The following is a 55,471-nucleotide window of genomic DNA, read 5'->3' on the forward strand; positions in this document are numbered from 1 at the left end:
CTGAACGGCGCTGCGACGCTTGAAAGCTGCCGTGGATTGCTCCCTGAGCCAGATGCCAAACGAAGGAGCATGCCGTCGATGATGTCGCGGTGGCGGCAATGGGCCGCATGCCAACGCCTTGCTGCGGTTGCACTCTTGCTTGACACCCATTCTCATGCTGCCACGATCCGGCCGCCGGTTTCTGCCCCCGGTGCTGTCGACCACGGTTCCCAAGGAGAGTGTCATGAAGACGTGCCTGCGTGCTGCTGCCGCAATCGCTGCATTTGCTCTGGCCGGCGAGGCCGTTGCCGGCATTCCGCTGGTCAATGCTTCCTGCCCTGGCAATATCGAGGTGCACGCCGATGAGGGCGGGCCGATCTATATCAACGGCAAGGAAGGCAAGCTGAAGAAATTCAACGACAACTACTTCGAAGCCAAGGGCGGCGGGGTGACGATTTCGCTCAGCGTCAACCCGGACGGTTCGCCCGCCGTCTCCTATACTGGTAAGGGCGGAGCCAACGGCATCTGCACGATCAACTAGGCGCATCTGCCGGCAGGCAGCGCCGCTCGCCGAGGAATGCATCGCGGGCGCGGACGCCACGCCCGGCCGACAAACCAACCCAGCCGCGTGCCCGGTCAAGGCTGCCATCGGCCGGGCGGGATGCGCGCAAGTTAGGCCATCGAAAATGGTGTACGGAGCCCTTACGTATTTCCGTAGTCGATCTTGCTCCTTGCTAAGAACACAATGTGCCTGTAAAGGGTCTGCCATCGATCTTGCTTGCTGAGCTTTGTTTTCTCGCCGACCGGCGTTCAAGCTGACCTTTCCTATCAAAATCGATCTTACTGCCTTGTCCGGCCCAAAGTCGGGAGGCGAACTTTTGATTGAAAGGAATTTCTTATGAATACTGGAACCGTAAAGTTCTTCAACACCACCAAGGGTTTTGGCTTCATCGCTCCGGACGACGGCGCAACCGACGTTTTCGTGCACGCTTCTGCTGTTGAACGCGCTGGCATGAGCTCGCTCGTTGAAGGCCAGAAGGTCCGTTTCGACATCGTTCGCGATGCACGTTCGGGCAAGAGCGCTGCCGACAACCTGTCGGCTGCGTAATCACCGATATTTCGTCTCTGGTCCTTGACCACGGATGTACTGGCACTGGCCATTGAGACGATATTGAGAAGGTCGGGATTTCCCGGCCTTTTTCTTTGGGCGCTTTTCAGCCCGCAAGACTGCGACGCGTGGCGATTGCCGTCGTCACAGACGACCGCGCCCTCGGGCTCGCCCGTCTGCCTGCGCCCTTGCCGTCGTGGCGCGTGTTCAAACAAATCCCGTTGCCACCGTTCACAAGAGGCGATGCCGCTCCAGCGTTTCGCGGCCGCGCCGCGATTTGACGGCGCTCTCGTTCGCACCCTTCTGCTCGTCGTCCGACAGGGTTTTTGGCTTGCGGAGAGACGGTTTTCGCGTCGGCGGCTTGGTGATGGGCACCATGGCCGGCGCGCCTTTCCACTGGAGCAGCTGTCTCAGTTTTCCGTAATAGGTCATGGCGGTTCCTCGGTTGGAGCATTTCCAGGAAAAGTGCGAAGCGGTTTTCCGTCCGGAAATGCGTAAAAACAAACAGATAGAGCGTTTCCGAAGCGATCTAGTGGCGGGGCATGCCCCACTCGATCGGCTCCAGGTTTTCCTCTTTGCTGACGCGGTCCTGGCCAAGTTCGTCGTTGCGAATTCTGTACTGGGGCTGGCTGTCGCGAACGGGCATGATGGCGGTGATGCGGTAGGTTTCCGCGGCAATCGGCGAGATATGGCTGCGATCCCTGAGACGGACCGATAATCCAACGGCGAAGCGATGTGCGGGCATTGGTTCTTGACCTCTTCAGGGTTGGGGTGCCGGGACGAAGGCATGCTTGGCGCGGTCGATAGCGATGATGCGATCGAGCTCATCCGGCGCGATTGCGACCATGCGCATGCGATGGTCATTGTCCGCGGTTGCCGGCACCTTGATGAAGGTGGCGACGCGATGATAGGCGAGCCACGAAATGCCTTCGATCAGTTCCTCGTCATCATCCACCTCATAGTCTCCAGCCGCGAGCACTCCTTCGACATCCGGCAATTGGAAGGGTTCACTGAAGTGGACGGTGCGGTGCTTGGTTCGGCTGAACATGACGTCTCCTTCTAAAGCGGGCCGCGATCTCCGAGGGGCGCTTATTGCGTTTCAAGCTCTTGTTTTTGCGCATGCCGTGATCGCAAAACCGCTACGCACTTTTGCGCAATGTGCTCTATCGCCGGCATTTGCGCGGCGTTGCGACTACAGCGCCGCGCGTCTTATTAGACGTGCAAAGGTCGCTGTAGCCCTTTGAGTGGCTGCATGTTTTCATCCTTAAATCGAATAGGATTTAAGGAAACAGGCAGTAGGACGATCTGTTTCGACTGCGTCAGAGCCGCAGGTTGCGGGCGGCGATGCGCCCCTTTTCGTCTTTCCAGATCTCGAAGCGGAAAGTCTGCCCGGGAAAGATCGATTTGATGCCTGACCTATAGAGCGCCCGCGCATCGACGTAGACTGCGCGACCACCGTCTTCCGGCTGAACGAAGCCGTAGCCGCGATTGAAGTCGAAACGCATGATCGTTCCTGTGATCATGTCAGCACATGGGCGTTCGAGGGATGTCGAGCGTGCGCGGCGCGCACACTTCAACGCTCGATATGGGGAAAGATGGCGGGTCGAGAGCCTCTGACGCCGCGAAAAGCCATAATGGCCAATGTCGATAAGATACTGTGAGCTTTAATTGCGTCTAACGCAAGGTCGCCACGAATTCGACCAGATGAGTTGCAATCGCGTTCCTGTTCGCGTCATGCGTCAATTGTCCGGGGGATCGTTCTTGTTCGTTGCTCATCTGCCGGCGGGCTACCTGCTCAGCCGTTTCATCGCGCGTGGTAGACCGACTCAATCCGGCGCGATCATTGCCACAGGGATTGTCTGTTCGGTGCTGCCGGATTTTGATCTCGCCTATTTCTATCTGGTCGACGGCCGGCGAACGGCGCACCATGACTATTGGACGCACACGCCGCTGTTCTGGCTGGCTGCCGCAGCAGCTCTGGCGCTGGCGTTGACGCTGAGTGGCAGGCGCAATCAGCTCATTCTCGTCAGCGTCGGGCTCGCGAACGTGCTGTTGCATCTGCTCCTGGACTCGGTCGCCGCCGATATTCGCTGGTTCCATCCGTTATCGGATCTTCGCGTGAACCTCGTGCACGTCCAGGCGCTCTACAAACCCTGGTATCTCAACTTCCTCTTCCACTGGACCTTCATGGCCGAGCTGCTGATCGTGGTTTCGGCCGCCGTCGCCGCCACGCTCGACTGGCGGCGATGGCGCGGCCGGGTGGCTGCACTGCCTGCGGTCAAATAACGGTTGGACCATAGCTCGCCAGCTCTGGGGACAACTGCCGGCTGATAGAGAAAATCACAGCCATTTCAACGTCCGGTGTAACCGGGCGTTGACGGATGTCGATCCTGTAGGCATCCTGCCGGCCAAAGAAGACAGGGCGGCGGAAAACGGCGCCGGGGCCGGTAAGCGGCCCGGATACAGGAACAGTTGCATTCGATGGGGTGCGGGTACGCCCGCTCCCGGGGTGCGGGTACGCCCGCTGCCTGTGCCGCTTTCAATACGCATTCGCAAGTCATTCAAGTCGATCGGTCAATGCTGTTCGGAGGGGACTGTGAAGAGACGTCTAGAGTTCTGCATGTCTGCTTGCCTGGTGCTTCTGCTCGGCTCCGCTGCCCCCGTGATGGCGGCGGATCTGGTGATCGCCATGCCCAACTGGCCGTCCGGCCAGGCGACGGCCAATATCCTCAAGGTCAGCATTGCCAAGAAATTCGGCCTTGATGCCGAGGTCAAGGAGCTCGGCACGCTCAACGCCTTCGTCGGCTTCGAGACCGGCGATGTCGATATCCAGCCGGAAGTCTGGCAGCCCAATTTCGGGGACATCGTCAAGAAATATGTGACAGACAAGGGTGTGGCAACGCTCAGCGCACGCAGCGTGCCCGCCTGGCAGGGGCTCTGTGCCACGCCGGAGGCGGCAGCGACGATCAAGACGATCGCCGACCTTAGCGACCCCGAGAAGACCAAGATCCTCGACACCGACGGCGACGGCAAGGGCGAGCTCTGGATCGGCGCGCCGACCTGGCTTTCGACCGGTATCGAGCGCACCCGGGCCAACAGCTATGGCTATGGCGCCAACCTGACGCTGTTCGAGGCGGAAGAAGAGGTGGCAATGGCAGGGGTTGACGCGGCGATCGCGACGGCGCGGCCGATGGTGTTTTACTGCTATGCTCCGCACCACGTCTTCGAGCTGCACAAGATTGCGCGCATCGAGGAGCCGCCGCACGATCCGGCCAAGTGGAAGATCGTCGGTGCGGATGACCCCTTGTGGATCAGCAAGTCGACGGCTGCGACCTCCTGGGACGCGGCGCATTTCCAGATCGCCTACGCCACCGGCTTCGGCAAGAAACATCCTGACATCGCCAAGTTCCTGGATCAGGTCGATTTCTCGCCGGAAGAAGTGACGAAGATGAGCTACGCGCTGGAGGTCGAGCGGCAGGCGCCGGCCGACTACGCGAAGAAATGGGTGGACGACAACACGGCACGCATCGACGGGTGGGCGAAACCATGACGACAACACCGGATCGAAACGCAGCCGATGCAGGACGCGCCAGGTTCATGACCCGGGCGCGCAAGCTCGGGCTGGTGATGCTGGCCGCAGGCGTTTGTCTCGGCCCCCTGGTGGCGCTGGCGCAGACCCAGATCTATGACGCCAGGACCAAGAAATGGGTCAACTACGACAAGAAGAAAGCGCGGCAATATTTTGCCCGCAACAATCAGCTGCCCGAGGCCTTTCGCCGGCAGGTGGTGCCGTTCCGCACGGCGGAAAAGCCGGGCACGATCATCATCGACGGCAACCAGCATTTTCTCTATCTGGTCCAGCCCGGCGGGCAGGCGATCCGCTACGGCATCGGTGTCGGCCGCGAGGGCTTCGGCTGGGCCGGCATCGTGCGCGTCGGGCGCACGGCGGAGTGGCCGACCTGGACGCCGCCGGCCGAAATGGTGGCGCGCGATCCGAACGCTGCGAAATGGGCGGCAGGCATGCCCGGCGGCCCGGACAACCCGCTCGGCGCCCGCGCGCTCTATCTCTATGAGGGCGACCAGGACACGATCTACCGCATCCACGGGACGGTGGAGCCCTGGACCATCGGGCTCGACGTGTCGTCCGGCTGCATCCGCATGAACAATGATGACGTCACCGACCTGCACTCACGCGTGGAGGTCGGGGCGAAGGTGATCGTGCTGATGCAGGGCGCGGCACTCTACAAGGGTGTTTGACGAGACAAACCGGCGGCAGCGAACCTGACGGCGTGTCGGGCAGGTGCGTCTCGCAGGCGTGATGAAACCGGACTGTTTAGGAAATTGCGTTGCGACAGGTGTCTGATCTCAGCCTGCCTTTGAGACAAGGGTAGGCCGGGCAGCAAGCCACAGGATCTGGAAGGGGAGGACTTTTTGTGATCGAGGGGACGATGCGTTCAAGGAACTTGTTTGTCGCGGCAGGCGTTGGCCTTGCCATTCTCGGCGGCTGCCAGTCGGCGCCCCCGAAGCCGGAGGAAATGGCGCGCACGAGCTTGCAGACGGCGCCGGCCGATCTGCAGCTGATCTGCGCCAATGCGGCGGCCGGCACCGCCAAGGTCGATAGCAGCAAGGTTCTGCCCACAAGCTCGCGCCAGCTGGACGCGACATCCTACAGCGTCGATCTCGACGCCGGCGGACGAAAGTTCAACTGCATCGTCGACACCAGCGGCAGCGTGAAGTCGGTCCAGCCGGCCGCCTGACGCACGGCGCGTGAGGACGGATCAATGCTTCCGGCCTTATGTTGCCTCCTATCGACGACCCGAAACCGCCCGCGCGGTTTCGGGTCGCGATCGTTCGGCGCAACGCGCCGGCGGCCCGCAATATAGGGCGCAATGGTTCTTGGTCGCGCCTCGAATTTCCGCATGACTTCTCCTGGAGGTGGCGCCAGCTCAAGGCGGTGCAGCGCGCGCAACCATCAATCCGCTTGATGTGACAAAGGGGGCGATGCCCCAACGCGCCGCCACGTCGCATTTCCGTTAGCGAGTGACCGTATGCGGCAGTGGAGAACGCCCTTTCCATGCGAAAACATGCGCTTGCGGATGGAGGCCATGCGACATGACGACGATACCGACGCTGATCGGCTTTCTGGCGATCGTGACCTGGTCGTTCCTTGCGCTTCTTTCCACCGCTGCCGGGCCGATCCCGCCGTTTCAGCTGGCCGCGATGACGTTTCTGCTTGGCGGGCTTGTCGGAGCCTCGAGCTGGGTCTTTCGTCCGGCCGCAATCAAGTCGCTGCGCCAGCCATGGCAGGTCTGGGCGCTCGGCACTGCCGGGCTCTGCATCTACCACTGCGCCTATTTCTTCGCGATCCAGTCGGCGCCGCCGGTCGAGGTGAGCCTGATCGCCTATCTGTGGCCGTTGCTGATCGTGGTGTTTGCGGCATTCCTGCCGGGCGAGAGGCTGCAGTTGCACCACATTCTCGGCGTGATCCTCGGTCTCGCCGGCGCCATTCTGGTGATTACCAAGGGCGGCAGCGTCGGGCTGGCCGAGGGCGTGAAGCCTGGCCATCTGATCGCCCTGTTCTGCGCCTTCGTCTGGTCCGGCTATTCCGTACTGTCGCGCCGGTTCGGCCAGGTGCCAACCGATGTGGTGGCGGGTTATTGCCTGATCACCGCAGTCGTTGCGCTTGCGCTGCATCTGACACTGGAAACCACCGTCTGGCCGGAAACGTCGGTGCAATGGGCCGCGATCGCCATTCTGGGCGCTATACCGCTCGGAGCGGGTTTCTACGCCTGGGATTATGGCTGCAAGCACGGCGACATCATGATCCTCGGCGCTCTTTCTTATGCCGCGCCGCTGCTCTCGGTCATCGTCCTGCTGCTGGCAGGGTTTGGCATGTTCCATTGGTCGATCGCGGTCGCCTGCGTCATGATCACGGTCGGGGCGATGCTTGCCGCCAAGGATATGCTTTTCAAGCCACGGCGGACGGCACGTCAGGCAAAACCGAAATTCGAGCGCGGACGCTAACCCGGTGAGCTTTCAGCAAGACTGAGGGTCGGCCTGCGGCGATCATTGCCTGTAGGGTGCGGCGGCCATCGGGCCCACCTGAGCTTTAGCCTATCGGGAGACGTTCGTGGCCGGACTGGTCGGCGCGGCCATGTAACGCAACCAGCCAGCCTGGGGACGGTTGCGAGCCATGACTGTTACCTCCGCGATACTCTTTCTGGTTGAGGTTTCCGTGGAATTTGACTGGTAATCCGTTTGTGCGTTGCAGTATTTTTCTGTTGCGTTGCAAGATTGTGTTTCTGAATTGACGTTGATCAATAAAGTATATTTTCCTGAAAAGCTTTCCATTGGAACAAAATTATGCTCTCATAGGTTTAGTGGGAAGGAGGATGTACCATGCCAAACATTCTGGAGCACTTTGCACTTTTCGATGCGCTGATCATCGGCGCGATCTGCACGCTTCTGATCCTGAGTTACTTTAGTCGCGAAGCCTGAGATAAGGTTTTGGCTTGAACTGTTCGCGTCGTTAGAGCGGGTCGCCGGCCTTTGCTTTCTGGTGCTGATCCGCCCGTGCCCCTACAGCGCCGCGCGTTTTATTTAGACGCGCAAACGTCGCTGTCGCACTTTGAATGGCCGCAAGTTTTTATCCTTAAATCGAATAGGATTTAAGGAAACAGGCAGTAGCCGCGCAAAGCGGCAGTTGCTGCGGGCGGTACAGTCCTCCTGAACGCGTGGTCCTTTCATTTTTCGATCGATGGTGCTGACCGACGCGCGGAGTGTCCGTCTGCGTGCGCAGGAGGGAAGCAGCCCGCTTCGAGGCGTTGCGTGGTCAGCCGTGGCCGTCACATGCAGCCAGCGGGTCGGCTGGTTGTCGTAGCCGCCGCCGTCCGCTTCTTCGATGTGGATGTTCGACCATCCGGCCCATTCGAAACAGGTCCGGAGCCAGGCTGCCGAGGGATAGTTGAAGTAACGGCCGAAGCGGTCGTGGCCTTCCCGTTCGCCCGCCTTGAAACTCGCCTGCAGCAGGCCGCCCGGCCGCAAGGCCCTGTGCACCCGCACCAGCACGTCAGGCAATTCGGTGCGCGGCACGTGCAACAGCGAGGCTTCCGCCCAGATGGCGTCGAACCTCTGGCTCCACTCGATGTCCTGAAAGGTGACGATCTCGACCTTGCGGCCGATCCGCCGCTCTGCCGCGCGCGCCAGTTCCGCAGATCCGTCGCAGGGCGTGACTTCGAGCCCTGCCTCGATCAGATGCAGGCTGTCGTGGCCGCCACCGCAGCCGAGATCGAGCACAGCGGCACCGGGCGAAAGCCGGGCGATGAAGGCGGCGAGACGATCCGTCGGCGGTTGACGGTCGCGTGCCGCATAAGTCTCGGCGTTGTCGCGGTAGAAGGCCATGGTATCGTCGCGTGTGCTCGTCACTTGGTATTCCTCTTACTGCATGTTTCCTTAAAACCTATTCGATTTAAGGATAAAAACATGTGGCAATTCAAAGTGCTACAGCGACCTTTGCGCATCTAATAAGACGCGCGGCGCTGTAGGCTGCCTCGACCTGTCGATCAGCGAAGACTCCGTCGATCCTTCCCGTGTTAACATGATGGAACTGTGGGAATCCGAAGCCGCCCTCAGGGCTTGGAGAAAAATAGCGAAGCCGCCCAAAACCGATGTGAAATTCGATGCAGGGAATGTGCGCAAACATGAGATCAGCCATTCGGGGCCGCCGTTTTGACAGTGCAGCGACGCTGCAGGCTGATTGAAATCGAGGAAAGCCAAGATGATGAAACTCTATGGATTGGGTCCGACACGTTCGCTTCGTGCCCTTTGGGCGCTTCAGGAGCTTGATGCGGACTTCGAGTTCGTGCCGGTCAACCTGCTGGGCGGCGAAAACCGTCACCCCGATTTTCTGCGCCTCAACCCCGCCGGAAAGGTTCCGGTACTGGTCGACGGAGACCTGGTGCTGACGGAATCCGCCGCGATCGTGTTCTATCTGGCCGAGAAATACGCCGACAAGGGGCTGATGCCCACCGACTTGAACGAGCGGGCGCAGGCCTATCGCTGGACGCTGTTTGCCGTCACCGAGCTGGAGCAGCCGCTATGGCGGATCGCCAAGCACACATTCCTATACCCCGAAGACAAGCGTCTGCCCGAGGACATTGCGCTTGCCAAGGAGGAGTTTGTGGCGATGGCTGAGGTGCTCGAGCGTCACATGGACGGGCGTACGTTCGTCATCGGCGACCGCATCAGCATCGCCGATTGCGTCACCGTCTATGTCATCGACTGGGGCAATGAGGTCGGGCTGATCGACGGGTTCCCCAATCTCAAGGCCTATCTCGAGCGAATGTATGCGCGCGCCAAGGCGCCGCCGCGGATCGCCGACGCTCTTGCAAGCCTCGAGGCTGCGGGCTGATTGCTGCATAATCCCTTAAATCGGATTCGATTTAAGGATGAAATTATGCAGCAAGTTTAAAGCGTTACAGCGTTCTTTGCGCGTCATATTTGACGGGCGGCGCTGTAGCGGTGTTCGCAGGGCAGGAGGCCCGGACCCGAAGGCCCGGACCTCATGACCCGGCGCTATTTGCTGCCGGAAGCGGACAGCTTGTTCATCACGTCGTCGAGGTTGAAGCTTGCCGGCTTCTGGCGGATCGGGAACTCCTGGAAGCTCGACAGCCAATTCGCCACGATCGCCTGCGACGGCACCACCACGAAGGCTCGGGCGAAGTACCAGGATTCGTATTCGATCGACTCGTCGCCGCGCTCGAATGGATCGGCCCTCAGGTTGAACAGCTTGGGCACGCGGAGCGTGGTGAACTCGTCGCGCCAGACGCCGATGCCGGTGCTTTCCTGTGCCTTGAACACGACCTTCCAGTCCTGGAAGCGCACGGCGACCAGTTCGCCGTCGTCGTTCCAATAGAGGAATTCGCGCCGCGGCCCGTCCTTCACCTCGCCGCGGAAGAAGGGCATGAGGTTGTTGCCGTCGAGATGCACCTTGAAGGTCTTGGTACCCGCCTCGTAGCCGGCCTTGCATTTGGCGACGATATCCGGCTCTCCCGCGGCCGCGCAGAAGGTCGGGATGAAATCGTAGTGCGAGAACATGTCGTTGTAGACGGTGTTCGGCTTGATCACACCAGGCCAGCGGATGCAGGTCGGTACGCGGTAGCCGCCTTCCCAATTGGTCGCCTTTTCGCCGCGGAACGGGGTGTTGCCGCCATCCGGCCAGGTCATCACTTCGGCGCCGTTGTCGGTGGTGTAGATGACGATGGTGTTTTCGACGAGGCCGAGATCGTCGAGCTTCTTCAGGAGTTCGCCGACCATGCCATCATGTTCGACCATGCCATCGGCATAGACGCCCTTGCCGGTCTTGCCTGCGGACTCGGGTTTCAGGTGGGTGTTAACGTGCATGCGCGTGGAGTTGAAGTAGCAGAACCACGGTTTCTGGGCATTGTTCTGCCGATCGATGAAATCGAGCGCTGCGACCAGAAACTCGCCGTCGACCGTTTCCATGCGTTTCTTCGTCAGGGGACCGGTGTCTTCGATCCGGCCATCGGCATAGGAGTGGATGACGCCGCGCGGGCCGAAGCGTTTGCGGAACTCGGGGCTCTTCGGATAGTCGGGGTTCTCAGGCTCTTCCTCGGCGTTGAGATGGTAGAGGTTGCCGAAGAATTCGTCAAAGCCATGATTGGTCGGCAGGAATTCGTCCTTGTCGCCCAGGTGGTTCTTGCCGAACTGGCCGGTCGAATATCCTTGCGCCTTAAGGAATTCGGCGACCGTCGGGTCCTCCGGCTGCAGGCCGACATCGGCGCCGGGCAGGCCGACCTTGGTGAGGCCGGTGCGGATCGGCGACTGGCCGGTGATGAAGGCGGCGCGGCCGGCGGTGCAGCTCTGCTCGCCATACCAGTCGGTGAAGACAGCGCCTTCATTGCCGATGCGGTCGATATTGGGCGTGCGGTAACCCATCATGCCGCGGTTGTAGATGCTCGGGTTGAACCAGCCGATATCGTCGCCCATGATCATGAGGATGTTCGGTTTGGCGCCTGCGGCGGCGGGTTGGGCGGATTGCTGCGCGACGGCCGGCGTCGCCCCACCTGACGTGGTCAGCGCCGCTGCCGCAAGCGCACTGCCGGCAAGCAGAAGATTGCGCCGGCTGACGCCAAGGGGATGTCCGTTCTGCTGCTGATCGTCGTCGGGATGCGTGCTCATGGCGTCTTTACTCCACGTCGTTGAAGGGTCGGAAATGCTGCCTGGGTCTGCAATCGGTGGACGAACGGAAGTCTGCGCCCCGTGCGTGAGGCGGACAAGGATGTAACATCAACATCAGGGCTACGAAGGCCAGTCTCGTTCGGTGGAACGGTGGGTTACGCTCCGTCACTCAATTGACGTCAAGTGAGATGGCGTGAGGCAGAAATTGAAGCCGATTTAGGTCAATAACATTGACATAAATTAGCCGCCGTGATCCTGTCGAAGCACAATGAGAATGATTGCGGGACGAAGCCTGGAGGCGCTGCCCCGCTCCAATAATCCTTGAGGAAACGACCCAATGCTCGACTGGGACCATATATTCGCGACGCGCGCCAGCAGGATGCGCGCCTCGGAAATCCGCGAACTGTTGAAACTGCTCGACCGCCCCGACATCATCTCGTTTGCCGGTGGCATTCCCGATCCCGAGCTGTTTCCGGATGTGGAGTTCAAGGACGCATATGCGGAGATCTTCTCCGGCCCCGCCGTCAGCGCTGCGCTGCAGTATTCCGTCAGCGAAGGCTACAAGCCGCTGCGTGAATGGCTCGCCAAGCAGATGGAAAAGATCGGCATTCCAGCCGGTGTCGACAACATTTTCATCACCTCGGGTTCGCAGCAGGGCCTCGACTATATCGGCAAGCTGTTCCTGTCGCCCAACGACACGGCGCTCGTGACCTGGCCGACGTATCTCGGCGCGCTGCAGGCGTTCAACGCCTATGAGCCGCATTATGACCAGCTGAACCCGGGCGGCAACCGCACGCCTGCGGCCTATGCCGAGGCCGCGAAAGCCGCCGGCGGCCGCGTCAAGTTCGCCTATCTCTCGGCCGACTTCTCCAACCCGACGGGCGAGACGGTGGACCGGGCAGGGCGCGAACGGGTGCTCGACCTTGCCGAAGAGCTCGACATTGCCGTTATCGAAGACGCCGCCTACCAGTCGCTGCGCTACGACGGCGAGGCGATCCCGCCGATCCTGGCGTTGGAAATCGCCCGCAAGGGCGACATCAACCACACCCGCACCGTCTATTGCGGTTCGTTCTCCAAGACGCTGGCGCCGGGTCTGCGCGTCGGCTGGGTCTGCGCCTCGGAAACGGTGATCCGCAAGCTCGTTCTCTTGAAGCAGGCGGCCGACCTGCATTCCTCGACCATCAACCAGATGGCGATCTGCACGGTTGCCGAGCGTGGTTTCGACGCGCAGGTCGCCAAGATCCACAGGGTCTACAAGCACCGCCGCAGCGCCATGCTGGCAGCCCTTGAAAAGTACATGCCCGATGGCGTGACCTGGACCAAGCCGGAAGGCGGCATGTTCGTCTGGGTGACGCTGCCCAAGGGCATGGACGGAACGGCGCTTCTGGCGAAATCGCTGGAGACGGCCAAGGTCGCCTTCGTGCCCGGCCGCGCCTTCTTTGCCGACGGTTCGGGCGAGAACACGCTGCGCGTTTCCTTCTCCTGCGCCAACGACAAGATGATCGAAGAGGGCATCCGCCGTCTCAGCGATCTCGTGCGCGGCGAAGCCGCGGCACTGGCGGCCTGACGGTAGCCACCCGGTTTCTCCTAGAGAGGCGCGTCCGCGGAAACGGGCGCGCCTTTTTTGATTTGATGGGAAGAGCCCCTCACTCTTCCTCATCCTCGCCCTTGTGACGGGGATCCAGCGATCCGACGTCTGTCGGATCGAAAGACCTTTCCGTCCAAGGACTTGGACTGACTGGACTCCTGTGACAAGCACAGGAGTGAGGGTTCCTCGCTAGGCCGTCCCAGCGATCTGTCGAGGACAATGCATGGCTTGTCAGCAATCCCGCCTGAATTTGCTGAGCTTTGTGGTGTCTCTTCCGCTTTGAGCGGAGCGGAAACGGCCGGGCTGGTGACGGCACAGGAATGCTGTTTAGCGGGACACGCTTTGGCTGGCCGCGATTGGCCCCGCCCGCCCTGAATCTGTCGTTACGCCGCCATCGTAACTGTTACGTTCTTCTGTCATCTCCATCGATGTGATCTTGTGATCGAGCATTCCAGGAGCGGACGATGCCACGATACACTATTCTAGCTACTGGCCTGACTGCGGGCCTTCTCGCCCTTTCGACGATGACCTCAACCACTGTCGCTGCCGACGCGCGCGATCTGGCGCGCGCGCCCTACACCAAGGGATATCTGTCGCCGGACAGCGTCACCGCGCTGCAGAAAGAGTTGATCTTCCAGCGGGCGGTGCAGACCTATCTCTGGGCGCTGCCGGCGCTCAACATGTACGGCATGAAGGAAGGCTCGGAGGCCAAATTCGGCAAAGGCTACAATGTCCTGCCGATCTTCAAGAAGCGGCTTGATGCCAAGACGCTGATCACCACGCCCAATTCCGATGTGATCTATGGGCTCGGCTATCTCGACCTCAAGCAAGACGGGCCGATGGTGATCGAGGTTCCGCCCGGACTTCAGGGGATCCTCGACGATTTCTTCCAGCGGCCGATCCCGTCTGAAGGCGAGATCGGCGGACGCAAATGGGCGGGTGATGTCGGGCTGCCCGGACCGGACCAGGGCAAGGGCGGAAAGTATCTGATCCTGCCGCCGGACTATGAGGGCGGAATTCCCGACGGCTACTTCACCTATCGCTCCGGAACCTATGGCGTCTTCGTCTTCTGGCGCGGCTTCTTCAAGGACCCGAAGCAACTGGAAGAGCCGGTGAAGGTGATGGAACAGACCCGCATCTATCCGCTCGGCAAGGAGGCGACGGCGAAGAAGATGGAGTTCCCCGATGCCTCAGGCGTGGCGGTCAACATGCTCTATCCGCAGGATGGCGCGGCCTTCGACATGCTGGCGCGCTTCGTCGAGCACGAATATGTCGACCCCAAGGATTTCGAGATGCGCGGCATGGCCGCCGATCTCGGCATCATCAAGGGGCAGGCGTTTGCGCCCGACGAAGAGATGCGCAAGCTGCTCGACGATGCGGCCAAGACCGCCTCGCGCATGGCGCATGGCCTAGGCTATGGGCCGACCTCGTTGAGATATTACGAGGACCGACAGTGGCTGAACCCGTTTTCGACCAATGCCGATTTCACCGCCGACAGCTACAACCAGCTTGATGCCCGCTCCAGCTTCTTCACCTATGCCTATTCGACCAGCCCGGGCATGGCGATCAACATGGAGAATGTCGGCGCCAAATATCCCAATGCCTTCAGGGACGCCGACGGCGACTATCTCTCGGGCGACGTGAACTACAAGCTGACCCTGCCCAAGGATATCCCGGCCAAGATCTTCTGGTCGGTGACGGTCTACGATCCGGTCACCGGATCGGGCCTTGACAACGGCCAGCCGTTCCCCTCGCTCAACACCATGGACAAGCCGGTCCAGAATGCCGACGGCTCGACCGATATCTATTTCGGGCCGAAGTCGCCGGGTGAGGGGAAGAACTGGATCGCCACGATTCCCGACCAGGGCTTCTTCACGATCCTGCGCCTCTACGGCCCGACCAAGGCCTTCTTCGACAAGAGCTGGAAGCCCGGCGATCTGGAGAAGGTCAAGTAATCCACGGTCTGCCAATCGGCGCCCGTCGCTTCATTTCCCTGGGAATTTCTTATGGTCACCACCACAACCCATCGCCCGATCCTGGCCGTGACCGCGATTGCCGCGATCCTTGCTGTTCGCCAAGCAGCGGCAGAACCGGTACGGATCTCGCCCGCCTGGGCCACCTCCATGCCCGCCGGCCCGGTTTCAGGCACGCGGATCACCGCCGACTATGCAAAGCTCGTCGTCAGCGATGCCTATTTCTGGGCATGGCCGATGGTCAACATGTTCAATCGGCGGCTGGCCTTTTCCAAGATTCCGCAGCGGATCTATTCCGGTGCCGCCCCGATGGCGCCGATCAACAGCCTGACGATGCTGACGGACTATATCGAGCCGGATGAGCGGCTGGTGGCCTGCCCGAACCAGGACGTGGTCTATGGCGCAGGGCTGCTGGGGCTCGACCAATCGCCGGTTGTCATTCAGGTCCCAGACTTCAAGGATCGCTTCTGGGTCTATCAGGTCGTCGACCTCAGGACCGACAGCTTTGCCCAGCTCGGCAAGATGTATGGCACGCAGCCGGGATTCTACCTGCTCGTCGGGCCGAACTGGCAGGGGGAGGTTCCCAAGGGCATCACCAAGGTTTTCCGCGCCTCGACCAACACCGCCAACGTCATTCCGCGCGTCTTCCAGGACGATACGCCTGAGGACAAGGCAGCCATCCAGGAGGTGCTGAAGGGCATCACGCTCTATCCGTTGTCGGAATTCGACGGCACGATGAAGTCGGTCGACTGGAGCACGGTCAAGAAGGTGCCGGCCTCCGGTGACGGATCGGCGGAAACGCAATGGGTGGTGCCGGAGAAATTCATCGACGAGTTGCCGCTGGTTCTCGCCGATGCGCCGCCCTTGCCGGGCGAAGAGGCGCGCTACGCCCAGGTGCTTGCGGTCGCTGAAGCGGCCAAGGCCGACCCGGCTATTCGCAAAGCGGTGGACGAGGCGGCTGTGGAGGCAGAGGAGCGGCTGGTCAAGCCGCTGTTCCAGTTCCGCAACTACGGCCTGCCCTTGACGCACAATTGGACGACGACGTCGAACAACGCGGCGTTCGGCACGGACTATTACACCCGTACGGCCGTCGCCAAGTCGAACATCTTCGTCAACGCGCCATCCGAGACCAAGTATTTCTACCAGGATCTCGATCAGGCGAGCGCACGCCTGAACGGCAAGAACAGCTACACCGTGACCTTTGCCAAGGGCGAAGCACCTGCGGTCAATGGATTCTGGTCGTTGACGCTCTACAACGAGCACCACTTCTTCGAGCCGAACGATATCAAGCGCTATTCTCTCGGCACCAAGAACAAGTCACTGAAATACAATGCCGATGGATCATTGACGATCTACGTCCAGTCCGAGCCGCCGAAGGAGGACCTTCGCGACAACTGGCTGCCGGCGCCGGAGGACGGGGATTTCTCGCTCTACATCCGCGCCTACTGGCCAAAGCCGACGGTTGTCGACGGCACATGGACGCCGCCGGCGGTCGACAAGGCGGGATAGAGCCTTTCCAGGAAAAGTGCGAAGCGGTTTTCCGTCGGGAAATGCGCAAAAACAAACAGATAGAGCGTTTCGGCGACGCCGTTTGGTCCGAACGCTCTAGAGGCGCTGTCGCTCTTGGTAGCGCGTTCAGAACGCGTTGCAGAAGGGCGGCATGTCGGCTACAACGGGCGAAATGGTCGGGCGCTGTCCGGCCACGTAAGCGTTAACGTCACTCAACGCGTATGATCGAACGGCTCTCATGTTTCGATCTGCGCGACTGTGTCCTGCGGATCGAGATTTGCGAGCCCCCAGAGGATACAGATGGACAACAGCCAACCCTCTTTCCACAGTGCTTCCACCCCAAGGATCGAGCGTGTGCGTCACGATCTCAAGCGACGCACGCTCACTGTTACCGATGTCGAGCGGATCACGCCCGGCATGCTGCGCATCACGCTCTCTGGCGATGACCTTGCCGATTTCGTCAGCCTTGGCGCCGATGATCACGTCAAGATCCTGGTGCCTTCAGCCGAGGGCACGGAGGAGCGGCGGGACTATACGCCGCGCCGCTACGATGCCGCCGCCCGCACGCTGGTGCTTGATTTCGCGCTGCACGAGGCCGGGCCGATCACGGAGTGGGCAATGAACGCGCGCCCGGGCGATGGCTTGAGCGTCGGCGGCCCACGCGGCTCGGCGGTTATTTCCAACGTCGAGCGCTGGCTGCTGATCGGCGACGAGACAGCGCTGCCGGCGATCGGTCGGCGGATCGAGGAGGCCACTGCCGGCGCCCGTATCACCAGCATTGCCGCCGTCGCTGACGCTGCCGAGCAACAGGCGTTCGAGACGAAGGCCGACCTGACGTGCCACTGGGTCTATCGCCCCTTGCATCAGGCGACCGACGCCTCGGCGCTTCTCGCCATCCTTAGCTCTGTCGTCATCGAGCCCAACACTTTCGTCTGGGTCGCGGCCGAAGCCTCGGTGACGCGGGCGATCCGCGCGCATCTCACCGAGGAACGTGGCTATCCGCTCTCCTGGATCAAGGCATCGGGATATTGGGTCAAGGGCAAGGCGGATAGCACGGAGAAGTTTGAGTAACCGCCACGGGGCGGGCCGTTCGCTTGAAGCGCGCCGCGAGCTCCGGGGTGTGCTTGCCGCGCTTTAAGTTCCGGGTTTTTCACATGTCGTCATTGCAAAACCGCAGCGCATTTTTGCGCGACATGCATTCGGGAAAGCTGGGTCAGGCGGCGCTGGCGAGCTTGAGGCGAAGCGCATCGAAATCGTGCACAAACCAGAGCGCATTGCCCTTGTTGGTTTCGCGAACGAAGTCGCCAAGCGCCTTGCTGCTTTCAAGCGCCCCAGAGATATCGCCGACGATGGCGCATTTCATGCGGTAGTTCACGAACTTCTGGAAGACCTCGCCGGCGACGCGCGTGCTGAGGTTGAGGAAATCCGGGCCGAGGCGCGTGACCGGGATCGCGAGCATATCGGCACTATGGGCCCAGGCATCGCCAAGAAAATCATTGGCGTCGCCTGCGACCCGCAGCAGGCCGCCTTCGTCTGCGCATCTGAGAACACGCGTATTTCCGATTTCGACGAGCTGTTCCATGGCGAAGCCGCCGAAGGCGAGGATATAGGCGCTGACCAGCCATTGTGCGGTGGCTGCACTGATACCGAACTCATGCTGGATTTCGGGGATCGCTACGGCAATCATCGAGATATCGAGCCCGTCGAGCAGGATCACCCCGCTGAAGATGAAGAGCGCTACCCAAAGGCGCGCCGGCCAATGCAGCGCGTCGTTCTGACCGGGCGCAAGGGCAGCGCTATCTGCCCGCCCATCGCTCGGGGTCAAGCCAACTGACATATGTTCACTCCATGGAAATTTGGGCGCCGCGAGACGGAAATCTGCGGTCCCGATGGCTTCGATCATCAATGCTTTCGATCATCACCGATTGATCGCTCATTGAAAAACAAGTAGTTCTCGATGCATTGTTAAATGGAGCTTGAAGATCCATGAGCCGAATGCTGCCAGGAACCCGCGCGCTCAGAACCTTCGAGGCTGCCGGTCGCCATCTCAATTTCACCCGTGCGGCCGACGAAGTCGGGCTGACGCCGGCGGCGGCCAGCTACCAGATCAAGGAAATCGAGGATCAACTCGGCCTCGTGCTGTTCACCCGCACCAGCCGCAGCATCCAGCTGACGCCGGCCGGCGCCGTGGTGTTCGAGGCAGCGGTCCAGGCGCTCGAGACGCTGCAGCGGGCGGTCGGCCGTGCGCGCCGGATGGCGCGCGGCGCCCAGCAGTTGCGCGTGTCGCTCAGCCCGCGTTTTGCCACCAACTGGCTGTTGCCGCGGCTGTCGCAATTTCGTGCCGCCAACCCGACGATCGAGCTGACATTCGACATCAGCGACGAGGTCAGGGATTTCGACGCCGACGATGTCGATATCGCCATCCGCTTCGGCTCCGGCCGTTATGCGCAGACGCGGTCTGAGCGCCTGTTCGAGGCGGTGATCGCCCCGGTCTGCAGCCCGAAGCTGATCGCTGCCAGCGGACGGCCGAAGACGCCACGCGATCTCTTCGCTCAGACGCTTTGCCATGTCGAATGCTATACCGAAGGCATGCTGTGGCCGAACTGGCGCATGTGGATGGCGGCTGCCGGCATCGATGATTTCGACGACAGCCGATGCGTGGCCTTTACCGACACCAGCCATGTGGTCGAGGCCGTTATCGATGGTGGCGCTGTCGGCCTTGTCGATCTCGCGATGATCCGCAACGAACTTGCCGAGGGACGGCTGGTGCAGCTGTTCGACATCGGCGTCAGCGTCGCCGAGGACTATGCCTATCACCTCGTCTATCCCGAAAGCTCTGGCCAGGATCCGCGGGTTCTGGCGTTTTGCGACTGGATGCTGGGCGAGGTTGGCCAGGGAGCGAAACCGGCGGCAATTGCCTCCGTAGCAGCCGGCTGACGCTGCTGCCTCGACAGGTGCTTTCGCCCGGTTCTCCTCGTTGCGCCACCCGCAAAAGAAAAACGCCGCGTCTCGTCGAGAGGCGCGGCGTCTTGCTGCCGAGGTCGTTGTAGCGGTATTTGCGCAGGAAGCAGCTTGCGCGATCGAAGGGATCACGAGAGGAGGGCGGCAAGGCGCCACCCTCCCGCGGCTTCAATATTCCTGGCTGGTCGGCCGGAACAGGATCTCGTTGATGTCGACATCCTCCGGCTGGCTCATGGCGTAGACCACGGCGCGGGCAAAGCTGTCGGCGGGGATGGCGATACGCTCGTAGAGCGCGCGGACATTCTCGGCGACATCAGTCTCGGTGACGCTGTCGGGCAGTTCGGTCGCGACCGCCCCCGGCGAGATGATGGTGGTGCGGATATTGTAGGGTTTCACCTCCTGCCGCAGCCCCTCGGAAATCACGCGTACGGCGTGTTTGGTGGCGGCATAGACGGCACCGCCGGGGCCGACCTTGTGGCCGGCGACCGAGGAGACGTTGATGATGTGGCCGCTCTTCTGCTGCTTCATGTGAGGAAGTGCAGCACCGATGCCGTAGAGCACGCCCTTGAGGTTGACGTCGATGGTGCGGTCCCAATCCTCGACCTTGCAGCGCTCCAATGGCGAGTGCGGCATCAGCCCGGCATTGTTGAGCATGACGTCGATGCGGCCATGGAGCCGGACGGCGTGATCGACCAGGCGCTTGACCTCCTCGAACGACGTTACGTCGGTCTGAACGGCAGCTTGCTTGCCGAGCGATAGCTCGTCGGCAAGCGCCCGCAGCCGGTCGATGCGGCGCGCGCCCAGCACCAGCCTGGCGCCGTCACCGGCAAGCCGCCGCACCGTCGCTTCGCCAAGGCCGCTGCTGGCGCCGGTGATGACGACCACCTTGTCCTTGATATTCTCTGTCATTGTTGCCTCTTCTTCAGCGGCCGACGCGCGCCTGCAGGTGGGCCGGATAACGATCGCCCTCGATGGTGACCTTGGCGAGCGCATCGTCGATTTCGCCGCGATCGTCCGAGGTCAGCCGTACGGCCGCGGCGCCGATGTTTTCCTCGAGCCGGGGCAGCTTGGTGGTGCCGGGGATCGGCACGATCCAAGGCTGTTGCGCCAGCAGCCAGGCGAGTGCTACCTGCGCCGGCGTTTTTCCCTTGCGGGCAGCGATCTGGCCCAGGAGATCGACCAGCGCCTGATTGGCCTTGCGCGCCTCCGGCGTGAAGCGCGGCACGACATTGCGGAAATCCTTGGCGTCGAAGGTGGTGTCGGCGTTGATGGCGCCGGTCAGGAACCCCTTGCCGAGCGGGCTGAAGGGTACGAAGCCGATGCCGAGCTCTTCGAGCAGCGGCAGGATTTCGGCCTCCGGTTCGCGCCACCACAGCGAATACTCGCTCTGGAGTGCAGCGACCTTCTGTTCCGCATGGGCCTTGCGGATGGTCTCGGCGCCGGCTTCGGAAAGGCCGAAATGCCTGACCTTGCCTTCGCTGATCAGCCGCTGCACCGTGCCGGCCACGTCCTCGATCGGCACATTGGGATCGACACGATGCTGGTAGAAGAGGTCGATGACGTCCGTCTTCAGGCGCTTCAGTGCCGCATCGGCGACCTTGCGGATCTGATCCGGCCGGCTGTTCATGCCGCTCTGGCCACCTTGGTTGTCAAAGTCGAAACCGAACTTGGTGGCGATCACCACCTTGTTGCGCATCGGCGCGAGCGCCTCGCCGAGCAGTTCTTCGTTTTGGTAGGGGCCATAGGCCTCGGCGGTGTCGAAGAAGGTGACGCCGCGCTCGAACGCGGTGCGGATGAGGGCGATTGCCGCTTGCTTCTCCGTTGCCGGGCCATAGCCGTAGCTGAGGCCCATGCAGCCGAGGCCGAGGGCGGAGACTTCAAGGCCGCTTTTGCCGAGTGTGCGCTTTTCCATGGGGCTTTTCCTTGTCTCGAATGATGATGTCTTTGGGCTAGAAATGGCGCACACGGCCGGGCTGGCGAGGGCGCTCCGGGAGATGGCGATCAGTCGGCCCTGATTTCGGCGCCATAGTCCGCATCGCTGACCTTCTCCATCCAGTCGACGACCTTGCCGTCGAGGGCTTCGGCGATCGCGACATGGGTCATGGCGGCGGAAGGCGAGGCGCCGTGCCAATGCTTCTCGCCCGGTTCGAACCAGACGATATCACCGGGGCGGATTTCCTCGACCGGACCGCCTTCGCGCTGGACGCGGCCAAGGCCGGATAGGACGATCAGTGTCTGGCCGAGCGGATGGGTGTGCCAGGCGGTGCGGGCGGCGGGCTCGAACGTGACGGTGGCGCCACCGACGCGGGCAGGGGACGAGCCGTTGAAGGGGGCATCGATGCGCACCGTGCCGGTGAAATAATCCGCCGGTCCCTTGGCCGAGGGCTGCGAGCCGCTTCGTTTGATGTTCATGGCGTCGATCCTTTGCAAATGGCGACGCGGCCGTGGTCGGGCCTGACGTCGTCGCTGTCGTCACTACAGCGCCGCGCGCCTTATTGGACGCGCAAAGGTCGCTGTAACACTTTGAATTGCTGCGTGTTTTTATCCCTAGATTGAATAGGATCTCAGGAAACATGCAGCAGCAATTTAGGGCGTGGGATTGATCAGGATTAGATGGTAAATATCGCACGAGCTTATGAGGGGAATTCATGAATGCCGCGCCAGCCGATCAATGACCTCATCGCCTTCCTTGCTGTAGCAAGGGAACGGAGCTTTACGAAGGCGGCAGCGCAGCTCGGGGTCTCACAGTCGGCGCTGAGCCACACCATCCGCGGGCTCGAGGCGCGGCTGGGCTTGAGGCTCCTGACGCGCACGACCCGCAGCGTCTCGCCGACCGAAGCTGGCGAGCGGCTGCTGGTGTCGATTGGGCCGCGCCTGGATGAGATCGACCAGGAACTGGCAGCGCTCAGCGCGTTTCGCGACAAGCCGGCGGGTACGATCCGCATCACCGCCGGCGAGCATGCGGCCGATCGCATCCTCTGGCCGGCGCTGGAGCGGCTCTTGCCTGATTATCCGGATGTTCATGTCGAGGTGATCGTCGACTACGGCCTGACCGATATCGTCTCGGAGCGCTACGACGCCGGCGTGCGCCTCGGCGAGCAGGTGGCCAAGGACATGATCGCCGTGCGCATCGGGCCCGACATGCGCATGGCGGTGGTCGGCGCACCCGCCTATTTCGCCACACGGAAAATGCCGCTAATGCCGCAGGACCTGACGGAGCACAATTGCATCAACTTGCGCCTGCCGACCCATGGCGGCATCTATGCCTGGGAATTCGAGAGGCAAGGCCGCGAGGTGAAGGTGCGGGTCGAGGGCCAACTCGTCTTCAACAACATCGCGCTCAGGCTGAACGCGGCCCTTGGCGGGCTGGGCCTGACCTACCTGCCTGAAGATGCCGTCGCGCCCTATCTCGCCTCGGGCCAGCTGGTGCAGGTTCTGGAAGATTGGTGCCCGCCCTTTGCCGGCTACCACCTCTATTACCCGAGCCGCCGGCAAACGTCGCCCGCATTTGCATTGATTGCCGACGCGCTGCGGTATCGGGGTCCGCGTCACAAGTCATTCCAGCAGGCGTGATCGTTGAAACTTTTCAAGAGCTACACGCAAAGAGCGCCCGTTGCCGGACGCCCTAAGGTTGCCTCAATGCCTTACGATTGGCAGCGGTGCCCAAAAGCAAGCAGCCACGTTCACGTTATCAATTTTTCGGCGATTCCAAGATTAATGAAGGGTTAATCCACCGAATTATTTGATTGCCGGTGCAATCCAGGCGACAGCGCCGATAGTATTTCGCCCGTTTCCATTAGAAAGCCGCAGTTGCTCGCTTTTCTCCTGCGCGCAAACTCGTGTTGAAGCCGTTGCAGCGCAGCCTGTTGGGCGCTGCTATAAACGGCGTCCTTCCGCGCTTGGCTTGGTAATTCCTGTTAAACATAAGGAGATTGCTATGAAAACGGAGATTGCAATTGGACTGACGCTGGCGTTCTCGACCCTCCTTGCAACCGGTGTGATGGCCCAGACCAAATACGGTTCAGAAGCCGGCTGGGACATTCTCGTGAAGGACAACATGGGGCCAGGATGCTTGATCACAAAATCAAACGCAGACGGTACACAAGTTCAGATGGGCATCGATGCAACGGCCGCGCTGCGTGGCTACATGGCGCTCTACACCAAAGCTGATGCTAATGTTGCTGCAAACGAAAAGCTTGCGGTCCTGTTCGATGTCGATGGCCAGCAGTTCAGCGGCGAGGCGAAGGGCCAAGCCATAGACGGCTATCGCGGCGCGTTCGTATGGGTCAACAATGCTGACTTCATCTATGACCTGGCCAAGAAGAAGGCTGTGACGATTACGCCCCAGGGCGGCAATCCCATTGTCGTAAAATTGGCCGGAACCGACGCAGCCTTCAAGGCCCTGAGGGCTTGCCAGGCCGCTCAGTAATCACGCCCTGACAAGCTCGAATGGACCGCGAGCGGGAGCGTGGTGCATCTGCGCATTGATGATGTCGCGTGCGTTGCTACAGCGCCGCGCGTCTTATTAGACGCGCAAAGGTCGCTGTAGCACTTTGAATTGCTGCATGTTTTTATCCTTAAATCGAATAGGATCTAAGGAAACATGCAGTAGCGCATTCCCGGCATTCCAAACTTACCGCCTGATGGCGTTTCGACCTATTCCCGAGCCCCGGTGCTGAGTGGTTGGTTCCGACGAACCGTTCCGCTCAGGGCGGAGCGCGCGACTTGCTCTCCCTCATTCCGGCCGTGTACCGGCATCCAGCGACTTGGCGGCTGTCAGGTCAAAAGACCTTTCAGCCCAAGGACTTGGGCTGGCTGGATTCCGGCACAAGGCCGGAATGAGGGAGTTTTTAGGCAGTCAGTGGATTTAGATCTTTCCGCATCACAGATGACTTTGCGTCCGCAGCTCCGCTGCGGCACCCTCAGCCTTCCCGCCGGATCGTCGGTTCGGGCGAACCCTTCCACTCGAAGGTGATCGTTTGGCCCTGGCGGATGTTCTGGATGACGGCGGGGCGGAAGACGGCGATGCATTCGCCTGAGAGGTGACGGGCGGAGGGGTAGATCAGGCCGTTGCCGCCTTCCGCGTAGACAGTGGCGGCGAGTGCCTGACCGGCCGGATAGGCAAGGGTCGGGTCGGAGTCGAGATAGGTAGCATCGGTTTCGCCGCGGACATCGTGGAAACGGCAGGTGAAGCCGGCGATCAGCTCGCGGTAGGCGCCGATGTCTTGGAACATACCGGCGTCGGCAAGCGCGCGGGTGCGGTGATAGACGATCTCGGCCTGGCAGGTTTCGAGCGCGGTGTCGCCGAAGGCGCAGTACCAGGCGCCGCGGTCCTCGTTGTTGAAGCGGTTGCCCGGCGGGCGGGCGTGGCAGAAGGCGGCGTTGATCAGCGACCAGCCGTAGCCGAAGGATTCGTTCAGAAGCTCCGCCGGGTTGACACCGGCGGGTAGCGCCAGCGGGCTCAGCCGCGCGGATGTCAGCGCCTCCAGCCGGTTGAGGATCTCGATGTCGTCCTCGTCGTCGCAGAGCGGCTTGACGGCCGGCTCGTCGATATAGGCGGTCGAGATCAGCCGGATGGTGGCCGGATCGGTAAAATCGATCTCGGCGATCATAGGCCGCCGCGCAGGCCATCGAGATAGCGGCGCACCTTCATCATCGCGGGTATGCCGCCCTCGATCATCAGGTCGACCGGCGACTGGCCGTCGAAGACCGGCCCGGTGTTGACCGCCTTTGGCCATTGATAGGTCAGCGGTCCGTTGAAATAGAGCCGCAGGCCCTTGAAGATGCCGACGATCAGGCTGGCACGCATGCGCTTGTCCTGGTCGAGCTTGCCCTTGAAGTCGCCGGCCTTCATCCGGTTCCAGGTGGCGATCGGCACGTCGAAGAGCTGCGACGCTTCCCGGTTGGTCAGCTTCCACAGGTCGCAGGCCTTCACCACCGCCCTGACGATGACGGCTTCCTCATGTCTTGCCGCGTCGCGGTCGGGGGCAAGAACCGGCTGTGCGCTGGGCATGAACGTCTCCTATGAAATCCCGTGCCGTATCATATGATATAAAATGGGGGTTTTGAGCTGGAAGTCAAGGGGAGGTGTGGTGTCCGACAGCGACGCGTGGCCGGGTGGGTTCTCGCCGGGCTCTCGCAGTTTTGCCACTCACTGCTGTCGCAGATTGGCCCCTCACCCTAACCCTCTCCCCGCAGGCGGGGAGAGGGGACGCGGTACAGAGTGGGTTGCAACTCGGCGATCCCTCTCATGGTGATCGGGAGGCTTTGGTATGGCGCGATGTGAATGGGTAGGGCGCCGCGGGTTTCCTTCTCCCCGCATGCGGGGAGAAGGTGGCCGGCAGGCCGGATGAGGGGCAACGCGCTTCGCCGCGTTGGCAATAGCGTGCTCTCACACATGCGGGCCCAGCAGCGAAAGATCGGCTTCGCCAAGTCGGTCCTTGGCGCTGCGCAGCTGGTGCCAGTAGGGATAGATGACCGGCGGCAGACTGACGGCGTCGAGCAGTTCGCGCTCCTCATCGGTAAGCTTGAGGCTTGCGGCGGCAAGGTTGTCGCGGAACTGCTCCTCCCGGCGACCGCCGATGATGACGGAGGTGACGCCCTTGCGGTCGATCAGCCAGGCAAGGGCGATCTGGGCTGGCGAGACGCCGCGCTCGCCTGATATCGCTACCAGCATGTCGACGATCTTCCACAGCCGTTCTTCGTCGCGGATCGGCGGCTCGTTCCAGCCGGCGAGCTGGCGGGTACCCTCCGGCGTCTGGTTGCGCCGGTGCTTGCCCGACAGCAGGCCGCCGGCAAGCGGGCTCCAGACGAGCACGCCGAGGCCCTGGTCGATGCTGATCGGCAGCAGTTCGTATTCGGCCTCGCGGGCTTCGAGCGTGTAGTGGATCTGCTGGCTGACGAAGCGGTGGCGGCGGTCGAGCGCGCTGATGCCGAGCGCCTTCATGATGTGCCAGCCGGAATAGTTGGAGCAGCCGATGTAGCGCACCTTGCCGTGGCGAACGAGCGTGTCGAGCGCCTCCATCGTTTCTTCGAGCGGCGTCTGGCCGTCCCATTCGTGCACTTGGTAGAGATCGATGACATCGGTCTTCAACCGCCTGAGGCTCGCTTCGCAGGCGGCAATCAGGTGGTGGCGGGAGAGGCCGCCGTCGTTCGGGCCCGGCCCCATGTTGAAACGCGCCTTGGTGGCAACCAGCACGCCGTTCTTGCGCTTGCCGGCGAGGATGTCGCCGATAATTTCCTCCGAGCCGCCGGTGGAATAGATATCGGCGGTGTCGATCAGGTTGACGCCGGCATCGAGGCACATGTCGACATAGCGGCGCGCCTCGTCGAGACCGACATTGCCGACCTGCGCGAACTTGCCGCCGCCACCGATCGTCATCGTTCCCATGGTGATCGTCGAGATTTTCAGGCCGGAGCGGCCAAGCAGTCGGTATTCCATCTGGCTTTCCTCTTCCCTGTGGTGTCGGCCTTTGCTGTTGGGTGACAAATTAGGGGCGGAGCGAGGCGGAACAAGGTGACGGTGCGGATGAGGCGTCGGCTCCGCGTCGAACGGGAGAACGTCCGCGCGTGCGGCGCCGCAATGCTACTTATAATAGATGCATCGCTTGATCGGGCAATGCCTTGTATCATGGCGGGCGGAGAGGCGTTGGAAGGGCGGGCAATGAGCAATCACTATTGTCTCGGCCGGATCGATTTCGGCGTGGGCAGTTCGGCCTTCTGGTGCCTCGATACGCCCGGAACGCTGGTCGTTTTCCTGCACGGTTTTACCGGCGCCGCGGAGGCGACGTGGCACAATGCCAGTGCCTATATCCGGCGGGATGCGCTTTTTTCCTCTGCGGACGTTCTCTTCCTCGGTTATGACAGCGTGCGCAGCCGGGCGCGTGTGATCAGTCGCTGGGTGCTCGATCTGTTTCGCAAGCTGCTGGCCGAGCCGGCCGAATTTTCCAATCGCTACATCTATTACGGAGCGCAGCGGCAGCCCTTCATCTACGACCGGGTCGTCGTGGTGGCGCATTCGCTGGGTGGCGCGATCATGCGGCAGGTGGCGCTGGATCTCGCCCGCGCCAACGACGCCTATGCGGATCACATCCAGCTTCTGCTCTTTGCGCCTGCTCACAAGGGATCGAACGCGCTGCACAACGCGGGCGGGATGATGGTGGGGCACGGGATACTGGCGGCGCTGCGATGCGGCCTGCTCTACAAGGCACCGATCCTGGAAGACCTTCGGCCTAAATCGGACTTCATAAGGGATATCGAAGCCGGGACGTTGACGCGGCTGGCGCGGGGCCGACTGCGATGTCTGGTCGCGACCAAGATCACGATCGGCCAGTATGAAAATATCGTCGAACCCGGCGATTTTGCGCAGGATCCGCCGTTCAATACCGTTGATCGTCGCAACCACACGGATGTCTGCAAGAGCGATGCCGGCTATCGCCGGGTACTCGACGACATCGAGGAGTGCCTGCGGTGAGCGACGTGGCAAGCCCCCAACTGTCGCTGGAGAGCTTTGCCGGTTTCGAGCACAATTGCTTCGAGCGGCACGATCTGCGCCTCTACAACTTGCCCGTTGTCGGCAGCGGCTATCTTCTGGCGCGCTGGGCCGCATCCAGACAGGTGCGGCTTGCCTGGCTCGCCTATCTCCAGACGTCGATGCTGCGCTACGAATATCTGGCAAGCCGGGGCGAGATCGAACGGGGCGTGCCGGACGCCGGCATCGTGCGCCTGGCGGAGGCGGAAGCCGCGCGCGGCTCGCCGATGTCGCCTTCTACCGTCCGGCTGGCGCTCATCCTCGCCAGGCGCTCGATGCCCTATTTCAACCTTGACCATGAACTGAGTGAGCTTGGCCCGCTCGATGAAGCGGAATGGACCGAGCTGATCGACACGGCGTTCCGGATCGATATCTTCCTGTGCTCGCGGCCACGCTTTTCCGAGACGTTGCGCGCCTTGCCGCGCTATCCTGAGGCCGATCTCGGGGCCGACGGTTATCTCTTCCTCGTCAATTTTCTGTCGATCCTGGGTTTGCGCTCGGAGCTCAGCGCCGGTTCGCGGGGCTACCTGCAACGCAAGATCAACATCGTGCTGCACTCGCTCGGACTGAATGTCGATGCGCTTCGCGCCGATCTCTACCGGGTACAGGACGAGATCGGCCGCCGGGAAATACCGTCTTCGCGCGCGAGGCTTGAGCCGATCGATGTCAGCATCGCGCTGTTTGAAACCGAACTTCAGGCGGCCTGGGAGCTGGTGCGCACGCTCGAGGTTCTGCAGCCGGCGAAGGCGAGGGACAGCGGCCCGGAAGGCAGCGGGCAGGCCGAGCCGCAACCACAATTCTAGGGTGCGGCGTCCGACGGCGGGCGGCGGTTTCGAGGCCGTTTCAGGCCCCGGCAAGAAAGCGCGCGGGCATGAGATCCTTATAGGGAAACATGTGGAAATAGGGGCGCGCCTCGGCCAGCACGCGGGTCATCGAAGGGCGTTCGAGCAGCCGTTCGAAATAGGCGGAGAGATGCGGATAGGCGTCGGCAAAGGGCTCGACAATTCCGGCATAAAAGAGTGCGGGGGCCGCGGCGCAATCTGCAAGGCTGAAGGCGGCACCGCCGGCAAAGGCGTTGATTGCGAAATGCCGGTCGGCCATGCGATAGGCGACGCCGAGCGTAGCGCGGGCATCTGCGACACCGCGATGGTCGTTCTCGCCCTGGGCGCGCAGCGTGTCGGTGACGATCTTCTGCATCGGCACATGGATGTAGAGATCGAAGAAGCGATCCCAGAGCCGCGCCTGTAGCGCCGCGTCGCTATCCCTGGGGATCAGCGGCTGGCTGCCGGGGTAATGGCGATCGACATATTCGATGATGATGGACGTCTCCGGGATGGTGACATCGCGGGCGCTGTCGCGCAGCACCGGCATCTTGCCGACCGGCCAGAGCTCAGCGAAACGGGCCGCCTCCACGGGATCCAGAAGATCGACCAGGCTCGGCTCGAAGGGTGTATCGTTCTCATAGAGCGCGATCAGCACCTTGTGGCAGAATGAGGCGAGCGGATGCAGATAAAGCGTGAGCGACATGCGGACAATCTCCGATGCTGACGGTTCAGGCGGGCGTTGCGTCCGGTAACCCGGCGCAACGCTGATGGGTCGGATTTTACTGGGGAACTTATGGCAAAACTGATGCACTTATGCAATCAGTTTTTGGAGTGTTGCGAACGCCAAGTGGCGTGCTTTGAAGCACGGTTCGTGTTCCGTTTTTGCCCAAGGCCATTGAAAGCCCAAAAGATGCGCTAGACTTAATAGAAGGCAGGGCGTCGAAACGCACGGCGCTCCGCAACAGGGGAGGATCGCCGATGCGCTGCTTCACGGTAGTTGGGCCTTCGCAGACCGGAAAATCCACGCTGGTGGAAAAACTGGCTGCGCTGGGGGAAAGCTCCAGAAAGGCCACGTCACCTTATGGATTGAACATCACCGAATTCGAGATCGGCAAGGAAGCCTGGTGCGCGCTCGATGCGCCCGGCGGCACCGAGGCGCTCGCGCACGCGCAGCACGCGCTTCTGGCGAGCGACGCCTGCGTGCTCTGCGTCTCGCCGGCGCCGGAGGAGGCGGTGCTGGCAGCGCCCTATCTCAAGGTGATCGAAGCATCGGGCACGCCCTGCATCATCTTCGTCAACCGCATGGACGAGCCGCGCGGCCGGTTGCGGGATGTCATCGCCGCGCTGCAGGACTATTCCAGCCACATGCTGATCCTGCGGCAGGTGCCGATCCGCGAAGGCGACAGGATCGTCGGCAGCTGCGACCTGATCTCCGAGCGGGCCTGGCGCTATCGCGAGGGCCAGACCTCGGCGCTGATCGAGATCCCGGATACGACGCTGGAGCGCGAGAAGGAAGCGCGCACCGAATTGCTCGAACATCTCTCGGAATTCGACGACTGGCTGCTCGAAGAGCTGATCGAGGATCGCGAGCCCGGCAGCGACACGATCTATGCCATCTCCTCGCGGCTGCTCAGGGAAAACCGGATCATCCCTGTTCTCGTCGGCGCGGCGAGCCACAGCAACGGCATCCTGCGGCTGATGAAGGCGCTGAGGCACGAGGCGCCGCCGGTCGACACGCTGCGAAAAAGGCTCGGCGAGGCGAGCAAGGTTCCCGAAGCGAACCTCGCTGCCGTCAGCTTTCATGCCTATCACCGCCAGAATGTCGGCAAGACCGTGCTTGTCCGCGCGCTTTCAAACGGCATCAAACAGGGTGCGGCACTCGGCGGCGGCGGTGTCGGCTCGGTGCAGGACCCGGCGACCGGAAAACCGCTTGCCACAGGGACACCGGAGCCTGGCACGATCTTTGCCGCCGTCAAATCCGACCACCTGCCGGTGCCGGCGCTTCTGACCGGCACTGCCGCATCCGAGGCGCCTGACTGGACGGTGCCGCCGACGCCGATGCTGGAGCGCATCCTGGTGCCCGACAGCGAGCGCGACGAGACCAAGCTTTCCGGTACGCTTGCGAAGCTGGCGGAGACCGATCGCAGCCTCAAGGTGATGCAGGAGGAGGGCACAGGCGCGCAGCTGATCTGCGTGCAGGGGCCGGTGCATCTGCGCGATCTCTGCAAGACGCTGGCCGATGTCTTCCATGTCGGCGTCACCGATAGGCCGCCGAGCCCGACCTATCGCGAGACGGTGCTCAAACCCTCAGACGTGCACTACCGCCACCGCAAGCAGACGGGCGGGGCGGGGCAGTTTGCCGACGTCAAGCTCAGTGTTCACCCCAACCAGCGCGGCGGCGGCTTCAGCTTCAACGAGACGGTGAAGGGCGGCGCGGTGCCACGCAACTTCATCCCGGCGATCGAGGCGGGCGCACGCGAGGCGATGGAGAAGGGGCCGCTCGGCTTTCAGGTGATCGATGTCGGCGTGACGCTGACGGATGGCCAGCACCATCAGGTCGACAGCTCCGAATTCGCCTTCCGGGCTGCTGCCAAGATGGGCGTGCGCCAGGCGCTGTCGCAGGCCTCCGCCGTGCTGATGCAGCCGGTGGTGCGCGTCGAGATCCACATCCCGTCGATCTATTCCGGCAGCCTGGTGCCGGTTGTCTCGACCTTCAAGGGCCAGGTGCTCGGCTTCGACCGCGACGAGGCGGCCAAGGGCTGGGACGTTTTTCGCGCCCTGGTGCCGGGCTCGGCGCTCGACGAGCTGGCGCGGGCGTTGCGTTCGGCAACGCAAGGGATCGGCTACTTCTCCAAGAACTTCGACCATTTCGAGGAGCTCTACGGCAAGGAGGCCGAGGCGGTGATCCATTCTCATGGGACGGCGCAGGCTGGGTAGGTCGCGCACGGACCAGGCTTTCGCTCCGGCATAGTCCTCGGCGGCCCATGCGGCGAGGCTCCGGGCCGCGCCAGGCAAACGGTTCGGCAAACTGGCCGGCTTGTCTCATTTTTCCCATCAAATTGGGTGTCCGGGCTGGAGACAGGCGGTTTTCCTCCTACTTCAAGTCGTTCAGGCCGGATTGGGCAACGAACAGTGAGAGGACGACACAATGGCCAAGAATACGATCTGCCTATGGTACGACAAGGACGCGGAGGAGGCGGCCCGCTTTTATGCCGCGACCTTTCCCGACAGCGCAGTAGGCGCTGTGATCCGTGCGCCTGGAGATTATCCGGATGGAAAACAGGGAGATGTGCTGGTCGTTGAATTCACGGTTGCGGGTGTTGCCTGTATCGGCCTGAACGGTGGCTCCACGTTCAAACACAGCGAAGCCTTCTCCTTTCAGATCGCAACCGACAGTCAGGAAGAAACCGACCGCTACTGGAACGCCATCGTCGGCAACGGTGGCAAGGAAAGCGAATGCGGCTGGTGCAAGGACAAATGGGGCCTGTCCTGGCAGATCACGCCGCGCGTGCTGACCGATGCGCTCGCCATAGGCGGTGCTGAGGCCAAGCGTGCATTCGACGCGATGATGACCATGAGGAAGATTGACGTGGCGGCGATCGAAGCGGCGCGCCGCGGCTGAGACCATCCCTTTCGCGGGCGACGCGCCTGGCGTGAAGCGCGCCGGGCGGCGCGAGCTGGTCAGATGGTTGCTCTGTCCTTCCATCCACCTTCAGAGGACCGCGCGAGCGCAACAGGCGCCTGCGGCCTCACCAGCCGCGGCAAATGGCGGCTCTGCGTAGACGCAGCCGGCTACCTCAACACAACGGCCTACAATCTGGCTTTCAGCCACGGCAGCCGAGGATGCCGGGTCGTGGCCATGGCGCGCAAGTCCTCCGCTGTCGGGCCGGAGGCGCGTTCTTTCCAAAAGAAGGCAGGACTAGGACGGACGCATTGGTGCCGCCGTTTTGGCAGGGCCAGGTCCAAACCGACGCCTGGCAAGAAGCTGCCAGCCACCACGCGCCAGCAGCAGGGGGCTTGCCGCGCGCAATCGTCTGGCGTAAATATCGCCCATCGCGAAAAGCGACTGCTTCCCTTGATCCGCTCAGTGGCGGAGTAAACAGGTGGACGAATTCACGTCCAGGCGGTCAAGCACACGCCATCCGTACGCCTGACGTATGGATCGGCCAGCGGTTCCCAGAACATCAAACGCCTGACCTCTGTCGGGCCTTATCGTGAGCTCATGGCGCCTGGCGGCGTCCGCATGCTTGCGTCCATCGGAACCTGTCATGACCAGACCCCTCATCGTCATCTTTACTGCCATTGTCCTCGATGCCATCGGCATCGGCCTCATCTTTCCAATCCTGCCCTCGCTGCTCAAGGAGGTGACCCACGCCGACAACGTCGCCCCCTATATCGGCATCATGACCGCACTTTACGCGGTGATGCAGTTCATCTTTGCGCCGGTGCTCGGCGCGCTCAGCGATCGGCTGGGCCGTCGGCCGGTGCTCTTGATTTCGCTTGGCGGTGCCGCCATCAACTACCTGTTCCTGGCTTTTGCACCCAATCTCTGGATGCTCTTCATCGGCCGCGCGATCGCCGGCCTGACGAGCGCCAACATGTCGGTGGCATCAGCCTACATCACCGACATCTCGCCGGAGGATAAGCGCGCCCGGCGCTTCGGCCTGTTCAACGCCATGTTCGGTATCGGCTTCATCATCGGCCCAGTGCTTGGCGGCGTTTTGGGCGACACTTGGCTGCGGCTGCCATTCATCGCGGCGGCCGTGCTGAACGGCTTCAATCTGCTGCTGGCGTTCTTCATCCTGCCGGAGTCGCGCGCGCCGAGCCGGGAGAAGATCGATCTTGCAGCGCTGAACCCGCTTCGGCCGCTGCGCTGGGTGTTTTCTGTGAAGAGCCTGCTTTCCCGTCATCCTCACCTTCTTCATCTTCAGCGCCACCGGCGACGCTTATGGCACCTGCTGGGCGCTCTGGGGCAGCGACACCTTTCAATGGAACGGGCTCTGGATCGGCCTTTCACTCGGCGCCTTTGGCGTCTGCCAGGCCCTTGCCCAGGCCTTCCTTCCCGGTCCGGTCGTGAAACTGCTCGGCGAGCGCGCCACCATCCTGACGGGCATCGCTGGCGTTTGTCTTGCGCTTGTTGTCATGGCGTTTGCGACAGAGGGTTGGATGATCTTCGCGATCATGGCGGTTTTCGCGCTTGGCGGCATTGGCACGCCGGCGCTGCAATCCCTGGCGACCCGGCAGGTCGACGAGGACCAGCAGGGCCAGTTCCAGGGCGTGCTGACGTCGGCCGTCAGCCTCGCCTCGATCGTGGCGCCGCTGGCGTTCTCAAGCTTCTATTTCGTCGTCCGGGAGCAATGGCCCGGTGCAATCTGGCTTACGGTCGTCGTCATCTATGCGATCGCCGTGCCCCTGGTTCTCGGTCTGCGGTATGGGCATTCGCTGCCTGACGCCGGCCCAGCGACGTCGTCATCCCGAGGGTGAGATCGCGTCGGCTGCATAGTGGTCGCGGAGCGGTACGGTTGCCCCGTCACGGCCACTCCGCGCCTTAGCCAGCGGAGCCGGCCGGGGCAATCTCGGCATAGCGGCGTTGGCGCTCGTCGATTTCCTGCAGCAGCCAGCCGAGAAAGCTCTTGGTCACCGGTTTGGTACGGAACAGCTCTTCCTGGCAGACGAACTGGTAGGTCTCTGCCGGTTCGTAATAGTGGTCGTGCACCAGGCAGATCTGTCCGGTTCTGAGCTCATATTCGACCATAGTGCGGTCGACGAGGGCGACGCCCTGTCCTTCCTTGACCGCCTCGAGGATGATGTGCTGGTCGTCGAAGATCAGGTCCTGGCGGCTGGGCGAAAGCCGGAGGCCGGAGGAGGCGATCCAGCTCTGCCATTCCTGAAGGCCGCGATAGTGCAGGCGGTTGCCCGAGAGAAGATCGTGCTTGTCGGCCTGCCCCTCCCAAGTGGCTTTGCCGCAGACCGGCACCAGGCGCTCGCGCAAGAGCCGCTGCGAAAACCGGGCGGGTGGCGGGTGCAGGCAATAGTCGATGATGACGTCGGCGGTGCCGGAGGCGGGCGTGTTGGTTTCGAGGTGGGAGAGGTGGATCTGCAGGCCGGGATTTTCGGCCAGAAACTCAGAGATGCGTGGCGCAATCAGCTTCATCGAAAAGAACGGCCCGACCTTGACCCGCAGGATCTTCTGGGTGTTGCGCGGGCGGATATGCTGGACGACGCCTTCGAGATCGTCGAAGGCGCGGTTGCAGGAGGCAAAGAGCAGGGCACCCTCGGGCGTCAGTTCGACGCCGTGCTGCTTCCGGACGAACACGCTGAGGCCGAGATTGTCTTCGAGAATTCGGATCTGGTGGCTGATGGCGCCCTGGCCGATGCAGAGCTCGTTTGCCGCCGCCGTGAGGCTGCCATTGCGCGCCGCCGCTTCGAAGGCGCGCAGGGATTTCAGGCTCGGCAGATCGCGCATGGGTTTCTCCGGAAGGCGGTTCAATCGCTCAAGTATATATGAATTTTTTGGATGGCTGGGATTATTTCTTTGACATTGCGAAGCGCTGCCGCATCCCCCATTGTCGATGAATAATAAAGCGAAAATGCAACAACGATCGGCAGCAAGTTTACGGAATAACAAGCGAAATCCGCATTGGGTGTAACCCGGTGTGCGGCTTTGCGAGCGATATTCCGGGAGGCGCCGAGAAGAACAATAAAGGGAACGAGATGCAAAAGAAGTTCATGAGTGCGGCAGCGATGTTCTTCGCCTGTGCGATGGCTGGCACCAGCCTTGCGGCGGACAAGCTGGCGATCGGCACGGAAGGCGATTATGCGCCCTTCAACTATGTGACGGCGAGCGGCGAGGTCAAAGGGTTCGACTACGATATCGGCCAGGCGGTCTGCGCCGAGATCAAGATGGAATGCGTGTGGAGCACCAACGAGTGGTCCGGCATCATTCCCGCCCTTCAGGCAAAGAAGTTCGACGTGATGATCGCCTCGATGGCGATCAACGAGGACCGCAAGAAGGAAGTCGACTTCACCAAGCCCTACTACTTCAACGCCATGCGCTTCATCACCCGCAAGGACCTGGGCTTGGCGCAAGTTTCACCGGAGGCGCTGAAGGGCAAGGTGATCGGCACGCAGTCCGGCTCGGTGGCGGTCGAGGCGCTGCAGGAGTTCTTTCCCGACAGCGAGATAAAACTCTATCCAACGCTCAGCGAAGTGTTTCTCGACATGGCCAACGGCCGCCTCGACCTGATCCTCGAAGGGCAGATGGCGCTGACCGACTGGCTGGCCAAGGACGACAGCGGCTGCTGCGATTTCGTCGGCGACAGCTTCATTCTCGACACCGCCCAGGGCAACGCCATGGCGGTGCGCAAGGGCAACGAGGCGCTGCTTTCCAAGCTCAATTCCGGGCTGGAGGCGATCATGGCGAACGGCACCTACGAGAAGATCCGCAAACAGTATTTCGACTTCGACATCATGGCGCGGCCGAAGAGCACGACCGAATATTTCCGGTGAGGCGAGGGGCTAGAGCAGGATCGTTATTGGCTCATCGAAGCCCCTCATCCGGCCTGCCGGCCACCTTCTCCCCGCATGCGGGAGGAAGGGACATTGCGGCACCCGCTCGCAACCCCAACAGCCGCCAGCCCTCTCAGCTTTCTCTTCTGTCACGACAAGGTGACGGCGTCGCTGCCGCGCCCGCAACGTTCGCAACAGTGAATGAGTGCGCAAGGTGATGCGCGCGTGGCGGCCTCGTTCCCTCTCCCCGCCTGCGGGGAGAGGGTCAGGGTGTGTTGCACGCCTCTCACAAGGAATTCGCGTGTTGTGCGTTGCGCTCAGCGCAGGGCGCGGCAAGCGGTGGGCGCGGCGCCGGGGTGTTCGCGCTTCCCCGGCGCCCGTTTCCTCGATTTTCTCCCAGTCCCAACATGAAAGTGCATGCGATGAGCTTCAAGGTCGCCGTTCTCGAGTTCAACCAGGAAACCAACACGTTCTCGAAGCTGAAGACCGGCTTTAAAGATTTTCAGATGTGCCACTACTTCAAGGGCGCGGCGATCGAGGACAATTGCCGCGGCACCAATTCGGAAATCGGCGGCTTCATCGACTGTTGCGATCGTTATGGCTGGGAGTCGGTCTATACGGTGGCGGCGCGGGCGGAGCCCGGCGGAAGGGTCGACGAGGAAACGCGGCTGCGCTTCGTCGAAGATGTGACGGCGGCGCTCAACGGCGAAAAACTCGACGGCGTCTTCATCGTCTTTCACGGCGCCATGTGCACCGAAACGGCCGACGATGCGCAGATCCAGTTGTTAGAGACGGTCAGAGGCATCGTCGGGTCCGATCTGCCCATCGCTGCCACCTTCGACCTTCATGCCAATTCCGCGCCTGACATGGCCGCGCTGCTGGACATTGCCGTGTCGTTCCGCACCTATCCGCATGTCGACATGGCCGAGTGCGGCCACAAGGCCGGCGCGCTGCTGGAGGCGGCGATGCGCAGGGAGATCACGCCCGCCATCGCCATCCGCCAGCCGCCGATGATCAATGGCTGCAACGACGGCCGCACGACCCATGCCTGCGCCATGACCGAACTCCTGGAGATCGCCGATGCCATCGCTGAGGAGAATGGGATCCTTGCGACCTCCATCAATGCCGGCTTCTACGACGCCGACATCCACAACACCGGACCTTCTGCCGTGATCTGCTACGACAAGGCGCGGGTTGCCGACGCCGATGCCATTGCGCACGCCGAGCGGCTCTGCGACGAGATCTGGCGGCGGCGCGAGCATCAGGACCAGCAATTGCCGCTTGCCGCGCTGCCGGGCGCCATCGCGAAACATTTCGCGGCCAAGCGCGAGCCCGGGCCGCTGGTGATCGCCGATTTCTCCGACAATCCCGGCTGCGGCGCCTACAGCGATTCCACCTGCCTGCTCACAGGCCTGCTGCAGGCGGGTGTCGAAAACGCAGCCTTCGGGGCGATGTGCGACCCAGCTGTGGTGGCCGAACTGATCGAAGCCGGCCTCGGCGCCGAGCGGGAGGTGACGCTCGGCTGCAAGATCGACCCTGCGGTCGGCGGCGGGCCGATCCGGGTGAGGGGCACGGTGCAGGCGATCTCCGATGGCCGGATCATCTTCGAAGGGCCGATGTTCCAGGGCCTGCCGGCGTCGCTCGGCCCAAGCGTGCGCTTCCATGTCTCAGGCATCGACATCCTGATTTCGAGCGAGCGGCAGCAGCTGCTCGACCAGAACCTGTTTCGCGCCGTCGGCATCGAGCCCGCCCGCTACGACATCGTCGTCGTCAAGTCGCAGCAACATTTCCGCGCCGCCTTCGGCCCGATCGCGTCTGATATCATCGAGGTCGACGCCGATGGTCTGAGCACCGCCAATATCGGGGCACGGGCATTCAAACGCGTGCGCCGGCCGATCTATCCGCTGGATAGGGAGGCAGAGATTGTGGCGGCGCGCTAGACCGGGGCGAGTATTGTGATGGCGAGCAGGATGAAAAAGGCGACCATGGTGCCGACCACGAAAAGCGCCATTGTTCGCAGAAGCTCCGGCATCCCGTCAGACGCACCAGCTCCGTCTGCCGACAGGGAGGCGGGTTTCTCGGTAACATCGTGCCAACCGAGCCGTTCGAGCTGACGGCTTATCCTCTCGTGCTCGGCCGCATAGCCCCGGTAACACAGCCAGCCCGGACTAGTGAAATCATAGAATGTCTCGCCGAGGCCGCGAATTTTTGCAAGCAGCCTGGCCGCGCCTTTCCGCGTATATGAGCAGCTCTCATCGTCGGGAGAACGCGCCCAATGTCGTTCAACGAGCAAGCCGTAAAGCGCGTTGCACCCTTCCATTGTCAGGGCGAGGTTTCGGATCTCGGAACTTTGGCAGAGATCGTAATCGAGGCGTTCGTTGCGGCCTTGCAACATGTACTCCGGCAACGATTGATCGTCCTCAAACACGACATCGTCGGGGCCTATCGTCAGCGTGCCCCAACGCCAGTGGACCGGGATTGCCACGGCGGCGCTGGACCAGGCGCGATTATGATCGTTGAGCGGTCGCCGCCAATGAGGGCCTTGGGGCGCAAGGCGCACCCGACCGCGCGTACCAACCGGCAGCCGGACATTGTCGGCGGCGAACAGCCCGTAGTGCCCATAATGCAGAACGGCAACCCCGTGCCGCCGCCCGAAGTCCCTCCATCGCAGTGGTGTCCCGGTCACATCCACAGGCAGCAAATACCCTTCCGGATACACGTCATCTTCGAATGGCCACATGGCTATCGGCACCTCGGCAACCGGCCACTCCTGCGGCAGAAGATCCCACCGGTAACGAGAGGGAGTGCGTTCGTCCATTTAGCAACCAGGGCGTTAGTATTTTGATAAAAGGGGGCGGACAGCGAGCGGTGGCTTGCGACAATTTCAGCCTCGCCTCCTTCCTGCATCGAGCGGAAAAGTCATTGAGTTCGGCTGGAAGGGAGGGCAGCGCCGAGGCCTCGCTCAGCAAGCGCATTGATCTCGCCGCGTGATCCCGTCACCTTCGCTGCACGACGATCGCCAGCCGCGAATCGCCATCATCCCCCAGTCGGCACCCTCGCTCGCACCGCCCACAGTGAACGGTGACGACATTGCATCTGAACCGTGTTATCGTTTCAGCCCAATATAGACGGGGAAAACATGCCGCGCCCACTGTCCATTGGCGCATTTTCCCTCACGCCAAATTGGGTGCGTCCAGAGCGATGACTGGGTCGACTGCCGACGTGTCGATACCGAGATTGGTCAACTCTGGCGACGTGGATTGGTCGAATTCGATCTGCGCAAAACCGGCTACATCAATCGATTCTCGCCTCCCAAGACGACGCGACGATGAAGGCGGAGATCATGAAGCTTCTTGAAGAGGGCTAAAGCGCGTAGCAATCTCTAGGATTCGCTTGCCGCGCTCTAAGTTCTTGTTTTTACGCATGTCGTTATCGCAAAACCGCGGCGCACTTTTGCGCGACATGCGTTAGGCGCCGCCGCCGCTAACCAGAGATGAAGGCCATGACGGGGTTCGAGCATACCGCGTTAACCCGGTTGAGCCAGTTCTTCAGCCCGGCCGCTGCCGCGCATCCTGGCCTCTCCGGCTTTAGCCTCTTGAGCGAGGCGCGACATGCCTTCATCACGCGTCTGGCGCTGGCCGACCTGGCCGAGAAACATCTCGACATGCAGTATTATGTGTGGGACGGCGATACAACCGGCCGGATCATCGTCGACCGGGTGATGCGGGCGGCCGATCGCGGGGTCAGGGTGCGGCTCCTGGTCGACGATCCCTATTACAAGGCCAGTGATCAGGTCAAAGCTGCCCTCGACGCCCACCCCAACGTCGAAATCCGTCTGTTCAACCCGACCAAGAACCGGAGGTGGTCCAGGCTAGACTTCCTTGTCGACTTCCGCCGGGTCAACCGCCGCATGCACAACAAGCTGATGGTGGCCGACAATTCGGCGGCGATCGTTGGCGGCCGCAATATCGGCGACGACTACTATGGCGTGAACACCGTCGCCAATTTTCGCGATCTGGATGTGCTGGCGGTCGGGCCCGTTGTGGACGATCTGTCGGGGGTGTTCGACCGATACTGGAACAGCGCCTCGACGAGGCCGATCGCGACCATCGTCAAGCGCACCTATGGCGCCGCCGATCTCGACGCCATTCTGACCCGCTTGCGCCAGGAGATTGCCGCCGCCGAATACCCCTATCCGATCGACCAGGATCTCGGCGAGCTGGCGACCCGGAGCGCCGAGCTGCGCGACGGTCTCGTGTGGGCGCCAGGGCGGATCATCGCCGACGACCCGGAAGCAATCGCCAGCGGCAAGGCGGCCGACGACGTTACCGCCTTCATTCGCGGGCGGGTCACCGAGTTGAAGGAGGAACTGCTCGTCGAGGCGCCCTATTTCGCCTTGCCCGCCGGGGCGCAGGCGATCGTCAAGGCGCTGCACGAGCGCCATGTTCGGGTGCGCGTGCTGACCAACTCGCTCGCTTCGAACAACCAGATCGCCGCGCATTCGGTCTATGCCAAGACCCGCAGGCGCCTTCTCGAGAACGGCCTGGAGCTCTACGAACTGCGCGCGGACACCGACGCATTCCGGTCAGGCTGGTCGCACCATTCCGGGCGGTCGCGGGCGGCCTTGCACACCAAGGCCATGGTCTTCGACAACAAGGCCGTGTTCATCGGCAGTTTCAACCTCGACCCGCGATCCGCGGTAATCAACACGGAAGCCGGCCTGTATATCGAGAGTTCGGAGCTTGCCTCGAGGCTGACGGCCTATATGGCGACCGGCGTCGCGCCCGCCAACAGCTACCACGTCTTCCTTGATCCTAATGGCGCGATCGTCTGGAAGACGGTGCGGGACGGCGAGATCGTCAGCTACGGCGACGAGCCCGAAACGGGATTCCGCCGGCGGCTCATCGCCGACCTCGTGAAACTCCTGCCGATCGACTCGCAAGTTTGACGCCGATCGCTTTGCGACCGGCGTGCAGCCTGACGTCCCGGCATTGCTGGGCCGTAAACGGCGCGACGACGTGAGCGCGCGCTGAAGCATGGAAGAATCTCCGCAGACGCGCCTCTTAGAGCAGTTGCGTGCCTGTTGGCGCGACGACGGTCCCCGTAAGTACCCATTGGTATCCGCTCACACAGTTGCCAATCGCGCCTCATGCGTCGCCGCCGCTATTTCAGCATGACGACGGCTTCGACCTCGAAGAGCATGGGGTCGATGGCAAGCTTGGGGACGGGGATCAGCGTCTGCGCCGGCAGGGACGCGCCGAACATTTCCTTGACGTTTTTGGTCAGGACCTCGAGCTTGGACATGTCGTGATCGACCACGAAGACCGTGAGTTTGGCGACCTGATCCGGTTTGGCGCCGAGCGCATCGAGGGCGGTGCGCAGATTTGCGTAGGCCTGCCTGACCTGGACGGCAAAGTCGGGCGACAGGGCGCCGGTGCTGTCCTGGCCGCCCTGTCCGGAGATGTAGGCAACCCGGCCTTCACGGGGCACGATCACCGCCGTGCTGTAGCCGTTCGGCGTCGGGTCGTAGAGGTTTTGCGGATTGACGATGGTCAGCTTGAGATCATTCTCATTCGCTGTCGTCGCAGTGGGAACTGCCATGCTCATGATGATTAGCCCTCCGATAAGCAGATGCTTGCTGTCGCGTGACATGATTTTCTCTTGGCTCCGAGAGGACCGTGAGCAACCGACGCTCACGGCCTGCAGGATTGAACTTGAACGCATTGCCGATGCGATTGACTCGTACGTTGTACGATTAAATTGCATCGTACAACGTACGCGTCAATTGGTCAGGATCGACATTCGGCGGATTGTCGGCTTAAAACGACGCTCTGATCAGCAAGGAAAAACGATGGCAGCCAAACGCAGCGGCACTCAGAGCAAACGGCCTCAGCGGAAGGCTGCGTCACTCCAGCCTGTGCAGGAGCCACGCAGTGAAGCGCCGCTCTCCCTGGAACGGATCGTGGCGACCGCGGTAGACCTGCTTGATGCCGAAGGGGTCGACGGATTGAAGATGCGTCGGCTGGCCGATCGCCTCGGCGCCGGCGCGATGAGCCTCTATTGGCATGTCGGCAACAAGGACGAGGTCTTTGATCTGGCGCTCGACGCGGTGCTCGAATATCGCGGGCCGTCGCATAGGGTCGAGGCTCAAGACTGGCGCGGGGACGTCGTTCATATGCTCGAAGACTGGCGCGCCGTCATGCTGCGCCATCCCTGGTCGGCATCGCTATTGCCGCGCCGGGCGCTCGGCCCGAACATGCTCAATCGCCTGGAACTCCTGAGCAGGACCCTGTCGGGAGCCGGTGTTTCGGACGCGGACTTGAACGTCGCGATATGGTCGCTCTGGAACTATGTGATGGGCGCTACCATCACTCGGGCGAGCTTCGACCTCTCGGACGAGGACAGGGCCGCCGGGCAGCAGCGCCTTGCAGGTCTCAGCGAACACTACCCGACGATTGAACGCTCTCGTCTGCTATTGGATAACGACTGGGACGGTGCTTTCAGGAAAGGCCTCGACTTCCTGCTCGATGGCCTCGGCCCGAGACGATGAGCGCGCGACGACACGGTTTCCCGCAACACCGCTGCACGCTTTTGCGCGACATGCATTGATACACGTCGCGATCTTTCAGATTCGCCTTCTGCGCTTTAAGCCCTTGTTTTTACGCATTTCCTGACGGGAAATCGTTTCGCCCTTCCTGGGAGCCGCTAACGGGCCACGGGACAATGGCGGCGTGGGTGACCGAGGCGCGGCAACAGGAACCATACCGGTTGCGCTCAACCGGTAATTCCGATCGTCCTGCGCAGGCCGAAGAAGCGACACGGAGTTGGTCGAGATTTTTTCGGCTTGGCGAATGCGAATTGTCGGAACCGATTGATCTCGCCCGTCCTTGGGTCGGACCAGCGTGAGGAAGAAGCAATGAGAGAGTTGATCCTGAAGATGTCCGTGTCGCTCGATGGCTTTGTCGGCGGGCCCGAGGGCGAAATCGAATGGGTGTTCAGCGGCGATCAAGAGGCCATTGCCTGGTCGGTGGAGACGGTGGGGAACGCCAGCCTACACATCATGGGCAGCCGCACCTTTAAGGACATGGCGGCATTTTGGCCGACCTCCACACAGGTATTCGCGCCGCCGATGAACCGGATTCCGAAGGCCGTCTTCTCAAAACAAGGGCCGGCGGTCCTGAAAGCGGCTGAAGCGACCAGGGCGCTCGAAGATGCCCGGACCGACGCGGGAAGCACGCATTCGGGGAAGCTGCAGCCCGGCGCGGACAGTTGGAGTGAGGCCTATGTGGCGAGCGGCGATCTGGCCGACGAGATCGCCAGGTTGAAGTCCCGGGACGGCAAGCCGATCCTCGCCCACGGCGGCGCCGCCTTCGCGCGCAGTCTCATCGCGAAAGGTCTGGTCGATCAATACGCCCTGCTGGTGCATCCGGTGGTGCTCGGCAGGGGTTTGCCGATCTTCTCTGACGTCGCCCCGCCAAAGCGCCTCAAGCTGATCAGCTCAACAGCGTTTCCGGGGGGCTCGGTGGCGCAGATTTATCGGCCGGCGTGACCACGTCCGAGCATGCGATCCACAACTCCTACTGCATGTTTTTATCCTTAGATCCTATTCGATTTAAGGACAAAAACATGCAGCAATTCAAAGTGCTACAGCGACCTAAGACGCGCGGCGCTGTAGAACGTTTCCGATTTAGACGAAAACGCTCTATCTCTCTGTTTTTTAGCATTTCCTGACGGAAAGCCGCTTCGCGCTTTTCCTGGAAATGCTCTTAGTGCAGATGCCCCAGCTTGTCGGGATTGCGCACGATGTAGATCGCCACGACCTTACCGTCCTCGATCTCTAGTGCTGTCGACTGCAGTTCGCCGTCGGCTTCGCGAGTGACGAAGCCGGGCAGGCCGTTGATGAAGCCGGAGCGCACGAGCGTCGAGATCTGCGTGCGGAAGGCGACCGCCAGTTTTTCGTGCACGCCGAGAACCGCCTCGAAGCCGAGGATGGGGCGCATCGCTGCGGGGCGCTTGCCGCCGCCGTCGGCGTGGATGCTGACATCGGAGGCGAGCATGGCGCCGAGCGTCTTCAGGTCGCCGCTGCGCGAGGCGGTGAAGAAGGCTTCGGCAAGTTCGACGCCGCGCGCCTGCTCGACATGGAAGCGGGGCCGCGCCTCGCGGACATGGGTGCGGGCGCGGGCGGCGAGCTGGCGGCAGGCGGCCGGGTCGCGCTCGATCGTCGCGGCGACTTCCTCGAAGCTGAGGCCGAAGACGTCGTGCAGCAGGAAGGCGGCGCGCTCGAGCGGCGACAGGCGCTCCAGAGCGAGCATCAGGGGCAGGGTGACGTCCTCTTCCGGTTCCTCCTCGACGACGGGGTCGGGAAGCCAGGGGCCGACATAAGTCTCGCGCTGGCGCCGCGCCGACTTCAGCTGGTCGAGACAGAGCCGGGTGACGGTGCTTCGCAGGAACGCTTCGGGCTCGCGCACCGCGGAGCGGTCGGCCCCCATCCAGCGGATGAAGGCCTCCTGCACTATGTCCTCGGCGTCGGCGACCGAGCCGAGCATGCGATAGGCAACGCGCATGAGTTTCGGACGCAGCGGGTCGAAACCGGCCGCTGCGTCGAGCTGGGCGTTGCCCGTCATCAGGCGGCGACCTCGGCGACTGCCTTTGCCGCTGCCGGCTCGATCCAGAGGCCGAAGCCGACGGCCAGGCGGTTCCAGCCGTTGATGACGTTGATCATGAGCGTGAGCTTCACCTGCTCCTCCTCGGTGAAATGGTTCTGCAGAGCCTGACGAGCGCTTTCGTGGGTATGGCCCTCCGACAGGCGAGTGAGCGCCTCGGTCCAGCCTAGCGCGGCGCGCTCGCGTTCGGAATAGCAGGGGGCTTCGCGCCAGGCCGACAGCAGGTAGATACGCTGCTCGGTCTCGCCCTTGGCGCGCGCTTCCTGGGTGTGCATGTTGATGCAGTTGGCGCAGCCGTTGATCTGGGATGCGCGGATCTTGACGAGTTCGATGAGATCAGACTCGAGGCTGGCGGCGACGGACATAGAGACGCTGGTCCAGCTCTTCATCAGTTGCGGAGCGGCGGCGAAAAGGTCGATCTTGGCAGTCATGGTTCCGTTTCCTTTCGTTGGTTCCGACTACATGACGAGCCAGGATTGGCCCCTGTGACATCGACGCAGATTTTTTCGCGAATTTTTTCTGGCAGGCCCGCAGGCGGGGTGCGTGCTGCACCTTTGAAGGGTGGTGAGCAGATGGTTGCGCTTGAGCCTTGCCGCCATCTTCGCCGCGGCCAAGCTGGAAACGTGTTTGCCTGTCTATGGGCGTGACGTGTTTCCCGCACGTCGAAGAGACCTGCGGCGAGAGCCCACGGTCTCACCCGATGGCTGCGGGATAGGGTCGTCGCCGATCGCAAGCGGTACCGTTATTTCGCGGGCTGACGGCGTTCCAGAATGGATTGGAACAGATCGGCCTGGCGCTCGGCGGCAAGGCGAATGCGCTTCAATTGGCCGAGCATCGAGCCGAAGGCGGCAAGGGCGATGCCGATGCCGATGCCCGGAAGCGCCCATTGCATCGCCCACATCACCGCCGGTGCGCCGAAGGACGGCAGGGTTACGGCAACGGCCGCGCCAGCCGATACCAGGATGACCAGAGCGCCGGCCACTTTCAGCAAAGTATCCATCACAATTCTCCATCCGTTTGGGGCGCACGATTTCGCGGCTTGCCGGTGCTGTCAAGGGTGTGTCAGCCGGCGGCCCTGTCACACCCCTGTAAAACACCGGCTCTAAGGCTCGGCGCCATCTTGAACCGAGGATATGCCGATGAAATCGTTTGTTTCCGTCGTTGCCGGCGCGCTTGTCGCTTCGCTGCTTTCCACCGCCGCCTTTGCCGAGAGCCTGGTGCTTTACACCAGCCAGCCGAACGAGGATGCGCAGGCGACGGTCGACGCCTTCAAGGCGGCCAATCCCAGTGTCGAGGTGGAGTGGGTGCGCGAAGGCACGACGAAGCTGATGGCCAAGCTGATGGCCGAGATCGAGGCCGGCAACCCGGTTGCCGACGTGCTTCTGATCGCCGACACCGTGACGATGCAGCGCCTGAAGGAAGCCGGCCAGCTGCTCGCCTACAAGTCGCCGGAAGCGGCCAACTACGACGCGGCGCTCTATGACGCCGACGGCGCCTATTACTCCACCAAGATGATCACCACCGGCATCATCTACAACACCTCGGCCTCGACGAAGCCTCAGGGTTGGCAGGATCTGGCGAAGGCCGACGCCAAAGGCCTGGTGACGATGCCGAGCCCGCTGACCTCGGGTGCGGCCCTCATCCACGCCCAGACGCTTGCCGGCATCGACGGCCTCGGCTGGGATTATTACAAGGCGCTGGCCGAAAACGGTGCCACGGCTGCCGGCGGCAATGGCGGCGTGCTGAAGGCGGTCGCCACCGGCGAGAAGGCCTACGGCATGATCGTCGACTTCATGGCGATCCGCGAGAAGGCCAAGGGCGCGCCGGTCGAGTTCGTCTTCCCGGCCGAGGGCGTTTCCGCCGTCACCGAGCCGGTCGGCATCCTGAAGACCGCCAAGAACCCTGACGCCGCCAAAAAATTCGTCGACTTCCTGATCTCGGTGGAGGGCCAGAAGACGGCGGTGAAGATGGGCTATATCCCGGCACGCAACGGCGTGGCGCTGCCCGAAGGTTATCCGGCGCGCGAGACGATCAAGGTTCTGCCGATCAATGCTGCTTCGGCCGTGAAGAATTCCGACGCCGACCTCAAGACCTTCTCCGGCATCTTCGGTACGAACTGATCGCCTGAATGTCCGAACAGGGTGAAACCATGCGCAGCCGGCACCGCTGGCTGCGCTTTCCCATTGCGGGGCTGCAGCGTCCGGGGCGGGTGAGGTCAAGCGAGCCAGGGTCGGGTCGCGCGAGACCGGGTGCTTCGCCCGCCGGCGAGCCGCGCTGGCTGGTGCCCTTCGTGCTCGCCTGCCTTTTCTTCCTCTGCGCGCTGCCGCTCATCAGCCTCGCCAAAGCCGGCTTTGCGGGAGTGATCAATGGCAATTCCATCGCTGTCTTGACCGAGCCTGCGACCTATGCGGCCATCCGCAACACTCTGGTGACGGCGACAGGCGGCATGCTGATCTCGCTTGTGATCGGCGCGCTCTTTGCCTTTGCCGTGGCGCTCACCGATGTCAGGGGCAAACTGTTTTTGAGTTTTGCCTTCATGTTGCCGATGATGATCCCGCCGCAGGTGACGGCCCTTGCCTGGGTGGAGATGACCGGGCCGGCAAGCCCGCTCCTGAAAACGCTGGGGATCGCACCGCCGCTCGGCAGCCCGCAGCCGCTCTATTCGCTGTTTGGCATCTCTCTGCTTCTCGGGGTGCAGCACGCGCCGCTGGTGTTCCTGGCGCTGAAGGCGGGGCTGGCTGCGTCGCCGCGCGACGGGGTGGAGGCGGCAAGACTTTCCGGCGCGTCGCCGTTTCGCGTCTTTCTCGATATCGTTGCGCCACTGGCCGCCCCCGGGCTGATCGCCGGTGCCGCAATCGCCTTCGTCTCCGGCGTCGGCAATTTCGGCATTCCGGCGATCCTCGGCATTCCCGCCGGGATTTCGGTGCTGCCGACGCTGATCTACACGCGGCTCGCGAGCTTCGGCACCGGCACCTTCGGCGAGATCGCGCTGCTCTCCAGCCTGATCGCTGTGATCGCGGCCGCCGGGCTGATCCTTCAACAGCGCGCGCTGGCGGGCAGGGACTACCGCATCATCGGCCTTTCCGGCGCCAGCGCCGCCTTTTCGCTCGGGCGCTTTCGTGTGGCTGTCGAACTGGCGCTTTCGGCGATCCTGTTTCTGGTGTTGGTAGCGCCGCTGGCGGCGCTGATCGCCAGCTCGCTGGTTCCGGCCTATGGCGTGCCGCTCAACCTTCAGACCGTCTCGCTGCGCGCCTATGAAGAAATTCTCTTTCGCCAGACGATGACGCTGAGCGCCTTTGGCAATTCGCTGTTCCTGGCGAGCACGGCGGCGCTCGGGCTGCTCGTCGTCGCGGTGCCGGCCGCCTATCTCATGAACCGGCGCAAGGGTGCGCTTTCAAGCACGATCGGCATCCTGATCGAGATTCCCTATGCGCTGCCCGGCATTGTTTTGGCGGTTGCTTTCATCCTCACCTTTGCAGCGCCGCTGCCGATCCTCAAGGTATCGCTCTACGGCACCATCTGGATCATCCTGATTGCGTATTTCTCCTCGTTCCTTGCCGTCAGCCTGAAGCCGGTTATGAGCGCCTTCCTGCAGATGGACCCATCGCTGGAGGAGGCGGCGCGGCTGTCGGGCGCCGGTTTCTTCCGACGCATGCGCGACGTCATCCTGCCGCTGGTGGCGCCGGCGGCGGGCGCTTCGATCATCCTCGTCTTTCTGATAGCCGCCAATGAGCTGACGGTTTCAGCCCTGCTGTGGTCGGCGGGTACGCAGACGCTGGGGGTGGCGATCTTCAACCTCGACGACAGCGGCTCATCCGATCTGGCGTCGGCGCTCTCGGTGCTGGTCGTCATCATGGTGATGGTACTGATGGCGGCGCTCGAGGCCCTTGCAAACTATCTACCGGAAGGCGTGCTGCCGTGGCGCAACTGATCCTCAATCACCTGACCAAGGATTTCGGCGGCGGTCGTCCTGCCGTCTCCGACGTGTCGCTGACGGTGCGCGAAGGCGGGTTTCTGGCGCTGCTTGGGCCATCTGGCTGCGGCAAGACCACGGTGCTGCGCATGATCGCCGGCTTCGAGCAGCCGACCGACGGCTCGATCGACTATGGCGAGCGCCGGCTATCGGATGCCTCGCGGGCGCTGCCGCCGGAAAAGCGCAACATGGCGATGGTGTTCCAGTCCTATGCGCTCTGGCCGCATATGACCGTGGCTGAAAATGTCGGCTATCCCCTGAAGGTGCGCGGCATTTCCGGCGAGACCTGGCGCAGCCGCGTCGGCGAGGCGCTGGCGCTGGTAAAACTCACCGATTATGCCGAGCGCCGACCTGCGGCCCTTTCCGGCGGACAGCGGCAGCGGGTGGCGCTGGCGCGCTGCCTGGTGACGTCGCCCGATGTGGTGCTGCTCGACGAGCCGCTCGCCAATCTCGACCAGCACCTGCGTAAATCGATGGAGGAGACCTTCCGCATCTTCCATGAGCGCTCCGGCGCAACGATGGTCTATGTGACGCACGACCAGTCGGAAGCGATGGCGCTGGCGACCGATGTTGCCGTGATGTCGGAGGGGCGGCTGGTGCAACTGGCGCCGCCGGCGGAAATCTATACCCGCCCGGAAGGCAGTGTTGTCGGCGGGCTGATCGGCCGCGGCTCGATCCTCAGGCTACCACTACCAGAGGGCGCGCCGAGGGCGCTGGAGTGGCCGATGCTCCGCCAGGCGATCGGCTCCACCGACAGCGGCCTTCGTCGCGACGTGCTGGTGCGGCCCGAGCATGTGCGGCTCACCGCCGACGGCATCGCGCTCGAGGTCAAGGCTTGCGTCTACGAGGGCGAACGCTTTGCGCTGACGCTGGCGCTGCCGGACGGGCAGGCACTGAAGGCCTATGGCGGCACGGCCATTCCTGTTGGACAGAAAGCGACCTTCGCGATTGCCAGCAGCTGGCGGCTTTGAGGGCATAGGATAAGCGCCGATCGCGACCGACGGTCGGCAGCATCTGCGCCGGGTCGACAGGCAGGCAGAAACATCAATCGCAACGCGGTCTGTCGAGCTCCACCTTGAACTGTCTTGGTCCGACCAGCCCCGGCTCTGCCGGCAGGCCGACGATGTGGGCGATGACGGTGCATTTGCCGGCGACCACCGTATAGCGGTCGCGCCCCTGGCTGATGATCTTGTCGATCGGATATTTCGGCACTGCTGCGGCAACGGCGCTGATGATCGCGGTCAGTTCGTTGGCGCGCTGATAGTTCGGCGCAAGGGCGGCATGGGAAGCGCCGGCGCCGAGAAGCGCGACAGCCGAAAGGGCCAGGGCTCTGATCTGCATGCGCGGCTCCTGTTTGCAGCAGCAGTCCACGGAGCCCGGCGGTGTTCAAGTCGGGTTACCTTTGCGCCTGGCGACTTTGACGCAGTCGGCTTGCGCAACCGCGGCTCGAAATAAACTATATAGTTAAATAAAACTGGTTGCTCAAAACAACTGGTATGGCATAGTGGCTGCATCACGACGGGGCGGCAATCATGCCGTGCGAGCCGATGGGAGGAAGCGATGAAACTTTATCAGGGCATGGGACCGAATTCGTACCGGGTGCGTATCTTCATGGCGGAGAAGGGCATCGAATTGCCGATGGTGGACGTCGATTTCGCCAAGGCGGAGCACAGGGGGCCCGAGTTCCTCGCGCTCAATTCGCTTGGCCAGATCCCGGTGCTGGAACTGGATGACGGCACCGTCATCACCGAGAGCGTCGCCATCTGCCGCTATCTCGAGGAGACGCACCGCGAACCGCAGCTTTTCGGCAGCGACGCCGTCAGCGGTGCCAAAGTGGAAATGTGGAACCGGCGGGCCGAGCTGGTGATTTTTGGCACCATCGGCAATGTCGCGCTGCATTCCGATGCTTTCTTCAAGGACCGCCTGAGGCAGTTTCCCGCCTTCGCCGAGACCGAGCGGCAGGCGGTGCCGAGGAAATGGGGTTGGCTCGACCGGGAGCTTGCCGATGGCCGGCCGTTCCTTGCCGGCGACAAGTTCTCGATCGCGGACATCACCGCCGGCGTCTGCGCCTGGCTTGGCGACGTCTTCGGCATGGAGGTGCCGGGAGATCTCAGGAATGTCCAGCGCTGGCTGGAAAGGGTGCGGGCGCGGCCGAGCTTTGAGGCTTAGACCGCCCGTCGAGGGACGGGGTTATCGCGGTGATCCGCCCCTCATCCCCCTGCCGGGACCTTCTCCCCGCTGGCGGGGAGAAGGGACTTTGCGGCACCCGCCGAGACGCATTCCGCAAGAGGGATGGAATTGGACGTGCGGAGAATTGGAGGGGGCCGCACGCTCGGTTCTCCCTCTCCCCGCACGCGGGGAGAGGGCTGGGGTGAGGGGCAAATCTGGCCGCCATTTGCAGTTCACGTTTGCCCCCGATTGGCACTTGTATTGGCCGATCCGCCCTGTCGACATAGAGTGGGAAGAGATGCGCCGCGCCGTTTCGGTCCATTGAAGCAAGAAGAGGGTGGCGCCGGCTCGATCCGAGGCAAATGGCGGTTGCCTATGTGGAAATGTAGCAAGTCATTGATAAAAAGAATTAATTTGGTCGCCACGACGAACTGGGCGAAGGACTGAAATCCCACTCGAACGGCAAATGACAAATCATGTGTGGAAAGTGGCATCAGCCTTTTCTCTTGCCTTCTCCGTGGCTTTTTTCAATTCCTAAAATAACAGCTGCCCGATTCGCCCCGATCCGTTGTTTTGGCGGCGTTCGCCCTAGGAGACAAAGCCATGAACGATTTCAAGAAGCCCACGATCACCGAAATGCGCCCGAAGATCACCGTCATCGGTGTCGGCGGCGGCGGCGGCAATGCCATCAACAACATGATCACCGAAGGGCTCCAGGGGGTCGATTTCATCGTGGCGAATACGGACGCCCAGGCACTGGCGATGTCGAAGGCGTCGCGGTTGATCCAGCTCGGTGCGCATGTGACCGAGGGCCTTGGTGCAGGTTCGCTGCCGGAAGTCGGGCGCGCGGCGGCGGAAGAATCGATCGACGAGATCATGGATCACCTCGGCGGCACGCATATGTGTTTCGTCACCGCCGGCATGGGCGGCGGCACCGGCACCGGTGCTGCGCCGGTGATCGCGGCGGCAGCCCGCAAGGCCGGCATCCTGACGGTCGGCGTCGTCACCAAGCCGTTCAGCTTCGAAGGCAAGCGCCGCATGCAGATGGCTGAAGAGGGTGTCGAGCGCCTGCGCGAAGCGGCCGACACCGTTATCGTCATCCCCAACCAGAACCTCTTCCGCATCGCCGACGCCAAGACCACCTTTGCCGATGCCTTCGTGATCGCCGACCGCGTGCTCTATTCCGGCGTCGGCTGCATCACCGACCTGATCGTCAAGGAAGGCCTGATCAACCTCGACTTCGCCGACGTGAAATCCGTCATGAAGGGCATGGGCCGGGCGATGATGGGTACCGGCGAGGCGACCGGCGAGGGCCGCGCGCTGATGGCGGCGGAAGCGGCGATCGCCAACCCGCTGCTCGACGAAGTGTCGATGCGCGGCGCCAAGGGCGTGCTGATCTCGATCTCCGGCGGCATGGACATGACGTTGTTCGAAGTCGACGAAGCGGCCACCCGCATTCGCGAGGAAGTCTATGACGAGGCCGACATCGTCGTCGGCTCGATCTTCGACCGCACGCTCGACGGCACCTTCCGCGTGTCGGTGGTGGCAACCGGCCTCGACAGCCAGCGCAACGCGGCAGACCCGGCAAGTGCTGCGGCGAACGCCGGCCAGCCCGGCCAGCCCGGCCAGGCGCCGACCCGCACGCTGCAGTAACGGCTCGGCCTCACGCGCTGCCAGGTTCCTGGCGGCATCGAAGCCTTCTGCCTTTCTTTGAAAATCCTCCCGTGCGATGACAGCCGCCCGGGGGGATTTTTCGTATGGACGAGAGGGGCATGATGGACGCGGAACGAGACGGTCAGGCGGGTTTGCCCGACAACGACGCCACGGCCGCCCAGCGCGTGCGGGCGGTTCGCACGGCCGAAACGATCCTGAACGAGCGCTATCCAGGCGCGCTGTTTGCCATCGTTGCCGGCTCGATCCTGCGCGGCGAGGGCACGCCATCCTCCGATATCGATCTGGTGGTGCTGCACGAACACTTGAGCAATGCCTGGCGCGAGAGCTTCATCGCCGGCGGATTTCCGGTCGAGGCTTTCGTCCACGATTTCGAGACGCTGAACTGGTTTGTCGATCAGGATCTTGCCAGCGGCTATCCCGTGCTGCTCGACATGGTCGCAGGCGGAACAGTTGTCGGCCGGGACATCGATCGCGGCCTGGCCCTCCAGAACGAGGCAAAGGCCAGGCTTTCATGCGGGCCGGGTCCGCTCAAGGCGGAGCGGCGGGACATGCTTCGCTACCAGATCACCGACCTGCTTGACGACCTCAGGGATAGGCGGCCGACGGCGGAAATGCGGGCGATCGCCGCGGCCCTCCACCAGCCGCTATGCGACCTGGCGCTGCTCGGGCGCGGCCACTGGTCGGGCAAGGGCAAATGGCTGCCGCGGCTCCTCCAGCGTCTTGACCCCGCGCTGGCGCAGCGCTTCGACGACGCTTTCCGGTTGGCTGGCGAGGCGCAGCCAGATGTGCTGGTGACTCTGGCGCAGGACGAGCTCGAGCGCCAGGGTGGGCCGCTGTTTGACGGTGATCGCCGCGATGCGCCGCAGACTGCACGGCGGCAGGGTGGGCTTTCGGGCTAGAGCATCTCCAGGAAAAGTGCGAAGCGGTTTTCCGCCAGGAAATGCCGTGGCACGGCGCGCCGCGATTTCCAGGGTGCGCTTCAAGCTCGTGTATTAGCAGCATGTCGCTGCGCACGTTTGCGCGACAAGCGTTATGTCTCGGCGGCGGCCGCTTCGGGATCGATCGGCTTTTTCGCCAGCCTCGCATTCGCCGCAGCCACATCGGCGTCGCTCAGGCCACCGGGGCCGGAGCGCACGGTGACGGCATTGGAGGCGAGGCTGAGGCCGGCCTCGCGCAGCGCGGGCAGCAGCCGTTTCATCGCCTCGCGCTGCAGGATGCTGGGGTTGCCCGGCCGGGCGGTGAATTTCAGCCGCACGACCAGCGAGTTTTCGGTGACGTCCTGGATGCCCTGCATCTTCAAGGGTACCAGGAACTCCGGCCCGAACTCCTCGTCCTCCAGCATGGCAAGGCCAACCTTCTTGATGGTCTTGCGGATTATTTCCGGATCGTCCTCGCGCTCGAATTTCAGCTCGAACTTCACCGTGCTCCAGTCGCGGCTGTAGTTGGTGACGGCCTGAAGCTGGCCATAGGGAATGGTGTGGATCTGGCCGTTCTGGTGGCGCAGGCGCAGCGAGCGGAGCGAAATGCGCTCGACCGTTCCCTTGAGCTTGCCGGTGTCGACATATTCGCCGACGCGAAATGCGTCGTCGGCGATGAAGAAGATGCCGGATACCACATCCTTGACCAGCGTCTGCGAGCCGAAGGAAAGCGCCAGGCCAAGCACGCCGAAGCCGGCAAGCAGCGGCGCGATGTTAATGCCGAGCGCCGAAAGCACGACGAGGCTGGTGACGGCGAAGATACCGCCGAAGACGAGATTGCGGATCAGCGGCAGGATGGTCGAAAGCCGGCTTGTCTGATGGATCTGCGCCTCCTCCTCGGTCTCGCCGGGCATGGAGACGCGGGCGGTGGGCGCAAAGGCCTCAAAACTGCGCCAGAGGAAGCTGCAGATCACCCAGCTGGCGACGACGGCAAGGCTGACGCGCTCTAGAATGACGATCCAGTCGACGGCGGCGGTGGTATCGCCCTGGATCATGATCGGCCTCCACAGCACGATGATGATATGCAGCCCGATCAGCCACACGGCGCCGGCAAGGGCGGTCTGCACGCTGCCGGCGATGGCCAGGTGCAGCGGCGAGGAGGCGGGCGTGCGCCGGCGATCGGCGGCCGCACCCGCCAGCGAATGGATGCCGAAGGCGAGGATGGGAAGGCCGAGCAGGATGACCTGCGTCGTGCCGCCGGCAAAGCTCCACTGAGCGCTGTTGGGGCTGCCGGCGACGATGCAGCCCATGAGCCAGAGCGTCAGCGCACTCAGCGCATAGAACTCGGGAACGACGAATGCGATGGCGCGGCGGACGGCGCCGGGCGCTTCGCCGGCAAAGAGATTGCGGATATCGGTGCGGCCGGCGATGAACCAGTAGAGCTTCAGGAACGTCACTGCGGTGACGCCGATCAGAAACCAGCCCTCGATGGCGGCGGGCTCCAGGGCACGCTCGTTGGCGAAGCGCACGCTGGCGCCGACGACGGCACCGATGGCGCCATAGGCAACCAGCATGGCGAAATGGAAGCGTGGCCGGGCGATGGGCAGCAACCGCGTCTGCGGCCGCGACGGGGCGAAGAGAAAGCGGCCGCAGACCGCATAGGCGGCCGTGGTGACGGCGACGGTTACCAGCGCGCGGGCCAGCTCTTGCGAGGCAGTGCCGGCGGTGAGGAAGAACCTTAGCATCGCATGCGCGACGCCTGCGAAGATGACGAGATGGATGATGTCGAGACCCAGCCGCACCAGCGAAGCGCGCACGCGGTGCAGCAGCGGCGGAAGGAGCATGACGAGAAGGGCGAGCAGCGCAGGCAGGCGAGGCGACGTGGGCAGGAAAG

The 55,471-nt window shown here is 62.6% G+C and carries 51 protein-coding genes and 2 pseudogenes (1 of these 53 only partly in view); 31 read left to right on the top strand and 22 right to left on the bottom strand.

Features of this window, described 5'->3' with window-relative positions; genetic code table 11:
- Positions 1–223: 223 nt before the first annotated feature.
- On the top strand, positions 224–520 hold the full coding sequence (locus ASD02_RS14130; RefSeq protein ID WP_057220786.1) for a hypothetical protein: 297 nt from the start codon (positions 224–226) through the stop codon (positions 518–520).
- A 357-nt stretch (positions 521–877) separates the two neighbouring features.
- Positions 878–1,087 (top strand): cold-shock protein, encoded by a 210-nt coding sequence (locus tag ASD02_RS14135; protein WP_025427573.1) that lies wholly within the window; start codon positions 878–880, stop codon positions 1,085–1,087.
- Between the two features lie 231 nt (positions 1,088–1,318).
- On the opposite strand, the gene ASD02_RS14140 is transcribed toward ASD02_RS14135, so the two are convergent.
- From ASD02_RS14140 to ASD02_RS14155, 4 genes are all read right to left on the bottom strand, one after another.
- A complete protein-coding gene (locus ASD02_RS14140) occupies positions 1,319–1,519 on the bottom strand; it encodes a hypothetical protein (RefSeq protein ID WP_025427572.1) in 201 nt (66 codons plus the stop codon).
- 97 nt (positions 1,520–1,616) lie between these two features.
- Complete coding sequence (locus tag ASD02_RS14145; RefSeq protein WP_025427571.1) at positions 1,617–1,832, bottom strand: hypothetical protein; 216 nt, start codon at positions 1,830–1,832, stop codon at positions 1,617–1,619.
- Between the two features lie 15 nt (positions 1,833–1,847).
- The gene (locus ASD02_RS14150; RefSeq protein WP_025427570.1) at positions 1,848–2,135 is read right to left on the bottom strand and encodes a hypothetical protein; all 288 of its coding nucleotides are present in this window, start codon (positions 2,133–2,135) and stop codon (positions 1,848–1,850) included.
- A 271-nt stretch (positions 2,136–2,406) separates the two neighbouring features.
- Positions 2,407–2,592, bottom strand: coding sequence for a cold shock domain-containing protein (locus ASD02_RS14155; protein ID WP_057247483.1), 186 nt, complete (start codon positions 2,590–2,592; stop codon positions 2,407–2,409).
- A gap of 256 nt (positions 2,593–2,848) precedes the next feature.
- Here ASD02_RS14155 and ASD02_RS14160 point away from each other — a divergent pair, with 256 nt between their 5' ends.
- The 5 genes from ASD02_RS14160 to ASD02_RS14185 all read left to right on the top strand — a co-directional run bounded on the left by ASD02_RS14160 (position 2,849) and on the right by ASD02_RS14185 (position 7,111).
- The gene (locus ASD02_RS14160) at positions 2,849–3,373 is read left to right on the top strand and encodes a metal-dependent hydrolase (RefSeq protein ID WP_025427568.1); all 525 of its coding nucleotides are present in this window, start codon (positions 2,849–2,851) and stop codon (positions 3,371–3,373) included.
- Between the two features lie 310 nt (positions 3,374–3,683).
- Complete coding sequence (locus tag ASD02_RS14165) at positions 3,684–4,637, top strand: glycine betaine ABC transporter substrate-binding protein (protein WP_025427567.1); 954 nt, start codon at positions 3,684–3,686, stop codon at positions 4,635–4,637.
- Between the two features lie 77 nt (positions 4,638–4,714).
- Positions 4,715–5,344 (top strand): L,D-transpeptidase, encoded by a 630-nt coding sequence (locus tag ASD02_RS14170; protein ID WP_225906323.1) that lies wholly within the window; start codon positions 4,715–4,717, stop codon positions 5,342–5,344.
- A gap of 191 nt (positions 5,345–5,535) precedes the next feature.
- Positions 5,536–5,844 (top strand): hypothetical protein, encoded by a 309-nt coding sequence (locus ASD02_RS14175; RefSeq protein ID WP_051509209.1) that lies wholly within the window; start codon positions 5,536–5,538, stop codon positions 5,842–5,844.
- 355 nt (positions 5,845–6,199) lie between these two features.
- Positions 6,200–7,111 (top strand): EamA family transporter, encoded by a 912-nt coding sequence (locus tag ASD02_RS14185; RefSeq protein ID WP_025427564.1) that lies wholly within the window; start codon positions 6,200–6,202, stop codon positions 7,109–7,111.
- 816 nt (positions 7,112–7,927) lie between these two features.
- Here the strand turns inward: ASD02_RS14185 and ASD02_RS14190 are convergent.
- Positions 7,928–8,488: pseudogene (locus tag ASD02_RS14190) on the bottom strand (class I SAM-dependent methyltransferase); the annotation flags it as partial.
- 376 nt (positions 8,489–8,864) lie between these two features.
- Between ASD02_RS14190 and ASD02_RS14195 the strand changes: the two are divergent.
- Positions 8,865–9,497 carry a glutathione S-transferase family protein gene (locus ASD02_RS14195; RefSeq protein ID WP_025427562.1) on the top strand — a complete coding sequence of 211 codons (633 nt, stop codon included), beginning with the start codon at positions 8,865–8,867 and terminating at the stop codon, positions 9,495–9,497.
- A gap of 164 nt (positions 9,498–9,661) precedes the next feature.
- Here the strand turns inward: ASD02_RS14195 and ASD02_RS14200 are convergent, their stop codons facing one another.
- Positions 9,662–11,287, bottom strand: a complete 1,626-nt coding sequence (locus ASD02_RS14200; RefSeq protein WP_025427561.1) for an arylsulfatase — start codon at positions 11,285–11,287, stop codon at positions 9,662–9,664.
- A 337-nt stretch (positions 11,288–11,624) separates the two neighbouring features.
- Here ASD02_RS14200 and ASD02_RS14205 point away from each other — a divergent pair, with 337 nt between their 5' ends.
- The 4 genes from ASD02_RS14205 to ASD02_RS14220 all read left to right on the top strand — a co-directional run bounded on the left by ASD02_RS14205 (position 11,625) and on the right by ASD02_RS14220 (position 17,428).
- Positions 11,625–12,854: a PLP-dependent aminotransferase family protein gene (locus tag ASD02_RS14205; protein WP_057206203.1), complete on the top strand. Its 1,230-nt coding sequence runs from the start codon at positions 11,625–11,627 to the stop codon at positions 12,852–12,854.
- Between the two features lie 485 nt (positions 12,855–13,339).
- Entirely contained in the window at positions 13,340–14,830 is a 1,491-nt protein-coding gene (locus ASD02_RS14210) for a DUF1254 domain-containing protein (RefSeq protein WP_038576223.1), read from the top strand.
- A 51-nt stretch (positions 14,831–14,881) separates the two neighbouring features.
- A complete protein-coding gene (locus ASD02_RS14215) occupies positions 14,882–16,357 on the top strand; it encodes a DUF1254 domain-containing protein (RefSeq protein ID WP_025427558.1) in 1,476 nt (491 codons plus the stop codon).
- Between the two features lie 300 nt (positions 16,358–16,657).
- Positions 16,658–17,428 (top strand): siderophore-interacting protein, encoded by a 771-nt coding sequence (locus ASD02_RS14220; protein ID WP_025427557.1) that lies wholly within the window; start codon positions 16,658–16,660, stop codon positions 17,426–17,428.
- 142 nt (positions 17,429–17,570) lie between these two features.
- Here the strand turns inward: ASD02_RS14220 and ASD02_RS39755 are convergent, their stop codons facing one another.
- Positions 17,571–18,194, bottom strand: a complete 624-nt coding sequence (locus ASD02_RS39755; RefSeq protein ID WP_082555549.1) for a DUF4180 domain-containing protein — start codon at positions 18,192–18,194, stop codon at positions 17,571–17,573.
- Between the two features lie 149 nt (positions 18,195–18,343).
- Between ASD02_RS39755 and ASD02_RS14230 the strand changes: the two genes are divergently transcribed.
- Complete coding sequence (locus ASD02_RS14230) at positions 18,344–19,294, top strand: LysR substrate-binding domain-containing protein (protein WP_057220787.1); 951 nt, start codon at positions 18,344–18,346, stop codon at positions 19,292–19,294.
- A 192-nt stretch (positions 19,295–19,486) separates the two neighbouring features.
- Here ASD02_RS14230 and ASD02_RS14235 read toward each other — a convergent pair whose 3' ends face one another.
- From ASD02_RS14235 to ASD02_RS14245, 3 genes are all read right to left on the bottom strand, one after another.
- Positions 19,487–20,227: an SDR family oxidoreductase gene (locus tag ASD02_RS14235; protein ID WP_025427553.1), complete on the bottom strand. Its 741-nt coding sequence runs from the start codon at positions 20,225–20,227 to the stop codon at positions 19,487–19,489.
- Positions 20,228–20,240: 13 nt separating this feature from the next.
- On the bottom strand, positions 20,241–21,230 hold the full coding sequence (locus ASD02_RS14240; RefSeq protein WP_025427552.1) for an aldo/keto reductase: 990 nt from the start codon (positions 21,228–21,230) through the stop codon (positions 20,241–20,243).
- A gap of 89 nt (positions 21,231–21,319) precedes the next feature.
- Positions 21,320–21,730, bottom strand: a complete 411-nt coding sequence (locus ASD02_RS14245; protein WP_025427551.1) for a cupin domain-containing protein — start codon at positions 21,728–21,730, stop codon at positions 21,320–21,322.
- Positions 21,731–21,970: 240 nt separating this feature from the next.
- Between ASD02_RS14245 and ASD02_RS14250 the strand changes: the two genes are divergently transcribed.
- Together ASD02_RS14250 and ASD02_RS14255 are read left to right on the top strand one after the other, a co-directional pair.
- Positions 21,971–22,891: a LysR family transcriptional regulator gene (locus ASD02_RS14250; protein WP_025427550.1), complete on the top strand. Its 921-nt coding sequence runs from the start codon at positions 21,971–21,973 to the stop codon at positions 22,889–22,891.
- A gap of 364 nt (positions 22,892–23,255) precedes the next feature.
- Positions 23,256–23,747, top strand: a complete 492-nt coding sequence (locus ASD02_RS14255) for a hypothetical protein (protein ID WP_025427549.1) — start codon at positions 23,256–23,258, stop codon at positions 23,745–23,747.
- Positions 23,748–24,240: 493 nt separating this feature from the next.
- On the opposite strand, the gene ASD02_RS14260 is transcribed toward ASD02_RS14255, so the two are convergent.
- From ASD02_RS14260 to ASD02_RS14270, 3 genes are all read right to left on the bottom strand, one after another.
- Positions 24,241–24,930 (bottom strand): RES family NAD+ phosphorylase, encoded by a 690-nt coding sequence (locus ASD02_RS14260; protein WP_025427548.1) that lies wholly within the window; start codon positions 24,928–24,930, stop codon positions 24,241–24,243.
- Positions 24,927–25,331 (bottom strand): antitoxin Xre-like helix-turn-helix domain-containing protein, encoded by a 405-nt coding sequence (locus ASD02_RS39760; protein ID WP_025427547.1) that lies wholly within the window; start codon positions 25,329–25,331, stop codon positions 24,927–24,929. Before ASD02_RS39760 ends, ASD02_RS14260 begins: the two co-directional genes overlap by 4 nt.
- Positions 25,332–25,709: 378 nt before the next feature.
- Positions 25,710–26,759, bottom strand: a complete 1,050-nt coding sequence (locus tag ASD02_RS14270; RefSeq protein ID WP_025427546.1) for an aldo/keto reductase — start codon at positions 26,757–26,759, stop codon at positions 25,710–25,712.
- Between the two features lie 87 nt (positions 26,760–26,846).
- Between ASD02_RS14270 and ASD02_RS14275 the strand changes: the two genes are divergently transcribed.
- Both ASD02_RS14275 and ASD02_RS14280 read left to right on the top strand, forming a co-directional pair.
- Positions 26,847–27,791, top strand: a complete 945-nt coding sequence (locus ASD02_RS14275) for an alpha/beta fold hydrolase (RefSeq protein WP_156408405.1) — start codon at positions 26,847–26,849, stop codon at positions 27,789–27,791.
- Positions 27,788–28,651: a hypothetical protein gene (locus ASD02_RS14280; protein WP_025427544.1), complete on the top strand. Its 864-nt coding sequence runs from the start codon at positions 27,788–27,790 to the stop codon at positions 28,649–28,651. Before ASD02_RS14275 ends, ASD02_RS14280 begins: the two co-directional genes overlap by 4 nt.
- Positions 28,652–28,691: 40 nt before the next feature.
- On the opposite strand, the gene ASD02_RS14285 is transcribed toward ASD02_RS14280, so the two are convergent.
- A complete protein-coding gene (locus ASD02_RS14285) occupies positions 28,692–29,375 on the bottom strand; it encodes a glutathione S-transferase family protein (RefSeq protein ID WP_025427543.1) in 684 nt (227 codons plus the stop codon).
- A 275-nt stretch (positions 29,376–29,650) separates the two neighbouring features.
- On the opposite strand from ASD02_RS14285, the gene ASD02_RS14290 reads away from it, so the two are divergent.
- From ASD02_RS14290 to ASD02_RS14300, 3 genes and pseudogenes are all read left to right on the top strand, one after another.
- On the top strand, positions 29,651–31,609 hold the full coding sequence (locus ASD02_RS14290) for an elongation factor G (RefSeq protein ID WP_025427542.1): 1,959 nt from the start codon (positions 29,651–29,653) through the stop codon (positions 31,607–31,609).
- A gap of 211 nt (positions 31,610–31,820) precedes the next feature.
- Positions 31,821–32,294, top strand: a complete 474-nt coding sequence (locus tag ASD02_RS14295) for a VOC family protein (protein WP_025427541.1) — start codon at positions 31,821–31,823, stop codon at positions 32,292–32,294.
- Between the two features lie 646 nt (positions 32,295–32,940).
- A pseudogene (locus ASD02_RS14300) lies at positions 32,941–34,156 on the top strand (TCR/Tet family MFS transporter).
- A 64-nt stretch (positions 34,157–34,220) separates the two neighbouring features.
- On the opposite strand, the gene ASD02_RS14305 reads toward ASD02_RS14300, so the two are convergent.
- Positions 34,221–35,138 (bottom strand): LysR substrate-binding domain-containing protein, encoded by a 918-nt coding sequence (locus ASD02_RS14305; protein ID WP_057206207.1) that lies wholly within the window; start codon positions 35,136–35,138, stop codon positions 34,221–34,223.
- 248 nt (positions 35,139–35,386) lie between these two features.
- Here ASD02_RS14305 and ASD02_RS14310 point away from each other — a divergent pair, with 248 nt between their 5' ends.
- Together ASD02_RS14310 and ASD02_RS14315 are read left to right on the top strand one after the other, a co-directional pair.
- Positions 35,387–36,181 (top strand): transporter substrate-binding domain-containing protein, encoded by a 795-nt coding sequence (locus ASD02_RS14310; RefSeq protein WP_244494219.1) that lies wholly within the window; start codon positions 35,387–35,389, stop codon positions 36,179–36,181.
- 422 nt (positions 36,182–36,603) lie between these two features.
- Positions 36,604–38,121 carry a M81 family metallopeptidase gene (locus tag ASD02_RS14315; protein ID WP_025427537.1) on the top strand — a complete coding sequence of 506 codons (1,518 nt, stop codon included), beginning with the start codon at positions 36,604–36,606 and terminating at the stop codon, positions 38,119–38,121.
- Here the strand turns inward: ASD02_RS14315 and ASD02_RS14320 are convergent.
- Entirely contained in the window at positions 38,118–38,999 is an 882-nt protein-coding gene (locus tag ASD02_RS14320) for a hypothetical protein (protein WP_057220789.1), read from the bottom strand. The genes ASD02_RS14315 and ASD02_RS14320 overlap by 4 nt on opposite strands.
- Before the next feature lie 684 nt (positions 39,000–39,683).
- Here ASD02_RS14320 and ASD02_RS14325 point away from each other — a divergent pair.
- Entirely contained in the window at positions 39,684–41,129 is a 1,446-nt protein-coding gene (locus ASD02_RS14325; RefSeq protein ID WP_158268924.1) for a phospholipase D family protein, read from the top strand.
- Positions 41,130–41,344: 215 nt separating this feature from the next.
- Here the strand turns inward: ASD02_RS14325 and ASD02_RS14330 are convergent, their stop codons facing one another.
- A complete protein-coding gene (locus ASD02_RS14330; protein ID WP_025427534.1) occupies positions 41,345–41,833 on the bottom strand; it encodes a RidA family protein in 489 nt (162 codons plus the stop codon).
- 199 nt (positions 41,834–42,032) lie between these two features.
- On the opposite strand from ASD02_RS14330, the gene ASD02_RS14335 reads away from it, so the two are divergent.
- Together ASD02_RS14335 and ASD02_RS14340 are read left to right on the top strand one after the other, a co-directional pair.
- Positions 42,033–42,731 carry a TetR/AcrR family transcriptional regulator C-terminal domain-containing protein gene (locus tag ASD02_RS14335; protein WP_025427533.1) on the top strand — a complete coding sequence of 233 codons (699 nt, stop codon included), beginning with the start codon at positions 42,033–42,035 and terminating at the stop codon, positions 42,729–42,731.
- 366 nt (positions 42,732–43,097) lie between these two features.
- Complete coding sequence (locus ASD02_RS14340) at positions 43,098–43,730, top strand: dihydrofolate reductase family protein (RefSeq protein WP_025427532.1); 633 nt, start codon at positions 43,098–43,100, stop codon at positions 43,728–43,730.
- 217 nt (positions 43,731–43,947) lie between these two features.
- Here the strand turns inward: ASD02_RS14340 and ASD02_RS14345 are convergent, their stop codons facing one another.
- From ASD02_RS14345 to ASD02_RS14355, 3 genes are all read right to left on the bottom strand, one after another.
- Positions 43,948–44,805, bottom strand: coding sequence for a sigma-70 family RNA polymerase sigma factor (locus tag ASD02_RS14345; protein WP_025427531.1), 858 nt, complete (start codon positions 44,803–44,805; stop codon positions 43,948–43,950).
- The gene (locus ASD02_RS14350) at positions 44,805–45,275 is read right to left on the bottom strand and encodes a carboxymuconolactone decarboxylase family protein (RefSeq protein WP_025427530.1); all 471 of its coding nucleotides are present in this window, start codon (positions 45,273–45,275) and stop codon (positions 44,805–44,807) included. Before ASD02_RS14350 ends, ASD02_RS14345 begins: the two co-directional genes overlap by 1 nt.
- A 311-nt stretch (positions 45,276–45,586) precedes the next feature.
- On the bottom strand, positions 45,587–45,844 hold the full coding sequence (locus tag ASD02_RS14355) for a hypothetical protein (protein WP_057220790.1): 258 nt from the start codon (positions 45,842–45,844) through the stop codon (positions 45,587–45,589).
- A gap of 139 nt (positions 45,845–45,983) precedes the next feature.
- Here ASD02_RS14355 and ASD02_RS14360 point away from each other — a divergent pair, with 139 nt between their 5' ends.
- The 3 genes from ASD02_RS14360 to ASD02_RS14370 are packed head-to-tail and all read left to right on the top strand — an operon-like array spanning position 45,984 to position 49,788.
- Positions 45,984–46,964, top strand: a complete 981-nt coding sequence (locus ASD02_RS14360; RefSeq protein WP_025427528.1) for an ABC transporter substrate-binding protein — start codon at positions 45,984–45,986, stop codon at positions 46,962–46,964.
- A gap of 8 nt (positions 46,965–46,972) precedes the next feature.
- A complete protein-coding gene (locus tag ASD02_RS14365; protein ID WP_025427527.1) occupies positions 46,973–48,775 on the top strand; it encodes an iron ABC transporter permease in 1,803 nt (600 codons plus the stop codon).
- The gene (locus ASD02_RS14370) at positions 48,763–49,788 is read left to right on the top strand and encodes an ABC transporter ATP-binding protein (RefSeq protein WP_025427526.1); all 1,026 of its coding nucleotides are present in this window, start codon (positions 48,763–48,765) and stop codon (positions 49,786–49,788) included. Before ASD02_RS14365 ends, ASD02_RS14370 begins: the two co-directional genes overlap by 13 nt.
- A 73-nt stretch (positions 49,789–49,861) precedes the next feature.
- Here ASD02_RS14370 and ASD02_RS14375 read toward each other — a convergent pair whose 3' ends face one another.
- Entirely contained in the window at positions 49,862–50,158 is a 297-nt protein-coding gene (locus ASD02_RS14375) for a hypothetical protein (RefSeq protein ID WP_025427525.1), read from the bottom strand.
- 219 nt (positions 50,159–50,377) lie between these two features.
- Here ASD02_RS14375 and ASD02_RS14380 point away from each other — a divergent pair, with 219 nt between their 5' ends.
- From ASD02_RS14380 to ASD02_RS14390, 3 genes are all read left to right on the top strand, one after another.
- A complete protein-coding gene (locus tag ASD02_RS14380) occupies positions 50,378–50,986 on the top strand; it encodes a glutathione S-transferase family protein (protein WP_057206215.1) in 609 nt (202 codons plus the stop codon).
- Positions 50,987–51,589: 603 nt separating this feature from the next.
- Entirely contained in the window at positions 51,590–52,639 is a 1,050-nt protein-coding gene (ftsZ, locus tag ASD02_RS14385; RefSeq protein ID WP_025427522.1) for a cell division protein FtsZ, read from the top strand.
- Between the two features lie 119 nt (positions 52,640–52,758).
- Entirely contained in the window at positions 52,759–53,559 is an 801-nt protein-coding gene (locus tag ASD02_RS14390; protein WP_025427521.1) for a nucleotidyltransferase domain-containing protein, read from the top strand.
- 131 nt (positions 53,560–53,690) lie between these two features.
- On the opposite strand, the gene ASD02_RS14395 is transcribed toward ASD02_RS14390, so the two are convergent.
- Positions 53,691–55,471, bottom strand: partial view of a mechanosensitive ion channel family protein gene (locus ASD02_RS14395; RefSeq protein WP_057220791.1) — the 3' portion only. The gene runs 7 nt beyond the window's last position; the window shows 1,781 of its 1,788 coding nt (coding positions 8–1,788); its start codon lies off the right edge, out of view; it ends in the stop codon at positions 53,691–53,693.

Origin of the sequence: Ensifer sp. Root1252, from assembly GCF_001425885.1 — a bacterium.
Lineage (GTDB): Bacteria > Pseudomonadota > Alphaproteobacteria > Rhizobiales > Rhizobiaceae > Ensifer > Ensifer canadensis.

What these genes read in the sequence shown, in the direction of transcription:
- ASD02_RS14130 (WP_057220786.1), top strand. Translation starts at nt 224, where the DNA reads ATGAAGACGTGCCTGCGTGCTGCTGCCGCAATCGCTGCATTTGCTCTG.
- ASD02_RS14135 (WP_025427573.1), top strand. Translation starts at nt 878, where the DNA reads ATGAATACTGGAACCGTAAAGTTCTTCAACACCACCAAGGGTTTTGGC.
- ASD02_RS14140 (WP_025427572.1), bottom strand. Translation starts at nt 1,519, where the DNA reads ATGACCTATTACGGAAAACTGAGACAGCTGCTCCAGTGGAAAGGCGCG.
- ASD02_RS14145 (WP_025427571.1), bottom strand. Translation starts at nt 1,832, where the DNA reads ATGCCCGCACATCGCTTCGCCGTTGGATTATCGGTCCGTCTCAGGGAT.
- ASD02_RS14150 (WP_025427570.1), bottom strand. Translation starts at nt 2,135, where the DNA reads ATGTTCAGCCGAACCAAGCACCGCACCGTCCACTTCAGTGAACCCTTC.
- ASD02_RS14155 (WP_057247483.1), bottom strand. Translation starts at nt 2,592, where the DNA reads ATGCGTTTCGACTTCAATCGCGGCTACGGCTTCGTTCAGCCGGAAGAC.
- ASD02_RS14170 (WP_225906323.1), top strand. Translation starts at nt 4,715, where the DNA reads ATGCTGGCCGCAGGCGTTTGTCTCGGCCCCCTGGTGGCGCTGGCGCAG.
- ASD02_RS14175 (WP_051509209.1), top strand. Translation starts at nt 5,536, where the DNA reads ATGCGTTCAAGGAACTTGTTTGTCGCGGCAGGCGTTGGCCTTGCCATT.
- ASD02_RS14185 (WP_025427564.1), top strand. Translation starts at nt 6,200, where the DNA reads ATGACGACGATACCGACGCTGATCGGCTTTCTGGCGATCGTGACCTGG.
- ASD02_RS14195 (WP_025427562.1), top strand. Translation starts at nt 8,865, where the DNA reads ATGATGAAACTCTATGGATTGGGTCCGACACGTTCGCTTCGTGCCCTT.
- ASD02_RS14200 (WP_025427561.1), bottom strand. Translation starts at nt 11,287, where the DNA reads ATGAGCACGCATCCCGACGACGATCAGCAGCAGAACGGACATCCCCTT.
- ASD02_RS14205 (WP_057206203.1), top strand. Translation starts at nt 11,625, where the DNA reads ATGCTCGACTGGGACCATATATTCGCGACGCGCGCCAGCAGGATGCGC.
- ASD02_RS14210 (WP_038576223.1), top strand. Translation starts at nt 13,340, where the DNA reads ATGCCACGATACACTATTCTAGCTACTGGCCTGACTGCGGGCCTTCTC.
- ASD02_RS14215 (WP_025427558.1), top strand. Translation starts at nt 14,882, where the DNA reads ATGGTCACCACCACAACCCATCGCCCGATCCTGGCCGTGACCGCGATT.
- ASD02_RS14220 (WP_025427557.1), top strand. Translation starts at nt 16,658, where the DNA reads ATGGACAACAGCCAACCCTCTTTCCACAGTGCTTCCACCCCAAGGATC.
- ASD02_RS39755 (WP_082555549.1), bottom strand. Translation starts at nt 18,194, where the DNA reads ATGTCAGTTGGCTTGACCCCGAGCGATGGGCGGGCAGATAGCGCTGCC.
- ASD02_RS14230 (WP_057220787.1), top strand. Translation starts at nt 18,344, where the DNA reads ATGAGCCGAATGCTGCCAGGAACCCGCGCGCTCAGAACCTTCGAGGCT.
- ASD02_RS14235 (WP_025427553.1), bottom strand. Translation starts at nt 20,227, where the DNA reads ATGACAGAGAATATCAAGGACAAGGTGGTCGTCATCACCGGCGCCAGC.
- ASD02_RS14240 (WP_025427552.1), bottom strand. Translation starts at nt 21,230, where the DNA reads ATGGAAAAGCGCACACTCGGCAAAAGCGGCCTTGAAGTCTCCGCCCTC.
- ASD02_RS14245 (WP_025427551.1), bottom strand. Translation starts at nt 21,730, where the DNA reads ATGAACATCAAACGAAGCGGCTCGCAGCCCTCGGCCAAGGGACCGGCG.
- ASD02_RS14250 (WP_025427550.1), top strand. Translation starts at nt 21,971, where the DNA reads ATGCCGCGCCAGCCGATCAATGACCTCATCGCCTTCCTTGCTGTAGCA.
- ASD02_RS14255 (WP_025427549.1), top strand. Translation starts at nt 23,256, where the DNA reads ATGAAAACGGAGATTGCAATTGGACTGACGCTGGCGTTCTCGACCCTC.
- ASD02_RS14260 (WP_025427548.1), bottom strand. Translation starts at nt 24,930, where the DNA reads ATGATCGCCGAGATCGATTTTACCGATCCGGCCACCATCCGGCTGATC.
- ASD02_RS39760 (WP_025427547.1), bottom strand. Translation starts at nt 25,331, where the DNA reads ATGCCCAGCGCACAGCCGGTTCTTGCCCCCGACCGCGACGCGGCAAGA.
- ASD02_RS14270 (WP_025427546.1), bottom strand. Translation starts at nt 26,759, where the DNA reads ATGGAATACCGACTGCTTGGCCGCTCCGGCCTGAAAATCTCGACGATC.
- ASD02_RS14275 (WP_156408405.1), top strand. Translation starts at nt 26,847, where the DNA reads ATGAGGCGTCGGCTCCGCGTCGAACGGGAGAACGTCCGCGCGTGCGGC.
- ASD02_RS14285 (WP_025427543.1), bottom strand. Translation starts at nt 29,375, where the DNA reads ATGTCGCTCACGCTTTATCTGCATCCGCTCGCCTCATTCTGCCACAAG.
- ASD02_RS14290 (WP_025427542.1), top strand. Translation starts at nt 29,651, where the DNA reads ATGCGCTGCTTCACGGTAGTTGGGCCTTCGCAGACCGGAAAATCCACG.
- ASD02_RS14295 (WP_025427541.1), top strand. Translation starts at nt 31,821, where the DNA reads ATGGCCAAGAATACGATCTGCCTATGGTACGACAAGGACGCGGAGGAG.
- ASD02_RS14305 (WP_057206207.1), bottom strand. Translation starts at nt 35,138, where the DNA reads ATGCGCGATCTGCCGAGCCTGAAATCCCTGCGCGCCTTCGAAGCGGCG.
- ASD02_RS14310 (WP_244494219.1), top strand. Translation starts at nt 35,387, where the DNA reads ATGCAAAAGAAGTTCATGAGTGCGGCAGCGATGTTCTTCGCCTGTGCG.
- ASD02_RS14315 (WP_025427537.1), top strand. Translation starts at nt 36,604, where the DNA reads ATGAGCTTCAAGGTCGCCGTTCTCGAGTTCAACCAGGAAACCAACACG.
- ASD02_RS14320 (WP_057220789.1), bottom strand. Translation starts at nt 38,999, where the DNA reads ATGGACGAACGCACTCCCTCTCGTTACCGGTGGGATCTTCTGCCGCAG.
- ASD02_RS14325 (WP_158268924.1), top strand. Translation starts at nt 39,684, where the DNA reads ATGACGGGGTTCGAGCATACCGCGTTAACCCGGTTGAGCCAGTTCTTC.
- ASD02_RS14330 (WP_025427534.1), bottom strand. Translation starts at nt 41,833, where the DNA reads ATGTCACGCGACAGCAAGCATCTGCTTATCGGAGGGCTAATCATCATG.
- ASD02_RS14335 (WP_025427533.1), top strand. Translation starts at nt 42,033, where the DNA reads ATGGCAGCCAAACGCAGCGGCACTCAGAGCAAACGGCCTCAGCGGAAG.
- ASD02_RS14340 (WP_025427532.1), top strand. Translation starts at nt 43,098, where the DNA reads ATGAGAGAGTTGATCCTGAAGATGTCCGTGTCGCTCGATGGCTTTGTC.
- ASD02_RS14345 (WP_025427531.1), bottom strand. Translation starts at nt 44,805, where the DNA reads ATGACGGGCAACGCCCAGCTCGACGCAGCGGCCGGTTTCGACCCGCTG.
- ASD02_RS14350 (WP_025427530.1), bottom strand. Translation starts at nt 45,275, where the DNA reads ATGACTGCCAAGATCGACCTTTTCGCCGCCGCTCCGCAACTGATGAAG.
- ASD02_RS14355 (WP_057220790.1), bottom strand. Translation starts at nt 45,844, where the DNA reads ATGGATACTTTGCTGAAAGTGGCCGGCGCTCTGGTCATCCTGGTATCG.
- ASD02_RS14360 (WP_025427528.1), top strand. Translation starts at nt 45,984, where the DNA reads ATGAAATCGTTTGTTTCCGTCGTTGCCGGCGCGCTTGTCGCTTCGCTG.
- ASD02_RS14365 (WP_025427527.1), top strand. Translation starts at nt 46,973, where the DNA reads ATGTCCGAACAGGGTGAAACCATGCGCAGCCGGCACCGCTGGCTGCGC.
- ASD02_RS14375 (WP_025427525.1), bottom strand. Translation starts at nt 50,158, where the DNA reads ATGCAGATCAGAGCCCTGGCCCTTTCGGCTGTCGCGCTTCTCGGCGCC.
- ASD02_RS14380 (WP_057206215.1), top strand. Translation starts at nt 50,378, where the DNA reads ATGAAACTTTATCAGGGCATGGGACCGAATTCGTACCGGGTGCGTATC.
- ftsZ (WP_025427522.1), top strand. Translation starts at nt 51,590, where the DNA reads ATGAACGATTTCAAGAAGCCCACGATCACCGAAATGCGCCCGAAGATC.
- ASD02_RS14390 (WP_025427521.1), top strand. Translation starts at nt 52,759, where the DNA reads ATGATGGACGCGGAACGAGACGGTCAGGCGGGTTTGCCCGACAACGAC.